Below are 57,671 nucleotides of genomic sequence, written 5' to 3' on the forward strand. Positions count from 1 at the left end.
TCGATCTTCTTCATCATGAATGTAGCGAGTGGATTCTACCCATACCCATTCATACTGACCTGTCGCTTCATTTAGGACACGATCTCTTTCACGTTTTACTTTTGTTCTCATACACTTTTGTTTTAGGCATCCAAAAGTGTCAAGTTTTTTTAGGGTAAGTCAGATGAGATAATTGAACGTGGATAAAGAGTTCGTGTCATTGTGCCGACGAGTACCACAAGTCATTTGATAATTGATGGACGTCTGCGCATAATGTGAGTCCCCAGAACTTAGAGCCTACAGATGGTCTATGGAATGAAATTAAGGTAGGAAACTGTTATTTCAGACTTCGCATTAATCTTTTCAGAATTCCAATTTGCCATTTCGTGGTTTGAACACAAGTTTAAGACAACCTACGAGCGGATGTCTTACAATCGTGTGCAATTGTAGGTGACTGAAGGCGTCCTGTGTTCATTACCACACTGACGGATAGCAGTTTTCGGCAGTTGTGAGCACTCTGAAATGATACCCTCTGCTATATGAAATCTGCATAAGTTTGCGCGGGGCGGTCTGGGTTTGGTTAAATGACAAAGCCACATGGCCCATGGTGCGCCTGAGGTTGAGCTCCACGCACGGGTGCAGCTTTATGCCGTTTTCATCGACTATCATCATGTCTACGCCAAGCGGTCCGGTGTATTTTCCGACCATTTCATCGGTCAGGATGGCACATAGTTCATCTATGGCCGACTGCACCCGATGAAACGGGATATATTTGGAGATAATTTCCACCTTCTCCTCTTCGCTCGCAAGGATGTTCCCTACATACGAACCATTGGAAGACTGGAACACAGACAATCCCAAATACTCGATTCTATCGGGATAGGCGTACAGCTCTACTGCAAAATCTTTTATCTTGCGATAGTAGGGTTCGAGGGTCAATGCTCCCTGGCGCGCAATCACATTCTTGGCCCAACCGCGTTGGTGGGAAGTGAGTTGGTCGACATATCTGAGCCCACGCCCGCTACTGCTCCACGGCGCTTTCATTACATAAGTATAGCCGATGTTCTCAAGTTGGCTTATATTGTCAATCAGTCGAGAACTGCCAACTCGCTCGTCATTTGCTTCAGTGAGCTTTTTCAGCAGATTCTGGCCAGCCCACCAGCGGTGGCTCATCGCGCGGATGCTGTCAAGATATGCGTCGGTTGGCAACAGTTCCTTAGCGATTCCATTGCGCTCCAACTGAAAGCGCAAAGACCTATCCCATCCCCACGGACATATCTCTTCAAGTGGCGGAAGGTGCTTCAGGTCCTGGTAAGTCACAAAAGCCACATCATGGGCATAGCGACCCAGGTGTCTGACCCTGCTCAGTGCCGATGCGATATCATCGACAAGGACCATATCGCCATCCTCGGCCCACAGCGCAGGCAGAAAGCCCAGGTCGGAGCGCATCTCGCGACCTGCATGCGGGGCCACGAAATTGAACATGTCAGATGCAAGTGCTATATCGTGCTCGGGGTTAAATATATGTAGCTTCATAACTGTTTTGTAAATTGTCCACAAAATTACAAAGTTTATTCTTTAGCAACGCAAAGAAGTGACAAAAAATACGAAATTGGAAATATTTTGTAAAGTTGAGTTTGCAATTTTGAAAATTAGTATTACCTTTGCATCTATATAAGTAAATCGATTTATGGAAGAGGCCTTTTTCCGCACCCATGCCAATTTGGTAGACAACACAAATGCTGCAGTCCGTCGTAATCTTATGGATGAGATTGACTGGAGCGACCGCTTGATAGGTATCAAGGGTACAAGGGGCGTCGGCAAGACCACCTTTCTCCTGCAATACGCTAAAGAGAAGTTTGGAGCAGCCGACCGCAGTTGTCTGTATGTCAATATGAACAACTTCTACTTCCAGGGCTTGGGTATTGCTGAATTTGCCGAAGACTTCGTTAAAAACGGTGGTCGTGTACTGTTGATTGACCAGGTTTTCAAGCAGCCCAATTGGAGCAGCGAGCTCAGAAAATGTCATGACCTTTTCCCCAATCTCAAGATAGTCTTCACCGGCTCGAGCGTGATGCGCTTGAAAGAGGAGAACCCTGAACTCAACGGCATCGTAAAGAGCTACAATCTGAGAGGCTTTTCATTCAGAGAGTTTCTCAACCTGCAGACGGGCAACGACTTTCGTCCCTATTCGTTGGGCGAGATTCTGAACAACCATGAGCATATCATCAAGACCATTCTGCCCAAGGTAAGTCCTCTCAAGTACTTTCACGACTATATCCATCATGGTTTTTACCCATTCTTCTTGGAACATCGCAATTTCTCCGAGAATCTCCTGAAGACCATGAACATGATGACCGAGGTCGACATCCTCCTTATCAAGCAGATAGAGCTGAAGTATCTTCACAAAATCAAGAAGCTGTTTTATCTCTTGGCTGTCGAAGGTCCCAAGGCACCCAATATCAGCAATCTGGCTGATGAAATACAGACCAGCCGTGCCACGGTGATGAACTATATCAAGTATCTGGCCGATGCGCGTCTTATCAATATCATCTATCCCGTAGGAGAGGAATTCCCCAAGAAGCCTACCAAGGTGATGATGCACAATAGCAATCTCATGTATGCCATCTACCCCATCACCATCGATGACCAGGAACTGATGGAGACATTCTTCGTGAACTCGTTGTGGAAGGACCATATCGTAAATCAGGCCAACAAAGACCACTTCTACATCGTAGACGGCGAAAAGCACTTCAGAATTTGCGATGCCCATGGTGAGCAGAAAATCAGATTCTCTCCCGACACCATCTATGCGCGTTATAATACTGAGGTGGGTAAGGAAAACCAGATACCACTATGGCTATTCGGCTTCCTATATTAATATAATAAGGTGTAAATATAAAAACGAACATACAAACTTTCATTAAAATTTAGAAAAATGGCTAAAGAAAAAAAGTTTATCACATGTGATGGTAACACCGCAGCGGCTCATGTAAGCTACATGTTTACCGAGGTGGCAGCCATCTACCCCATTACCCCATCTTCTCCTATGGCAGAACATGTGGACGAATGGGCTGCTAAAGGCCGTAAGAACCTCTTCGGTCAAAGAGTTTCTATTCAGGAAATGGAATCTGAAGGCGGAGCCGCTGGAGCTGTCCATGGTTCTCTTCAGGCTGGTGCATTAACTTCTACCTATACAGCTTCGCAGGGTCTGTTGTTGATGATACCTAATATGTATAAGATTGCCGGTGAGCTGTTGCCTTGCGTATTCAACGTATCTGCACGTACTCTGGCTTCTCACTCACTCTGTATCTTCGGCGACCACCAGGATGTTATGGCCTGCCGTCAGACTGGCTTTGCCATGTTCTGCTCTGGTTCTGTACAGGAGGTTATGGATCTTTCTGCAGTTCCTCACCTTGCCACACTTGAGACATCTGTTCCTTTCATCAACTTCTTTGATGGTTTCCGTACTTCTCATGAGTACCACAAAGTTGAAGAAATTGATATGGAAGATATCCGTCCTCTGGTTAACCCTGAGTATATCAAAAAATTCCGCGACCGCGCATTGTCTCCAGAGCGTCCCGTAACTCGTGGTACCGCTGAAAACCCCGAGACATTCTTCACCCATCGTGAGGCTTGCAATGAGTATTATGACAGAATTCCTGAAGTAGTTGAGAAGTACTGCGGCGAAATCTCTAAGATTACTGGCCGTGAGTATCACCTCTTCAACTATTATGGTGCAGAGGATGCCGAGAATGTTATCATCCTGATGGGTTCTGCTACAGAGCCTGCCCGTGAAGCCATCGACTACCTGAACAAGCAGGGCAAGAAGGTGGGTATGGTTGCAGTTCACCTCTATCGTCCTTTCTCTGTAGACTTCTTGAAGAAGGCTCTTCCCGCTACTGTTAAGCGCATTGCCGTGCTCGACCGTACTAAGGAACCCGGTGCAGAGGGCGAACCACTGTATCTTGACGTTAAGTCTGCTCTCTATGACGACGAGCGCAAGCCTCTCATCGTTGGCGGCCGCTATGGTCTTGGTTCATCCGATACTACACCTGCTAAGATTGTAGCAGTATTCAAGAACCTGGAATTGCCACAGCCCAAGAATCACTTCACCGTAGGTATCGTTGATGACGTTACATTTACATCTCTTCCCGAAGAGGAGGAAATCCCAATGGGTGGTGACGACCTGTTTGAGGCTAAGTTCTATGGTCTCGGTGCCGATGGTACTGTAGGTGCCAACAAGAACTCTGTACAGATTATTGGTAACAATACCAACAAGTATTGTCAGGCTTATTTCTCTTATGACTCTAAGAAGTCTGGTGGTTTTACCTGCTCTCACCTGCGTTTCGGCGACAGCCCAATCCACAGCGCTTATCAGGTAAATACTCCTAACTTTGTAGCTTGTCACGTTCAGGCTTACCTCCACATGTATGACGTTACCCGCGGTCTGCGCAAGAATGGCACATTCCTGCTCAACACTATCTTCGACGGCGAGGAGTTGGTTAACTTCATTCCTAACAAGGTTAAGCGTTGCTTTGCCAAGAACAATATCAAGGTTTACTATATCAATGCCACTAAGATAGCTCAGGAAATTGGTCTTGGAAACCGTACCAACACCATTCTCCAGTCTGCTTTCTTCCGTATCACTGAGGTTATTCCTTTGGACCTGGCTGTAGAGCAGATGAAGGCGTTCATCGTGAAGTCATACTCTAAAAAGGGTCAGGATGTTGTTGACCTCAACTTCGCTGCAGTTGAGCGCGGAGGCGAGTATAAGGAACTGACAGTAGACCCAGCATGGGCTTCTCTTGCTGACGAAGAAGGCAAGGAAGACAATGCACCTGCATTCGTTAAGGAGCTGGTTCGCCCTATCAATGGTCAGGCTGGTGACCTGCTCAAGGTTTCTGACTTCGTTAAGCATAACACTGTTGACGGAACATGGGCCAATGGTACCGCTGCATTTGAGAAGCGTGGCGTAGAGGCTTTCGTTCCCGTATGGAATGTAGAGAATTGTATCCAGTGTAACAAGTGTTCATTCGTTTGTCCTCACGCTGCTATCCGTCCATTCGTTCTTACCGACGAAGAGCTGGCAGGTGTTCCTGGCCTGGCTACTCAGGAGATTAAGGCTCCCGCTGCACTCAAGGGAATGCACTTCCGTATCGAGACTTCTGTTCTCGACTGTCTCGGTTGCGGTAACTGTGCCGATGTGTGTCCTGGCAAGAAAAACAAGGAAACCGGAGAACTCGAGAAGGCTCTCAAGATGGTTCCATTCAATGTTGACGCTCCCGCTATGGTTGAGGAAGCTAAGACATGGGATTACCTCGTACACAATGTTGCCTCTAAGCAGGATTTGGTAGATATCAAGCAGAGCCCCAAGAACTCTCAGTTCGCTCAGCCTCTGTTTGAGTTCTCAGGCGCTTGCTCCGGATGTGGTGAGACACCTTATGTAAAGCTCATTTCTCAGCTCTTTGGTGACCGCCAGATGATTGCTAACGCTACTGGTTGTTCTTCTATTTACTCTGCTTCTATTCCTTCTACTCCTTACACTACCAATGCTAAGGGCCAGGGTCCTGCATTCGACAACTCTCTGTTCGAGGACTTCTGCGAATTCGGTCTGGGTATGGCTTTGGGTAACAAGAAGATGAAGGAGCGCATCTGCCACCTTCTCGAGGAGGCAAAGGCTGATGAGCATGTACCTGCCCAGTTTGTTGCTGCAGCTGACAAGTGGATTGCTGCTAAGGACGATGCTGACGGCTCTAAGGAAGCAGCTGCAGAGCTGAAGCCTCTGATTGCCGCTGGTGCTGAGCAGGGTTGCCCTGTATGTCAGGAGTTGAAGACTCTCGACCACTATCTTGTAAAGCGCAGCCAGTGGATTATCGGTGGCGACGGTGCTTCTTACGATATTGGCTACGGAGGTCTTGACCACGTACTCGCATCTGGTGAGGATATCAATATCTTGGTTCTCGATACTGAGGTTTATTCAAACACTGGTGGCCAGAGCTCTAAGTCTACTCCACTCGGTGCTATTGCTCAGTTCGCAGCTCAGGGTAAGCGCATCCGCAAGAAGGATCTCGGTCTTATGCAGACCACCTATGGCTATATCTATGTTGCCCAGGTTGCTATGGGTGCCGACAATGCACAGACATTGAAGGCTATCCGCGAGGCAGAGGCTTATCCAGGTCCATCACTCGTTATCGCATACGCTCCTTGTATCAACCACGGTCTGAAGCGTAAGGGCGGTATGGGTAGAAGCCAGAATGAGGAGAAACTCGCCGTTGATTGTGGTTACTGGCACCTGTGGCGCTACAACCCACTGTTGGCCGACGAGGGCAAGAACCCATTCACGCTTGATTCTAAGGAGCCTAACTGGGCTGACTTCCGTGACTTCCTCCTTGGAGAGGTACGTTATCTGAGTGTTCAGAAGGCTTATCCTAATGAAGCTGAGGAACTCTTCTCTCAGGCTGAGCGTATGGCTAAACTCCGTTATCGCAGCTATGTCCGCAAGACTCAGGAAGACTGGAGCGAGATTATCTAATCTTGAATTGATACACCTTATATAATATATAGGGATACTGATGAAGGGAGGTTTGCCAATTGGCAAGCCTCCCTTTTCAATTATTCTCATACTAATCAATAAAAAAACGCATGAAATTAAAATAATGTGCTTTTTCCTTGTTTGTGTCATAGATAACCACTAACTTTGCAGTAATATAACTTAATCCTTTAACAATAAACATTATGACTAAACTTTTACGCTTATCACTTTTGTTATTAGCAGTTTGCGCATGTGGCATAGCTAATGCAGCAAACGTAACAGACAAGTTCACAGCCTCGGCTTTAGGTATCACGGGGACTTCGTATGCCGACTTGACTGATTTCCAATTATCCTCTACAGCAAAGTATTCGCTTAACGCAGCAACAAATAAAGCGACCTGCGTTCAGCTTCGTTCAAAGAATAGTAATTCTGGAATTGTTACAACGACATCTGGTGGTACTGTAAAAAAAATTACAGTTGTATGGAATGAAGCCACCAAGGCTGGTCAAAAGTTGGATGTATATGGAAGTACTTCTGCATATGGCAGCCCTAAGGACTTATATGATGCAAAAACTCAGGGTACGAAAATCGGCACAATAGAAAATGGTAAGAGTACTGAGCTTTCTGTTGAAGGAACCTATACTCATGTAGGATTGCGTTCCAATAATGGTGCGGTTTATGCAACTGAGATATCAATTGAATGGGAGCCTGCTGCTCCGGGTACAGTTGCCATGCCAACAATTACCGGTAACGCCACTTTTGAAACCTCTACCACTGTAACTATTACAGGCCCAGAGGGAGCTGACATATATTATACTACTGACGATAGGACTCCCACAACAAGTTCGCAGAAGTACACTACACCTTTCTCTTTGACAGAGAGCACCACCGTAAATGCTATAGCTGTTAAGGGTGGCAAGTCGAGCAATGTTGCCAGCAAGGACTTTAGCAAGATTACTTGCACAGACGCTACCTTAGAGGAAGTAGTTGGATGGACTGCCGACAAGACTTATGTGAAGCTCGCCCTCAACAACGCCAAGGTGATATACGCTGATGGCAACACAGTCCATCTGCGCGAAAACGGCAAGTGCCTTATGCTTTACAATGTAGGCATCCTCGCCCTCACCCTCAACTCAACGGTAAGCGGAAGCATCAAGATGAACTTCAAATCCTACAATGGCATCCCCGAAATGATGAAAAATGAGTTCACCAATGCCGGTGACCTTTCCATTACCGCTGGCTCTTCTCTGGAATTGGACGCTACTGTAACTACCGTAGAAGACCTCCTCGCCAAGAAGAACCTCTGCGACTTGGTACTTCTTAAGAATGTCACCGTAACCGCAGAAGGCACAGGCAAGGATGCCAAGTATTTCATCGTGAGTGGTGCCAAAAAGATTCAACTCTGGGGTAACCAGAATCTTAGTGCTGTAGGCGTAGGCAAGTCTTTGGATATTTATGCTCTTTGCAATAGTATCTATTCTAACAATGTCCAGATTAAGCCTGTAAAGGTTGGCGACATCACCCTGGGTATCAACAACACTATCGTGGTTGAGAGCAAGAAGCAGGGCATCTACAACATCAATGGTGTTAAGATGAGCGAGGGTCAGACCCTTCCCGCTGGCTTGTATATCAAGAACGGCAAGAAAGTAATTGTTAAATAACACATATTTTTTCCTAACTCACACCTTACCAGCTGTCTCTACCCTTGTAGAGGCAGCCATTTTATTCATTATTGTCACGGCCGATAGCAATTATCGAGTTTTTTTCTATTCTTGTGTTCGTGAGATTTCATAAATATAAAGCCGCCAATACGCCAAATCTCCGTACCTTCGCAGCCAAAATGGGACAACTTTCCATTATAGGTTTCCATCTGCAATAGATAGCAAATAATAAACATAATAAAAATGGAACTACTTCACAACCTTTTCATGGGCTTCCCCAATCTTTGGGGCGGCGGTGTAGCTCACTCAGTAATGATTCTTTCGCTTGTAATATCCTTGGGATTATTATTGGGCAAGATCAAGGTCGCCAACATTTCTTTGGGACTGACCTGGGTATTGTTTGTCGGAATTACCTTTGGTTATTTCTGTTTTAATCTTGATGAGCATCTGCTCCACTTCCTCAAGGAGTTTGGCTTGATTCTCTTCGTCTATTCTCTCGGCCTTCAGGTAGGTCCAAGTTTCTTCTCCTCGTTTGGCAAAGGTGGTCTCAGGCTCAATATGCTTGCCATATCGACCATCGCGATAAGCATTGTTGTCACCGTCATTCTGTTCTATACCACAGGCACTCCTATCACCACCATGGCAGGTATCTTGTCTGGTGCCGTGACCAATACGCCTGGACTGGGAGCAGCCCAGCAAGCCAACAGCGACCTCAATGGAATAGACGACCCCAGCATTGCCGCCAGCTATGCCGCCGCTTATCCTATCGGTGTTATCGGCGCCATACTTATCTTCCTTCTCTTGAAGTATATCCTTTGCATCCATACCGGTAAGGAAGAAGAGGCAGCTAAGCGAGGTCTCGGCGCTACTGAAGAACTGACTGTCCGTCCCTTCTCCGTATGCGTGAAGAATGAGCAGATTGTCGGTAGAACCGTGCGCCAGATAGCTGAAATCTCGCAACGAGATTTTGTCATCTCTCGTATGCTTGTAGATGGAGCCGCCTCCCCCACCGATGTCATTAACGGCTCGACTGTGCTGAATCTCAATGACAAACTGCTCATTACAGCTGCCCCACGTGACATTGAAGCTATCATCGCCTGCCTTGGCGAGCCCACTACTGTAGACTGGGAGAAGTGTGACAAAGGCCACATCTCACGCCGTATTCTTATCACGCGTCCCGAAATCAATGGAAAGACATTGGCCCAACTCCGCATACGCTCTCTCTTTGGAGCCAACATCACCCATGTTTACCGTTCTGGTGTAGAACTTGTTGCCGCACCCCACCTCCAGCTTCAGATGGGCGACAAGGTCACCGTCGTAGGTAGCGAACTGGCCATCAGCCATACCGAGAAGCGTTTGGGCAATTCCATCAAGCGTCTCAACATCCCCAACCTCATTCCTATCTTCCTGGGTATTGCGCTCGGCTGTTTTGTTGCTAACATTCCCTTCTATCTCCCCGGAATCCAGGCTCCACTTAAGCTCGGACTGACCGGTGGCCCGTTGGTTGTAGCCATCCTTATCGGTTTCTTGGGTCCCAAATTCCACCTGATTACTTACAATACCATCTCTTCCAATCTGATGATACGAGAGATAGGATTGTGTATCTTCCTTGCCTGCGTAGGTTTGGGAACCGGCAAAGAGTTTATAGATACCGTCTTCAATGGCAACGGATTGGCCATGGTGGGTTATGGAGCCATCATCACGATGCTTCCACTCCTTATTGGCGGACTCATCGGCCGTTATGCCTTCCACCTCAACTACTACACCCTCATCGGAGTTCTGGCAGGCGCCAACACCAACCCCCCAGCCCTGCGTTATGCCAACGACCTCACCGCAAGTGATTCTCCTGCTGTAGCCTACTCCACGGTATATCCCTTTGCGATGTTCCTCCGCATTATCACCATTCAGATATTAATATTGACTTTAGGATAAAACTATATGCTGAAAATTATTGCCGTCGATGTGGCGCTATTGCTGATTATCGTTTATGGCGTCATTCAGTTTAGAAAAAATAAGAAAAACGACAGACATGGTTGAAACATCTTCACTTATCACCCATCCCGTAACGGATGACGAGCGTTTGGTTCACCACAAATTGGATTTGCTGTTACGTACCGGCTGTATTCTCGTTGAAAATGCAGCCGACACCAGCCGCATCATCCGCACGATGAAGCGAGTGGCTATGTATCTCTGCATCCCCATCGAGAATCTGCATATTTACGTCAATTACAATATGCTGATGGTCAACCTTAGTGATGTCGAAAAGTCATACACCAAGTTCCAGCGAGTAGACAAGCATGGCGTCAATCTGGATGCCATCCGCGAGATTAGCCATCTCTCCTGGGACTCTATTCGTAAGAACCTGACTTTGGAGGAATACGAGCGACAGCTTACGGAGATACACCAGCGCAAGCGCAATTACACCCCTTGGCAGGTAGCCATCGGAGGAGGACTGGCGTGCGGCGGCTTCTGCATCCAGTTTGGTTGCGACTGGACGGCATTCTTCTATGCCTCCATTGCAGCCATATTGGGCTTGCGTCTGCGTATGTTCCTCAATTCCAAGGGCTCCAATGGATATTTCAACATCGGCTTGGCAGCTTTTGTATCCACGCTGTTGGCATGGCTCTTCGCCTTGATTTCCACCCGGTCTGGCATTTCCTTCTTGGAGTCCTCCACTCCATGGCATCCGCTTTTGGCCTGCGCCTTGTTCATCGTTCCCGGCGTACCGCTCATCAATTTCGTAAGCGACATGCTTTCAGGCTTTACCCAGGTGGGTATCACCCGAGCCACCAACACGCTGCTTATGCTTTTTGCCATGGCTTTCGGCATAGCCTTTGCCATCCAGTTTTGTGGCATCGACAACTTTGTCCACGACTTGTCCATGATTCCCCATCACACCTATGATGAATACATGCTGGCTGCAGCCATCTCGGCTATCGGTTTCTCCATGATATTCAATGTACCTCGCCACATGATGCTCTTTGTAGCCCTTGGAGGTATAGTAGCTGTCTGCACCCGCAATTTTGTCAATCTTGGAGCCAGTTCAGGCAACGTCGGATTGGATATGGGCCTCATCGTAGGCTCCTTTGTCGGGTCTGCAGTGATTAGTATCATCTGCTGCTTCATGGTACGTCGCCTGCACACTCCCCACCAGTGTCTGAGCATACCCAGTGTCATACCCATGATTCCTGGAGTGCTGATGTACAGAGCCCTGTTTGCCTTCATCAATATGCATGGAGTTATAGGCGAAGTCACCGTGGCGATGAACAATGCCATCCACGCATCGCTGATTATCCTGTTTATCGCTATTGGTGTGGCCATACCCAATATATTCTTCAGACGGATGATTAATCCCAAGCGGGAGCAGAAGCTGATGGAGCTGCTGCTCATCCGCAAAAATCAGATGGCTGACAAATAAAAACGTCGGCCACCTGTGACAGGACGCCGACATTAATTCACTCCATATTATATCATTTGAGGGTGTATCAATTACATATTGATGCACCCTTTTTATCTATCCAGTATTTTTATAAACCAATGCTTTTCAGCAATTCGCCATTGAGATGGTGTATTGCGACCACACCATCTTCGTAGATGGCGAAGGTTGGCACGTTGCCTCCTTTGGGGAATGTGATAGAACCGGTATTGCAGAATACAGTGTCTTCTTCATTCTCTAAAGTCCACAGATGCGTATGCCCACTGAACACGACGTCGTATTTGCCAGGCAACATGTTCTCCTTATTATATTTATGGCCATGGGTGAGCAGCAGCCTGCGCCCATTGTCGACCACCAGAGCATAATCTGCCATGATGGGGAAATCGAGCAGCATCTGGTCTACCTCCGAGTCACAGTTTCCACGTATGGCTACTATCTTGTCTGCCATTGCGTTCAGCGTCTCGGCTATAAGTTTTGGGTTCAACCCTTCGGGCAAACCATTGCGAGGACCGTAATTGAGGATATCGCCCAAGATGAGCAACATATCGCAACTTGCGGAATCATAATAAGACAAAACTTGTTGTAAAGTGGGAAAACAACCGTGGATATCGGAAACAATCAAATATTTCATTCTAATAAATATTTGGTAAAAGATGTGGGTGGTGATGGATTCGAACCACCGAAGGCGAAAGCCAGCAGATTTACAGTCTGCCCCATTTGGCCACTCTGGTAACCACCCTTGCTCAATTGCGAGTGCAAAGGTATACATTTTAGCCGACACTGCCAAAGGTTTGACCAACTTTTTTGCCACAAATATTGTCTGCGCGGTGGCTGGGATGATTAATCGGGTATGGCTCAAACTTTTTATTCCCCTTTATTTTGATATTACGGAAAAAACGCTTATCTTTGCAATCGCAATTGCCGATATGGCTCAGTTGGTAGAGCAACGCATTCGTAATGCGTGGGTCCCGGGTTCGAGTCCCGGTATCGGCTCCATTTCAGGAGTAAGTATAAGCGGAATTAGCACATCGGTAGTGCACGGGCTTCCCAAGCCTGGGAGGCGGGTTCGATTCCCGTATTCCGCTCAAATATGTAGAGATGTTCTGTAATCATGATGATGCAGAGCATTTTTTGTTTATTTACACATCGTTTCATAGCATACAGCGACACATTTATGACAGATTCGTGGCAAAAGATGGTGAGCGGAGAGGTATATGACGCTCTCGCCCCTGAACTCATCAACGAATTGAACAGGGTCAAGGACTTGGTATGGCAGTATAACCAAATCAGACCTTCCGATTATACAAACAAGGAAAAAGCCATCAGAGCCCTGCTCGGCAAGTGTGGTGTCAGGCCCATCGTCAACCAGCCCTTCTATTGCGATTATGGCCGCAATATCGAGGTGGGCGACTTCTTCTTTTCCAACTTCAACCTTACCATTCTCGACGAAGCCCCTGTCAAGATAGGCGACCATGTCTTCATCGGCCCCAATGTGAGCTTATACACGGCTTGCCACCCCACCAATCCCGAAGAGCGAAACAAAGGTGTGGAATGGGCGCGCCCCATCACCATCGGCAACTCGGTCTGGATAGGCGGTAGCGTGACTATTCTGCCTGGCGTCACCATTGGCGACAACTGCACCATAGGAGCCGGCTCGGTGGTTACCCGAGACATTCCAGCCAACAGTATTGCCGTAGGCAACCCCTGCAAAGTCATTAAACATATAGACCACACCTGACCATGCCTACTCTGCATATCGCCATCGTCGGCGGAGGCGCAGCCGGATTGTTTGCTGCCATTACCGCCAAGCACTATTATCCTGACACAGATGTCTGCATCTTTGAGAAGAACAACAAACTGCTGGCCAAGGTGGCGATTACCGGTGGCGGAAGATGCAATCTTACCAATTCGTTTGCAGATATTGCCGACTTGAGCAATGCCTATCCACGCGGGCATAAGCTCATAAAGCGTTTGTTCAACACTTTCGATTACGATGATGTCTATCAGTGGTTTGAAGACCATGGCGTGCCTCTTGTAACACAAGAGGACAACTGCGTTTTTCCGCAGTCGCAAGACTCGCAGTCCATCATAGACTGCCTCATCTCTACCGCCCGACAGTTGGGAGTGAAGTTCAGACTCGGATGCACCATCACGAGCATAGAGCAGACGCTCGACGGGAAACTGTGCCTTACCTCTACATGCGGGCAGGCAGGCATCACGCTGAAGCAACATTATGACCGTGTGGCTGTAACGACTGGCGGCTCACCTCAAATGAAGGGCTTGGAGTTTTTGTCACCGGTGGTACGTAAACTGGAATCGCCAGTAGCCTCGCTGTTCACGCTGACCATCAATGACCGCAGACTGCAGAGCATGATGGGAACCGTGGTCAATCCTGTTACAGTCTCTATTCCTTCTACCAAGTTCAAGGCCGAAGGACCGCTGCTTATCACCCATTGGGGCGTGAGCGGACCTGCCGTGCTGAAACTGTCATCCTATGCCGCCCGCTTTCTTCACGATGCTGATTATCACTCCATTTTGGCGGTCAACTGGATTAACCGCACGCATCATCATGAGGTTGAGCAGGAGTTCTATATGTTTATAGCCAGCAACGCGAATAAGATGGCGGGCAATTTACACCCGTTCAACCTTACATCACGGTTGTGGACATACATTCTGGAGAAGTGTGGATGCCCCGCCGACCGGCGTATGGGAGAACTGGGCAAGAAGATGATTAACAAGTTGATAGACACGCTTACCAATGACCAATATGCCATCGCCGGCAAGGGCAAATTCAAGGACGAGTTTGTCACCTGTGGCGGCGTAGCCTTGGGCGAACTCAACCTCAATACCTTGGAGAGCAAGCACTGCACACACCTGTTTTTCGCAGGCGAAGTGACCGATGTCGATGGCATCACCGGAGGTTTTAACCTCCAGGCGGCATGGACCATGGGCTATGTTGTGGGCATGAATATCGGTAAGGCCTAAAACGAAATAGGGGATGCAGCTGTGAGCTGCATCCCCCATCTTTTTTTGTTTCAGATTATCCGATTTTGATCTGACGTTCTACCTTGACATCTTCCTTGTTGAACTTGGGCAGAACTATTGTCAGAATGCCGTCTTCGACCTTGGCTGAAATCTTCTCTCGGTCTACATCTTCAGGCAGGATGTAGGCTTGCTCGTAGTTGCCGTAAGAGAACTCGCGACGCAGGTAGTGCTCATTACGCTCTTCCTGCTTGTGCTCCATCTTGTTCTCGATGTTTACAACAAGATTGTTATCCTTGTTAAGGCTTATCCGGCAATATTCCTTCTTGATGCCCGGTGCGGCAATCTCCATAGTATATTCCAATGCATTGACCTTTACGTTTACAGCAGGCGCTGTAGTGTTGGTGCGCAGCATACCATTGTTGTCAAAGAACTCATCAAAAGCAGAGTCTAACCAGTTGTTACGTGTTGGGTACATCATAATATTTTCCTCCATTATTAGTTTATATTCATTTATAGTCATCCAGACGATTACCGTCTGTCACTATCATTTTTGCAAAAAACATTCCCACAGCGCTGCGACTGACAAAATGACGCATAATGCTGCCAAATCGGTCATTCAAAACCTAAAATGGCACATTTTGTCATGAAAAATATGGGAAATTATATGGATATTAGAAAATTAATGCGTACCTTTGCAGTCGCAAAAATGAGAATCAGATAAAGCGGGGTGTAGCGCAGCCCGGTAGCGCTCCTGGTTTGGGACCAGGTGGTCGCAGGTTCGAATCCTGTCGCCCCGACTATTATCTTCACTCATTTCCTTGTGCGGGGTGTAGCGCAGCCCGGTAGCGCTCCTGGTTTGGGACCAGGTGGTCGCAGGTTCGAATCCTGTCGCCCCGACCACAGCAAGCATCATACGAATACCGATGGGTTCAGTATGATGCTTTTTTCATGTCTATATCTCTCGGCTCTATCGCCACGCCTATCACCACCACTCCCCCAACCTGCCCCGATATCCATTGCCCCATCAGTCCAATTGATAACCAGCCCATATCCAAACCGTCCGCCATCATCTTTTTTCTGATTTCGGGGCTTGAAACAGTGGTTTCGTGCTTTGCAATTATGATTTCAAAGTTTGAATTATCCATTTCGCGCTTTGCATCCATTTTATAGTTGGACTCGGTGTATATGGACTACAATGGTGCGAAACATGTGCCATGTCTCAAGATTATAGTGATGACTTAATCAGCGGGAAACGGTATGGAAAAACGTGTGACTCGTGTCGGGCTGCTGCCGACGATTAAGGTTATGGCTATGAAAAAAGCCCCAAGTTGTTACTTGGAGCCTTTATCATTTCCATTGCTTTGCGGAAGATGAGGGATTCAAACCCCCGATACCCGGAAAAGGGTATACCGGATTTCGAGTCCAGCGCATTCGGTCACTCTGCCAATCTTCCTTAACCGCTGCAAAAGTAATATTAATTTCGAATATAACCAAGGAATTGCTGGTATTTTTTTCATCTTTTGCAGAGATTGCTATATATGCAATTGGCACATCTTTTCTGGTCTTTTGTGGGCTCAAAGGGGATGTCGGCATCATAGATTTCACGCAGAGTCTGCCTGAGTCCGTCCATAAACTCATCCTCGTAATCTGTAGCCCTGACCATAAGTGAGTCACCCAGCTTGAGCGTGGGGTCATACTGATCGTCGCTCATGTTCTGGATGAACATAAGTGCCGGGCTGACAGCAAGCCCGCTTTGGTTGAGCTCCTGGCTGTGGCTCACAATCAACGCGTAGAGCAGAGCCTGCAGATAATAATTGGTGTGTTTGGCGTGGATGTCGGTATCGCTGAACAACTCGGCTATCTCCTCGACCTTCTTCCGGGCTGGCATTCCCGTCTTGTAATCGATAACGCGAATGCGCTGCTGCTGGTCGTCATCTGTAATCTCGTCCAGACGGTCGATGAAGCCGAGTACCTTGATTTCGCGTTCGCCATCGGTAGAGTCGAATCTGACAGTTGTCTCGACCTTGTTCTCCAATCCCAAGATGCGGAACGGCGTAAGACGTCTGTCGATGTCGAGCATCTTGCGCAGATAGCTGATGACCACACCTCGGTTGATGAGTTGCAATCCGTTGTACTCGGGAGTATAAGAATTGTCTTTGACCTTGAAGAGTTCTTCCTTGAACGCCTGGTCTACTATCATCTCGATTACCTCCCGGTGATTGAGCAAGTCGTCGATTTCAGCCTGCTTTATCACCTCGCTCTTCTGCATGAGTCGCTGATAGATGAGTTCGGCACTGCGGTGGAAGATAAGACCGAAGACGCGGCTGTCCTTCATCTCTTCATCTGTTTCATCGGGTTCTTTCAACCCCTCGACTACATTGTAATAAAAGGTAAGCGGGCAATAAAAGTAACGGTTGATGGCTGTCGGCGAGAGCTGGGTCAACTGGTGGAGCTTGTTCATCAAATCGGGCGTCTTGATGACACTGCCAGACAGCGCCTGCTTGACCGACTGGTCTGGGGTGAGTATGCCGTGGTGTATGTCGTGACCACTTTCGACCATCATCTGCAACATAAATCTGCTCATCTCTCCCGTCTGGCCGTCCTCCGTAGCCTTGTTGTAGGTCAAAGTGATATCCTGCGACCGCTGCAGAAGCCGGTAAAAGTAGTAGGCATAGATGGCAACCTTGTGGTCGATAGTAGTAAGCCCGTAGGCCTTGCGTATAGAATAGGGAATGAATGAAGAATCGTTGACACCCTTAGGCATATTGTTGTCGGAGGCTGACAGTACGAGCAGGTGGTCGAAGTCCAGGTTTCTGGTTTCCAGCACGCCCATAATCTGAATGCCCTCTATCGGCTCGCCTCTGAACGGAACCGTCGTGCTCTGTATCAGTTGGGCTATCAGGCGTTCAAAGGTAATCTTGTCGACCTGCAGGTCGCCCGAAGTAATGAGTCCTTCGAGACGATTGATGATGGTGTACATGCGGAAGATGGACTCCTGGGTAAGCGGGTCGTTGACCTTGCTTGCCTGGCGGCCCACGTACTGAAGCAAGGCCGTCAGCCATTGGGCAATGTTCTGGTTGTGGCAGTCGCCCTGCGTGTCGATGTCGGTAAACAAAAGTTGCAATCCCTGGTCGATAGCCAGTTGGGAGCGCGTGGGGTAATAGCGGTTGCATGTCTGCAACTCCTTGTACAGATCAAGACAACTGTCGGAAATGTATTGGCCATAAGGGTGCTTGAGTATCTTGGCTACATCGCGCAGACGATACTTGTCTGTGTTCTTGACGTGGCCATAGGTTTGCAGGCGCAGCAGTATCTGGATAAACGAAGCCACTGGCGACTGGGACAGGGGATATCCGGTGGTGATGTTGATGCTCTTGACCTCTTCGGGCAGACAGTGCAGTACGGTCTGGAGCAGCGACTCGTCGCACAACACGATGGCGGTCTTGGCGCCGGCTTCGATGCGATGGTTTTCGCTTATCCACTGACTGATATAGTGAGCCTGCGCACTCTCAGTCATGGATGAGATGTAGGTGATGTCCTTGGGCTTGCTGAAGTTGTTGTAATATGTGTCGTCATCTATACTCAGCTCGTTGGGGAACTGAGTCAGATAGCCGTTGATGTAATGCCCCGCCTCGTTGTTGGCGAGATAATAGTGGTCGAAATCCCAATAGAAGCATGCCTTACCCTGCGCTTTAAGCGTGAGGAAGAGCCGCTGCTCGACCTGTTGTAACATATTGAATCCCACGAACACATATTTGTCGAACTCATAGTCGACCTGGGCTTCCACCACACTGCGATACAGCGCGCCCTCGTAAGCCAACCCCTGCGCGGCGAGACGCTGGTTGAAGTCACGGTAAATTTCTTCGAGATTGCACCAAAGAGAAAGGAATCGCTCTTTGAGCTTGGAGAGATGGTTGTCGGCGAAATTGTGGAAGAAAGACTTGAGTATATTCTTCTGCTCTGGTGAGAGGTAGTCTATGTCGTCCAATTCGTGGATGTCTCTAAGGTTGGCAAAAACCTTATGGGCATCGGCCATGTTCTTGTCGATATCATCAAAGTCGGCAAGCAGCAATTGGCCCCATCCGTAGAAACGGTCGAGCGTCTCATCCTTACCGGTGATTTCCGTATAGGAATGATAGAGGTCGCAGACCTGCTTGATGGGGTCGGCAACCATCAACTCTGACTTCTCTCTGAACAAATCGCTAATGGTGGTATAGCATGGACTCCACAACGGACCGTCTGAAAGCCGCGCCAGATATTCGTTCATAAAGAGCGAAGCACGCTTGTTAGGAAACACAACGGCTATTCGTGACAGGTTACTGCCATATTTCTGTAACAGGTCTTTGGCTACAGCTTCTAAAAAAGTGCTATTCATTTTACCTCTTCTATCTTATTACTGTACACAAACCACAAGTAGCCTTTCACACGGCTATGCCCCATCTCGCTGAGCAGATGCATATACTCTCTGACTTGGGTGTGGTATTCTTCTTTTGGGGTTCCGAATTTGAAGTCGATAACGATATATTCTTCGCCGTCGGTTATCACTCGGTCGGGACGCAACAGGCGCGATTTCTGCAGCTCTCTGTCGTAGAACAGCAGCGAACACTCGTTGAGCACGGTCCAACGGGGAGAGAACCATTCGCTCACCCGGTCGTCATCAAGTCGCTTGCGCAACATGCCGACGAGCTGTTCCCGCTTGACCTCGTTGTCGTAGAGGATGCCATCATTTTCCAGCTGCTGCAGGGCCTTGTCTATATCGGCCGACGTACGTATCGTCGAGAAGACCTTGTGCAGCACATTGCCCAACTTGATGTACTGATTATGATTGTCGCCCTCATTGTCGTGAGTGAATTCGATGCTCTGATTGCTCTGGCGGAAAGTCGCCACAGACTTGTAGGCCTTGATGACTGGCATATCCATAGGGGCGGAAGTCTTGCGGAATACATTGCGCTCCTCGGTGGATTGCTGTGTACGAGCGGGCTTGCTTTGGGCTGCGGGCAATAAGCCGAACTCCAGATGGAGGGTATCGGTCTTGTCGTCAAGGTTGCCCGTATAAGTCGTGTTGAGGGCTTGGGCCAGGTCATCCCAAATGCCTTCGAGCAGGCCCGAACGCATAGCCTGCGTGCCGCGTTTGCCCAATATGTAGAGGCTGCTCTTGGCACGGGTGAAGGCAACATAGAGCAGGTTGAGATTGTCCACTACATTCTGCAGATGCTCATAATAATAGTCGGCTTCGTAAATAGAATTTACCATTCCTTTCTTGGAGAAATCTATAGGTACAAGCGGCATCCGGCTGAAGGGGTCTACCTTGGGCGTACACCATAAGGTAGAGTTGCTCTGTTCAAGTTTCCAATCACAGGCAGGAATGATAATATGGTCGTACTCCAATCCCTTGCTCTTATGGATGGTCAACAGTCTGATACCATTGTCCATACTGCTCTGGATGGCTTTCTCGTGGAGCGTGTTGTCCCATTCGTTGAGGAAGTCGTCAATGTCGGACATGTTGTCTTTGAGATACTTGGCCAGCTGGTCGAAGAAGGCGAAGATATATGCACTCTGGTTGCAACAGATGTCTTCATCGAGCATGGCATAGATGGTCTGCACCATGTCGTAAAGCGGCATGGTAAGCAACTGTTCGCGTGTGCGTTCTACGGGAGCAAGTATTCCCACCTGCTTAAGATAAGCTCGGTCGATGCAACTCTCTGGATTGGAAACATAACGCAAAGCACTGATTAAGGTATTGACGGCAACGGAGGCGTCAAGGCGGAACGCTTCATCGGATATAAGCGGTACCGAGGGATAGTTCTCCCCGAAAAAGCGGGCTATCTCTTGTATGGTTGACTTGCTTCGACACAAGATAGCGATGCTACTGGGTGCATGACCTTGTTCCAAGATGGTCGTAATCATGCTATGGATTTTCTCCATGATTTGTTCTCCATACTCGGTGCTTGGTATCAGGGTCATCTCTACCCTACCTCTTTTCAGGGTGTTGTGAGGCTTCTGCTCGACATCTGCATAGGCTTGTATCAGTTGGTCTACCTCATTGCTCCCATCCAATGACCTGGCTTCGTACTGTGTGGCCAATGAGAAAAAGACATTGTTGAAAGTAATGATATTGTAGTCAGAACGGTAGTTGGTGACCAGAGATTTGACTGTGACGGACTGACTCTGGTCTGGAAATTCGCTTTCGATATTGTTGAGGAGCTTCCAGTCACCCGAGCGCCAGCGATAGATGCTTTGCTTGACGTCGCCGACAATGAGATTTTGTGTATCTTCATTGCTCATGCAGTCCATGAGCAGGATTTTGAAGTTCTTCCATTGTATGGTGCTCGTATCCTGGAACTCGTCTATCATGATATGCTTCAGTCTGGTGCCAATCTTTTCAAAGATAAATGGCGAATCGCTGTCCTGAATCATACCGTTGAGCAGATGCTGCGTGTCGCTCAGCAGAAATCTGTTGGCATCACTGTTCATCTCACGAATGGTCTTCTCGATATTCTCCAACAGCCTTAACTGGTTAAGGTGGCGCAATGTAAGATTGGCAGAAACATACAGGCACGACTGAACCTGACGCATACGCTCGGTCTCCTGAAGATAAGGCAGCAGCGTCTCGCACACCAGCTTGTACTTGGGATTGTCTGGAGTCCGCTCGGCTTTCTTTACCCATTTATCTGCATCTTCCATCGCGGCCTTGACGGTGTTGGTGAGGACATCAGCATCGCCATACTTGCCATTGCCCATCTTGATGAAATAGCTACACACTCCCTTGTTGCCATTGCTGAAGTCGGTGGTTTGGAGGCCGTTCTCTTCAAGCATGTCCATGAATGTGGCGGCATAGTGCTTGAAGTGGTCTTCTGCATGGTCACGCATTTCCTTCAGTATGCGCGTATAATCATCAAAGAAGTTATCCGTGGCGAGTGCTTCATTGAGTTTCTTGCTGTTGTCTCTATAGATATCGCGGAAAATATTCCTTCCAAAGCGTTTGATGAGATTGATGACATTCCAGCCCTTGTCCTCGGATATGTTCTCTTTGACGTATTGCATAATCCAGCCAAAGACCTTGTCGTGGACATTAAGCCCGTCTATCAGTTCGTCAACTGCCTGTTCTTCCACCTGCACGTCATTGAGTCCTATGTGCAGATTGGCTGTGAGGTCGAGTTCACTTGCCATATTGCGTAAGACGCTTTGGAAGAACTTGTCTATCGTCTCGACTCTGAAATAGTTGTAATTATGGAGCAGGAGTCTAAGCGCCTCTCCTGCCTGGGTAGCCACCATGACTGGGGCGAAGCCTGTAGACTGGACAATGTTGTCCATATAACTCTGGGCTTCAGGCAACTGCCTGGAAAGGCCATAAAGCATGCTAAGAATGCGCATCTTCATCTCTTCGGTGGCCTTGTTGGTAAATGTAACGGCAAGGATATTGTGAAAAGAAGATGGATCCTGGATGAGTAGCTTTATGTATTCTACGGTGAGAGTAAATGTTTTTCCCGAACCGGCGCTTGCTTTATAGACCGTAAGTGGGTTGATTGAGTTTACCATTGTCTGAATAATTCTAATCCGATTTTAATGCCAACACCATCAAAACGCCCATTGCGATGAGCCATGAAGACTCCGGTGGATACCCAACGGGTGGTAAATCCGTAGCCCACTTCCGTATAAGGATGCAGATGGGTCACAAAGAGCATGTTGGTATATATGCGTTCCTTCTCAATATATCTTCCAATCAAGGGAATGTGGCTCAAGGCGAGCAGCGGTGTCTCGTAAGTGGCGTTGGTACGAACATAATAGCGCGAAAGGTTATACCAGTGACTGGGAAGGAGCGTAAATTCACCGGTCCACTCATCATACCATCCGTCAGGGATATTGTTGTCTCTGAAATTGGAGTAGTCCAAGAAGTTCCTGGTACCGTCGATGAGTGTATAGAAACCACAACCTGCGCGGAAAGACAGGTACTTCAATCTATTGAAGGCCACTATCTGCTGTATGTCAAACTCCACACGCTCATAGGCAAGGTCTGCGTCCATCAAGCCGCGGATGCTGCGTTCGTATGCCACATTGACAGCTGGGCCTCTCCACCCTGTTGGCCTCCAGATAATCTCGGCCTTGGGCGCAACAGACGTGTAAGACGTAGGGACATGCGCCTGCTGATAGGTGTGACGCTCTACCGCCGTACGTTTATGCCCCACCATTCCCACCTGCAATGTAATGTGACGCGACCAGTCATAGCTGCTCTCTAGGGTAAGGTGGAAGTCTCGAAAGTAATCAATACGCTCACCATTATAAGGTGTATTGCTTGGCAATGAAGCCAGCATCTCATCTTTCAGCATGCCGTTGCTTATCCAGTTGCCATTGCCCAACTGCAACTTTACATAGCCGTTATGCCGCTTGTCAAAATGGTATTCTATAGGTAATGTAAAATACAGCTGGCGCTGCTTGAAAGAATAGCCAGCCTTAAGTCTGGTGTAGAGATAGTGGTTCGTGGAGAAATTGTATAGGTTGCGGACGTCAAATTTATAATAATAACCCTTGCGGCCACTATATCCCATGTACAGCGGGTTGAACAGCGGGTTGATGTTTACCTGTCCCTGGTTGCCATTGCCATAGTTGGAACTTATTTTGTTCAAGAGATTATCCCCCAGTACATCCCAGAAGAAACGCTTGGCCCAACTACGCTTGACGTTTTTTGCCTCAGTAGAGTCCTGAGCCAAGGCAGCATAATACTTTGTATAGATGGCATTCTCTTCGGTTGTAAGCGTGTCATGTCTGATGCTATCCATTAACTGGCGCATGGTAAGTGAGCCAACCGAATCCTTATTGAGGGCAGGCATACCATAGATTGCAGTATTCTGCGCTTTAACGATATTGCCCATAAACTTAAACTTGGCATTGAGCTCACAGCTTCGCGGAATGACAGGTGACAGTTTGTCATCAGACATGACGAAATTGAGGGTGAAGTTAATCATGTCAAATTCTCCCGCGATTTTTCCCCATCTGATGCGGCCTGTCTTTGATTCGACAATGACGCCTCCCGTAACCAGTTGAGTATTCTTTACCTTTGGATAGAACGTGATTTCGACTTGATTATCATGGAGTATCTTGAACTGGAACCTATAGTAAGCCCTGTTGTTGTGGTGAAAGGGCGAGAGCATGCTGTTGCCAAAGATAGTTTCTTCATAGAACTTGGGAGTCAAAAACTTCTGTAGGCGCGTCATGGTCTCCTTCTGTTGCGGTATAGTCGATGTATGCGCCAACCTTTCTATCGTATAGTCCTTGGTATTGTATAGATGACACACAGAAAAGTTCTCCTCAATGTAGTCGCGAGCCTTGCTATGGGCGATGCGATACATGGTGGGAATAGGGAAAAGGATGAGATTGCGGCGCACCACATTGATTTTGAGCTTGCGATAAGTATAAATATCCAGCCCATGAAAGACCGTCGTGTCAACACTATTAGGAAAGTCATATATACGGTTGAGCAGGCTGACATCAAATCTGCCCTCATCTTGTGCAATCGTATTCATAGACAGCAATACGAAGATCATGGTAATTGTCCACCTGGCTCTCTGCATCATAATGCAAATCTACACAAAAAACTTGGAATGACAGGGATGCCTGAACAAAAAAACGCACCTTGTATCAAACTTTAACAGTCGTGCAGAAAAAATCCCCATCTTTGGAAGATGGGGATAGAGGTCGTATATATATGTATATATAATAAAGGTGTATCAACCGAGATATTTCATCAAGATTTTGGCATTACCGCTGTCTCTTAGCTTGGTAATACTCTTCTCTCGAATCTGACGCACACGCTCACGGGTGAGCTTGAGTTCATCGCCAATTTCCTCGAGTCCCTTCTCGTGACATCCGATACCGAAGCAATATCTGATAATCTTGATTTCGCGTTCCTTGAGTACCTTGCTCAGCACCTGATTCAGCTCCTGAGCCATACTTTCATGGTCTACAACCTTGTCAGTACGGCTGTCATCACCAGAGGCCATGACATCAAGCATACAGTTGTCCTCGCCGTCCTGGAATGGGGCGTCGATACTCAGGTGGTGACCATCTGCCATCATGCTTTGAGCAATCTTTTCGGGTTCGATATTAGTTGCATCAGCAAGCTCGGCTACCGAAGGCTGACGTTGGAACTCTTGCTCAAACTTGTTGATTTCATGGTTGATTTTATTGAGTGAACCAACCTGGTTGAGGGGAAGGCGCACAATGCGGCTCTGCTCGGCAATAGCCTGGAGAATGCTTTGGCGAATCCACCACACAGCATAAGATATGAACTTGAAGCCGCGGGTCTCGTCAAACTTCTGGGCTGCCTTAATAAGACCAATGTTACCCTCATCGATCAAGTCGGTGAGTGTAAGGCCTTGGTGTTGGTATTGTTTTGCAACCGACACTACGAATCGCAGATTAGCTGTTACCAATTTGTCCTTAGCACGTTCACCTTCGGGGCCACCCTTTTTAATCTTTTGGGCAAGCTCGATTTCCTCGTCAATGGATATCAATGGGGCACGACCGATCTCTACCAAATACTTGTCTAAGGCTTCGCTCGAACGATTGGTAATACTTTTTTGAATTTTTAATTGTCTCATCTTGTCTTATTAAACTTCCTAAACACTTGAAAGTCAACTTTTTCGTATCAGGACATACGTAAAGCGATGCAAAGGTACTGCTTTTTTCGCATATTATAAAGTTTTTTGCCCTCTTTTTTCTAAAAATCACGATTTTCGTTAAAGTCGCGGCATTTTCCATAATTGATAGAATGAGAGAAACTGATAACGGGGTTAGGTGATTGACGTCTGGGGGCGCCAAACCTTATTATATATTGGAGGCGTTTCTTTCGCATAGTAGCGAGACTGTCTGTGTGGTTCTTGAGATTTTTACTGTTAAAAAAATCGGTAAAACCTTGGCTGTAGTGTGAAAATTCACTAACTTTGGGCTATACTATAAAGATATAAACCATGACAGCGTATTTAGCATCCAATCTTTGGGCTATATGGACAGCCATTGCCATAATATGCCTGATTATCGAACTGGGGTCAGGAGACTTTTTCCTTACCTGTTTTGCCCTTGGCGCGTTCTGCTCCATGATAGTGTCATTTACCGAAGCCCCATTATGGACGCAGATACTTGTTTTTGCAATCTGTTCAGTACTGAGTATCATCTTCGTACGACCATCTCTTCTACGAAAACTTCATAACCGGCAAGAGCGATTGAGCAACTCCGACGCGCTTATAGGGCGCGAAGGCAGAGTGATAGAAGCCATCTGTCCCGGTGACTATGGCTATGTGAAGATAGACGGTGACGAATGGAAAGCGCAAAGCCCAGACGACACCACTATCGAGGTCGGCACCACAGTAAAGGTTATTGGCCGAGAAAGCATCATCATCAGCGTTGAGAGAGTTCAGACATCTACATACAACAACAACCAACCCCACGTAACATTATGGAAGGAATAACATTCATCACACTGGCGGCCCTGCTGGCCCTCGCCATCGTATTTGTCAAGATGGCTGTAGTAATCATCCCTCAGTCGGAAACCCGCATCATCGAGCGCCTCGGCAAGTACTACGCCACGCTGAAGCCCGGTGTCAACATCATCATCCCATTCATCGACCGCGCCAAGGTAGTTGTAACCCAGCAACGTGGTCACTATTACTATTCGAGCGCGATAGACTTGCGTGAACAGGTGTACGATTTCGACAAGCAGAACGTGATTACCAAGGACAATATACAGATGCAAATCAATGCGCTGCTCTATTTCCAGATTGTTGACCCATTCAAGACTGTGTATGAGATAAACAATCTGCCAAACGCTATCGAAAAGCTCACCCAGACCACTCTGCGTAATATTATCGGAGAGATGGAACTTGACCAGACTCTCACCTCGCGCGACACCATCAACACCAAGTTGAGAGGTGTGCTCGACGATGCCACCAACAAGTGGGGTATCAAGGTAAACCGCGTAGAACTTCAGGACATCACGCCTCCCTCGAGCGTACTCCAGGCCATGGAGAAGCAGATGCAGGCCGAGCGCAACAAGCGAGCAGCCATCCTGACCAGCGAGGGAGACAAGCAGTCGCAGATTCTGCAGTCGGAAGGAGACAAGGCCGCGACCATTAATCGTGCCGAGGCAGACAAGCAGCAGGCTATACTCAGGGCCGAGGGTGAAGCTACCGCACGCATACGCAAGGCTGAAGCCGAGGCTATCGCTATAGCAAAAATCACTGAAGCAGTGGGCAAGAGTACCAATCCTGCCAACTATCTGCTTGCCCAGAAATACATACAGATGCTCAACGAGGTGGCTCAGGGCGACAAAACCAAGACCGTATTCTTGCCCTATGAAGCCACTAATCTGATGGGCTCTATAGGAGGAATTAAAGAATTATTTAAAGGAGAATAATTAGAAAATGAACATTTGCATAGTAGCAGGCGCCCGGCCTAACTTCATCAAGGTGGCCCCCATACTGCACGCTTGCCGCAATGCCCGCCAAAACGGAGCCGATATCGACATCAAGTTGGTCTACGCGGGCAGTGCAGACGACGTGACCCTAGAGCCTACCCTCTTTACTGATTTGCAGATTGCCCCTCCCGACAGCTATCTGGGAGTAGTAAGTGAAAACCTCAACGAAATCACCGGACAGGTGATGTCCAAGTTTGAAGATTATCTGCAACATCACAAGACCGATGCTGTTATCGTGGTAGACGACCTTGCCTCGACCATGGCAGCAGCCATAGTCACCAAGAAGCAGGGACTCATACTGGCCCACCTGGCAGCGGGCACGAGAAGTTTTGACATCACCATGCCCAAAGAGATAAACCGTCTGGTCATAGACGGCCTATCCGACATCCTGTTTACGGCTGGAATCAGCAACAACGCAGTGGCCAACCGCGAGGGCGCAGAGTTGTCCAAAGTGTATATGGTAGGCAACATACTGATAGACAATATCCGCAACAACCACGCACGTTTTACCCGTCCGCAGATACTTGCAGAGCAAGGCATTATGGATGGAGAGTACATTGTGTTCACCCTCAACCGCAAAGCCCTGATGGCCGCACGCGAAAATCTGCAACGTATGCTCGAAGCCATCATCACTGCGGCTGGCAACACACCTATAATTGCCCCCCTGCACACCAAGGCTGCCGACACCGTGATGCAGTTGTTGCCCAAGGATTCCACCCGCTTCCTGATAACTGCCCCCATGGGTTATCTCGACTTCAGCTATCTGGCCAGCCATGCCAAGGGTATCATTACCGACAGTGGCAATGTGGCTGAAGAAGCAACATTCAACATGGTGCCCTGTATCACCCTCAACAGCTATACCGAACATATAGAGACCGTGAAGACCGGTACCAATGTGCTGGTGGGAGAAGACGCCGAATTGTTGGCACAATACACTGCCGACATGACTGCCAGCAAATGGAAGCAGCACTCCATACCCGAGCGATGGGACGGAAGAAGTGCTGAGAGAATCCTGCAAACCCTGATGGCCCGTCAATAAAATACGGAGGATGCAAAATAAAAAAGTCTGAAACACGAATTATGTGTTTCAGACTTTTTTTTAGTTATTTCCTACTTATCAATACTCGCTCCACGATTTGATTTCAAGATCATCGAGGTTAAGAGTGCAGAAAGCATGAATGAAGGCACTTGCCAGACGGCTGTTGGTAATCAGCGGGATATTGAGGTCTATCGCAGTGCGACGAATCTTGTAACCGTTGGTAAGCTCGTGCTGGGTGAGGTCCTTGGGGATGTTGACCACCATGTCTATCTTGCGCTCATGCATAAGCGTGAGAGCCTGAGGCTGCTTGCCCTCGTCAGAGGGCCAATAGACCATAGTGTTGGCAACGCCGTTTTCGGCGAGATAGCGAGACGTACCACCCGTGGCATAGAGCTCGTAGCCATGCTTGATAAGCGTGCGCGCCGTATCGAGAAGCTCGGCCTTCTGCTTGGCACCACCGGTAGACAGCAGCACAGTGTGCTTGGGTATGCGGTGGCCTACGCTCAACATGGCATTGAGCAGAGCCTGATTGGTATCATCACCCAGACAGCCCACCTCGCCGGTAGAACTCATATCGACACCCAAAACAGGGTCTGCCTTTTGCAAGCGGTTGAACGAGAACTGGCTCGCCTTGATGCCGACATAGTCAAGGTCGAAGAGATTCTTATTGGGTTTCTCTACGTTCAGACCCAGCATCACCTTGGTGGCAAGCTCGATAAGGTTGAGCTTAAGCACCTTGCTCACGAAGGGGAACGAACGCGAAGCACGCAGGTTGCACTCGATGACGAGGATATCGTTGTCGCGCGCCATAAACTGAATATTGAACGGGCCGTTGATATGGAGGGCCGCAGCTATCTCCTTGCTTACGCGTTTGATACGGCGCACGGTCTCAACATACAACTTCTGGGGCGGGAACTGGATGGTGGCGTCGCCAGAGTGAACACCGGCAAACTCGATATGCTCGCTGATGGCATAGGCCAGTATCTCTCCGTTCTTGGCGACAGCGTCCATCTCTATCTCCTTAGCATGCTCGATAAACTTGCTCACCACCACGGGATGGTCAACGCTCACATTGGCCGCCAACTGCAGGAACTTCTTCAGCTCGTCCTCATTGGAGCATACATTCATGGCTGCTCCCGACAGTACATAGGATGGACGAACGAGTACGGGGAAACCTACACGGTCGACAAACTTGCCGATATCCTCCATACTGGTAAGTGCGCTCCATTCGGGCTGGTTGATACCACGCTCAGTGAGCATGGCAGAGAACTTGGCACGATCTTCGGCATTGTCGATATCCTTAGCCGATGTACCCAGGATTGGCACATTCTCGGCATCGAGCCACATGGCAAGGTTGTTAGGAATCTGTCCACCGGTAGACACCACCACGCCATGAGGATTCTCCATCTCGATGATGTCAAGCACACGCTCGAAGGTGAGCTCGTCAAAGTAGAGACGGTCACACATGTCATAGTCGGTAGATACGGTCTCTGGGTTGTAGTTAATCATAATTGAGCGGTAGCCCTCTCTGCGTATGGTGTTGAGCGCCTGCACTCCACACCAGTCAAACTCTACCGAGCTGCCAATGCGGTAAGCTCCCGAACCGAGGACGATTACCGAACGCTTGTCGTTGGTAAACTGTATATCTGAAGTCACACCGGCATAGGTGACATACAGGTAATTGGTCTGGGCGGGATATTCGGCAGCCAGCGTATCTATCTGCTTCACGACAGGCAGAATGCCATAATTCTTGCGCAGACGGCGAACCATCATTGTGGCTTTGTGCATATTGCCCATCTCGCCTTCCAGACCGATGGCACGGGCCACCTGGAAATCAGTAAATCCATAAACCTTGGCTGTGCGCAGCAACTCCTTGTCCAACGTATTGGCGTTGACGGTCTTGAGCTGCTCGTCGATGTCTATGATGTGCTTGAGTTTCTCGAGGAACCACTTGTCTATCTTGGTAAGTTCGTGTATCTGGTCTACGGTATAACCCTTGTGCATGGCCTTGGAGATGACAAACACTCGCTTGTCGGTGGGCTCTCTCAGGGCGGCATCGATATCAGGTATTTCCAGTTCCTTGTTCTCTACAAAGCCGTGCATACCCTGCCCTATCATACGTAGACCCTTCTGGATGGCTTCCTCGAAGTTGCGGCCGATAGCCATGACTTCTCCAACCGACTTCATGCTCGAGCCCAGCTCCTTGTCCACTCCGCGGAACTTGGAGAGGTCCCAGCGGGGAATCTTGCACACTACATAGTCAAGGGCTGGCTCGAAGAAGGCGCTGGTGGTCTTGGTCACAGAGTTCTTGAGCTCGAAGAGGCCGTAGCCCATACCCAACTTAGCGGCAACAAAAGCCAATGGATAGCCGGTGGCTTTGGATGCCAATGCAGAAGAACGGCTCAGACGCGCATTGACTTCAATCACGCGATAATCCTCGCTCACTGGGTCGAAGGCGTACTGAACATTACATTCGCCCACGATGCCGATGTGACGGATTATCTTGATAGAGAGCGCACGCAGTTTGTGATACTCGCTGTTGGTAAGCGTCTGCGAAGGAGCTATAACGATAGACTCGCCAGTGTGGATGCCCAGCGGGTCAAAGTTCTCCATATTACATACGGTGATACAGTTGTCATAGCGGTCGCGCACCACCTCATATTCTATCTCCTTCCATCCCTTCAGACTCTTCTCGACGAGCACCTGGGGAGAAAAAGAGAAGGCTTTCTCGGAGAGCTTGTTCAACTCGTCCTCGTTGTTGGCAAATCCACTGCCGAGTCCGCCCAACGCATAGGCTGCACGTATAATCACAGGGTAACCCAGTGTGGCAGCGGCTTTGCGCACCTGCTCGATATTCTCGCAGGCTTCGCTGCTGATGGTCTTGACATTAATCTCATTGAGTTTCTCTACGAAAAGCTCGCGGTCCTCGGTATCCATAATGGCCTGGACTGGGGTTCCGAGCACACGGACATTGTACTTCTCAAGCACTCCGCTCTGATAAAGCTCCACGCCACAGTTGAGCGCGGTCTGTCCTCCGAAGCTGAGCAAGATACCATCAGGACGCTCCTTCTCAATGACACGCTCAACGAAATAAGGCTGGACGGGAAGGAAGTAAATCTGGTCGGCCACTCCTTCGGAAGTCTGTACGGTGGCAATGTTGGGGTTGATAAGCACGGTCTTTACACCCTCCTCGCGCAAAGCCTTGAGGGCCTGAGAACCAGAATAGTCAAACTCTCCCGCTTCGCCGATTTTCAATGCGCCTGAACCCAGCAGCAATACTTTCTTTATACTTTCATCTTTCATGATGTATATCTTACTTATTTAATGTTTCAACAAATTTATCAAACATGAACTCTGTATCTACCGGACCAGAACAAGCCTCTGGATGGAACTGGCTGCTAAACCAGGGATTGGTCTTATGGCGAATACCCTCGTTGGAACCGTCATTCATATTGACAAAGAGTTCCTCCCAATCGGCACCGAGGGTCTTGGCGTTGACTGCGTAGCCGTGGTTCTGGCTGGTGATATAACAATGTGTTGTGCCAACCATACATACCGGCTGGTTGTGTGACCTGTGGCCGTACTTGAGCTTGTATATATTGGCTCCGGCTGCCTTTGCGAGCAACTGGTTGCCCATGCAGATACCACAGATGGGCTTGCGCGACATATTCATCTGCTTCTTGATAATCCTGACTGCATCTTCGCAAGTGTCTGGGTCGCCAGGGCCATTGGCAAGGAAGAGTCCGTCGAAGTCCATGTCGGTATAATCATAGTTCCATGGTACACGTACGACCTCAACGCCACGGTTGATGAGGCAACGGATGATATTGGCTTTCACACCACAATCAACAAGCACAACCCGCTTGCCAGCACCCTCGTTATACTTGATAATATCCTTGCAACTTACAAGGTCAACAAAATTAACGCCCTCATAGTTGGCCTCGGGGATATTATCTGGCTCGTCGTCAAAGAGGATTTTACCCATCATCACACCGGCTTCGCGCAACACTTTGGTCAGTTCGCGAGTGTCGATGCCTGTGATGCCTGGCACATGTTCACGCTTCAGCCACTCGGCCAAGCTCTCTTTAGCATTCCAGTGAGAGTACTGCTCGCTATAGTCGGCAACAATGATGGCCGAAGCATAGATTCTGTCACTCTCCATGAATGTGGGCAGACCATTGGGTTCAAAACTGAATGGGGGTACGCCATAGTTGCCTACTAAGGGGAACGTAAGCACCATCAACTGGCCTGCGTAGGATGGGTCGGTAAGACTCTCGGGGTAGCCCATCATCGCAGTATTGAAAACCACTTCTCCGGCTACTGGTTTCTCATAGCCGAATGATTCGCCATGAAACTTGGTGCCGTCAGACAATACTAAAGTTACATTTCTCATTATCTATCAGTTTGTTATTCTTGTTTGTATATGGTGTCTATATAGTTTATGAATGCCTGGTTGCAAAGACGCGTTCCTCCAGGGGTAGGATAATTGCCCGTGAAATACCAGTCGCCTTTATGATGTGGAATGGCTTGCCTCAATCCGTCGATAGACTGGAACACAATCTCAATGGGTGTTGTAACTCCCTCAGGCCGGAGCATTTCCACTATCTTGCTGTTGATTTCTGCAACAGTAAACGGCTTGTACAAATCTCTCACACAGTTGCGCATCTGGGCTTTGGGCTTGTTCATCTCTGACTTGCAGTTGTTGTAGGTGTCGAGGATGAGCTGCTGCATGCCACGTTCTCTTATCAGTTCCATTGTCGCACGGAAAACGCAGAACTCTTCCAAGCGCGCCATGTCTATGCCGTAATAATCAGGATATCTTATCTGGGGCGCACTGCTTACCAGCACCATCTTCTTGGGATGCAAGCGGTCAAGAATGCGTATGATACTCTCCTTGAGCGTGGTTCCTCTTACGATACTGTCGTCTATTACCACGAGGTTGTCCCTGCCCTCATCTACGCTACCATAGGTAATGTCGTAGACATGTGATGCCAGGTCGTTGCGCGAATTGCCCTCTGTGATAAACGTGCGCAGCTTGATATCCTTCCATGCCACCTTCTCCATCCTTACAGACTCGGAGAGTATCCTGTCGAGCTCTTCGTGGGTGGGAATCCTTCCCAAGGATTGGATGGCAGCAATTTTTTTTTCATGCACATGTTTTTTGACCCCCTGTACGAGTCCGTAGAATGCCACCTCGGCAGTATTGGGGATGAACGAAAAGACAGTATGCTCCGTATCTCCCCCTACGGCTTCGAGTACAGGCTCGGTGAGAAGTTCACCTAATCTCTTGCGCTCCTGATAGATGTCCCGGTCAGACCCGCGCGAGAAATATATGCGCTCAAAAGAGCAGGCAGAATCTCCGGCTTGCTCTCTGATGCGCTCTATGCGGCATTGTCCGTTGCGCTTGACCAGCAGAGCCATTCCAGGTTCAAGTTCCTTAACCTGCTCGCAGGACAAATCGAATGTCGTCTGAAGCACGGGACGCTCAGAAGCCAACGCCACAATCTCATCATCTTTATAATAATAGGCTGGACGTATCCCCCAAGGGTCTCGCATTGAGAACATCTCTCCCGAACCGGTAATACCGCAGACTACATAGCCTCCATCAAAGTCGGCCATCGAAGTCTTGAGAACGTTAGCCATCTCCACATGGTCATCGATATAACGAGTAATGTCCTTGCCTTGAAGTCCTTCGTGTTGGGCATTGACAAAGTTGCGCTCCACTTCACGGTCCAATCTGTGACCCATCAGCTCAAGCATGATATAGCTGTCGCTGTATATTCGCGGACTTTGTCCCTGACTTGTAAGTCGTTCGAAAATCTCTTCTATGTTGGTCATATTGAAGTTGCCACACAAACAGAGATTCTTGGCTTTCCAGTTATTGCGTCGTAGGAATGGATGCACATATTGCAGTCCTCGTTTTCCCGTGGTCGAATACCTCAGATGTCCCATATAAAGCTGGCCCGCAAAGGGAAGACGCTGCTCTATATAGTCAGAATCGGCCATCTGTTCTGGAGTAACATCCTTGAAGTTCTCATGAACGGTAGCAAATATTTTGCGAATGGCGTCTTTACCCTCGGCACGTTCACGGAACATATATTCATGGCCAGGTTGAGTATCAAACTTCACGCATGCCAGTCCTGCGCCTTCCTGTCCGCGATTGTGCTGCTTCTCCATCATGAGGTATAGCTTATTGAGACCGTACATCCAAGTGCCATACTTGTGCTGATAATATGACAACGGCTTCAGTAGTCTCACCATAGCTACGCCACACTCGTGTTTCAATGTTTCCATGTGTTATCCCTTATATATTCAAAAAAATGAAGAATGTTATTATTACTTTCACACTCTTCATTTTTTTAGTCTTTTAATTTCTTACAATATTTACAATCAACGATGCCACCGAGGTAACGATACCAACAAACGAGAACCATAATGTGGTCGAACTGCCGATCCCTGAGTTCTTGGCTTTGACGCCATTGGGTTCGACATAGACGATATCGTTCTGCTGTAAATAATAATAAGGTGAATTGAATACATTCGCATCGTTGAGATTAATGATATGATACTCCTTCTGCCCAGTCTCTGACTCACGGATAAGTATCACATTGTCACGTTTGCCATAAATAGTCAGGTCGCCCGACTCAGCCAACGCTTCCATAATGCTCATCTTCTCGGTAGTGACGGCCACCACTCCTGGCTTGTTTACTTCGCCCAACACTGTAACGTGATAACTTGACATCCTCACGGTCACAACAGGAGTCTCGGTCTTAGAGAGATATGGAGAAATTTTCTTGACAATAAGGTCCTGGCATTGTGTCTTGGTAAGACCTTGCACATGTATCTTGCCTACAATTGGGAAATTGATGTTACCATCGTTGTCAACAAGATAACCTTGCAACGAGCCGGCTCCAGAAGACAACTGTCCAGTTGGGTTGATAACATTGCTTACTGCAAGATTGAATGGCAAAGCCGCTTCAGGTGTCTGTGTGTTCACCGTGATTGTCAACATATCTTTAGGCAGAATCTTGGCATCATATAAACCCTTCGACTTGTCGAAATCCACTGACTGGATATTCTGGAAATATGCCACCTTTTTACTACTGCTACAGCCTGCCAAGACCAGCAATGCCATCAGCAAGACAAACGAAATCGTTTTACATTTCATATCGGTATCGAGTATTTATAAACTTTTTGCAAAAATACTACTATTTTTTCAAAGTGGCAAAAGAAACTGGATGAAATATAAATAATAATGGTGATTATGTGGTTATCGCAATGGCCCCTACACTCGTCGGAGCCAGAAATGAGCTGGATATATGCAACTGCAAGGAATCTGTAACAACTTTTTAACAGCGGCTTACGACCGTTGTCATAAAAAAGCAGTAACTTTGCAACAAAATTGATTATAGACAATGCATTATTCAGAATTATTATTCTTTGCAGGCTTCGTAATATTCATAGTAGCCATACTTCTCGTAGATATGTTCGCCATCGACCGTAAGGCACACGTTGTTTCTATCCGCGAGGCGGGTATATGGACCACGGTGTGGATTGTGTTGGCACTGCTTTTCGGTGTATTCCTCTGGTTTCATGGTGACATGATTCATGGCATACACACGATGGATGACCTGCAGGAAGTGTCGCGTAGGTACGCCACCCACCTAAATCTGGACGGAGTTAGTCTGGAAGATGGCATTGTCCTGTACCGCCACAATATGGCTATGTCGTACATAACGGGTTATCTTATCGAAAAGATGCTCTCTGTAGACAACCTCTTCGTTATGATGATGATATTCACCTCGTTCAAGGTTCAGAACACCGAGTTTCAACATGTCCTGAATTGGGGTATCTTTGGAGCCATCATCATGCGCTTCATATTCATATTTGCTGGCGCAGCCATCCTCACACGCTTTGAGTGGATACTTATGATTTTCGGTTTCTTCCTTGTTTATAGTGCATACAAGATGTACCGTGACCGTAACAAGAAAGACGATGCCGATGCCTCCAAACAAGGATTGGTTAGGTTCCTTTCCAAGCATTTCAGAGTCTACCCGCAGTTCGCAGGCGACCATTTCTTGGTGAGAGCCAAGAAAGTTGGCAAAGAGTATGTCATGGCGGCTAAGCAACAGGGCGGAAAATGGCATATTACGCCTCTGCTTGTCACTGTATTCGTAATCGAATTAAGCGACTTGATATTCGCTTTCGACAGCATTCCTGCCGTCTTCTCTGTATCGCTTGACCCCTACGTGGTCTTCTTCTCCAATATATTTGCCATATTGGGACTGAGAGCTATGTTCTTCCTTCTCTCCGCCATAGCCGACAAGTTTATTTATCTCAAGACTGGTGTTTGCATTCTCTTGCTTTTCATCGGTATAAACCTCATCATTAGCGATTTTGTACACATCGACAATCTCTGGTCTCTTGGCTTTATCCTTGTGGTGCTTGTAGGCAGCATAGCCTTCTCCATGCTCAAGCCTCGAACAATTGAGCAGAAGTAAGTTGAACGTCATTAGACGGAAGGTGCATATTACATAAAAATGCTAAAGTATAATGGTTTCCTATTTGTAGAGCCATTATACTTTAGCATTTTAGCATGGATTGAGACCGAATGTACTAATCTCCAGTATATTGTCGCAAGGCAGCAATTAAAGCCGTATTCTCACTCTTGGTACCAACAGTAATACGCAGGCAATCGTTACACAATTTTACACGCGTGCGATTACGCACGATGATACCCTTCTCCACAAGATAATCATAGATTTTCTGTGCATTGGTCATTTTAGCGAGAAAGAAATTGGCATCAGTTGGATAAACACCATGACAACAAGACAATTCGACAAATGCCTTCATCGTACGAGTGCGCTCTGTCAGTAATACGTCTATCCATTGTTCTACCTCAAATGGATCAGAGAGCATTTCCATCGCCTTAAGCTGGGTGAGATAGTTGACATTGTAGGGATATTTCACCTTATTAAATATGTCCATCACTTCCTTTCCGGCAAAAGCCATACCGAGTCGGATGGCTGCACAGCCCCATGCCTTACTCATAGTATTGAGTACAATCAGATTAGGGTATCGTTCCAGTTCTGCCCTGAATGGTTTGACTTTGGAGAAATCACTGTATGCTTCATCAACCACAACCATGCCGTCAAAACCATTGATGACCTTCTCGATTTCATCCCTGTCGAGATTGTTTCCAGTAGGATTGTTAGGGCTACATATCCAGATTAACTTAGTATGGTTATCACAGGTGTTCAGCAACTTGTCTGCCTTTATCTGGAAATTGCCTTCCAAATCAACGGCACGATATTCCACATCATTGATGTCGGCACATACGCGATACATACCATAAGTTGGCTCGATGGCAACCACGTTGTCAATTCTTGGTTCGCAGAATACACGATAGCAAAGGTCTATTGCTTCGTCGGAACCATTACCCAAAAATATACATTCAGGACTGACATGTTTGACTTTGGCAATCTTTGCTTTAAGTTCGAGCTGCAACGGGTCCGGATAACGGTTCAGAGGATTGTTGAACGGGTTCTCGTTGGCATCGAGAAAAACTTTGGCCTCGTGTCCATTATATTCATTGCGCGCACAGGTATAGGGCGCCAGACTCTGTATGTTTTTGCGTACTAAACTATTTAAACTCTTCATTTTTACAGATTGGTTAAACGCACACGCATGGCATTGGCATGTGCTTCAAGTTGCTCATTCTCTGCCATAGTGACTACGGCTTGACCGATAGAATCTACGCCCTGACGTGACAGATGTTGGAAAGTTATCTTGCGACAGTAGCTGTCAAGATTGACTCCATTGTATGCCTTGGCATAGCCATGAGTGGGCAGAGTATGATTAGTGCCACTGGCATAATCACCAGCACTCTCGCAGGCATATTGTCCAAGGAACACACTGCCTGCGTTGACAACCTTTTCAGACAGTTCCTTGTAGTCTGCCGTAGCTATAATCAGATGTTCTGGAGCATAGGCGTTACTTATTGCCATGGCTTCTGCCGTGTCATGCACCAAAACAAATTTGCTATTCTCCAATGCTTTGACAGCAATCTGTTTGCGTGGAAGAACTTCAAGTTGAGATTTAATCTCGGCAATGATTTCATCCAACATCATTTCCGATGTTGTGATGAGCAATACCTGTGAGTCAATGCCATGTTCTGCCTGTGATAATAAATCTGCAGCTACAAATATAGGATTGCTTGTGTCGTCTGCGATGACGCAAACCTCCGATGGACCTGCAGGCATATCAATGGCGACATCGGTAAGTGACACATGTTGCTTGGCAGCCATAACATATTGGTTGCCGGGACCAAATATCTTATATACCTTTGGCACCGTTTCTGTACCATAAGCCATGGCTCCGATTGCCTGTACTCCGCCTATCTTGAATATTTCTGTCACGCCAGCTATCTTGGCCGCCATAAGGATGGCGGGATTTACTTTTCCTTCTTTGTTTGGCGGGGTACAGATGACAATATCCTTGCAACCAGCAATTTTGGCAGGAGTTGCCAACATTAGAACCGTAGAGAACAAGGGAGCAGTGCCACCTGGGATATAAAGTCCTACCTTATCGATAGGCATACTTTTCTGCCAGCAGTCGACTCCGGGACATGTCTCAACGTGATGGCTCTGAAAGCGTTGGCATTCATGAAAGGAATAGATGTTATGATAGGCTGTCAAGAGTGCATTCTTCAGCTCGTCATCTATCAAGCCTTCAGCTTCATTGATTTCGTCTGCGCTCACTTTCAGGCTATCCAATTCGACATGGTCAAACTTGGACTCGTATTTTCTTACTGCTTCATCGCCATTAGCGTTGATATCTGCCAACACATCTTTTACCACCTCCGCAAGTTGTTGGGTATCCAGATGAGGTCGGGCCGATATCTTTTCCCAGTCCGTTGCGGCAGGATAGTGAAAATACTCGCCATAGATGGTTTTCTCTCTATTCATCCGTTCTTTCGTTTAGATGTTCTATAAAATCATTTTCTCTATCGGGGTAACCAAGATTCCTTGTGCCCCAAGTTCTTTGAGTTTACCTATGATTTCCCAGAATCGCTTTTGGCTTAACACAGTATGAACCGAGCACCACGCATCGTCTGCCAGAGGAATTATGGTAGGGCTTTTCAAGCCGGGAAGAACATTGATGATTTCTTCCAGCCGATTTTTGGGAACATTCATTCTGACATACTTCTTGTCTTCTGCATTCTTTACTGCCGAGAAACGGAACAGCATTTCTTTCAGGACGCTCTTCTTGTGTTCGTCCATCGACTTGTTGCCGATAAGAAGGGCCTCGCTCTCCATGACTACTTCCACCTCACGCAAGTTGTTGCTCACAAGTGTCGAACCGCTGCTGACGATATCGAAGATGGCATCTGCCAGTCCTATTCCAGGTGATATTTCCACACTTCCAGTAATTACATGAATCTCCGCATTGATGTTGTTCTTATTCAGGAAATCTTTCAGAATGACAGGATAAGAAGTAGCGATTTTCTTGTTGTTAAACCATTTCAGCCCTTGATAGTCGATATCTTTGGGAATAGCGAGCGACAGCCGGCATTTGCTAAAGCCCAGACGCGACACGATATCCGAACCGCCACCTCTTTCTATATATTCATTCTCTCCTACTACTCCAAGGTCGGCAACCCCCGTAGCTACGCTTTGGGGAATGTCGTCATCACGCAAATATAACACTTCGACAGGGAAATTGGTTGACTGTACCAATAATGTACGTTTGGATGCGCTTATTTTTATATCTGCCTCTGCAAGCAGTGACATTGTGTCTTCATACAAGCGGCCTTTGGATTGTACTGCTATCCTTAACATAACATACTATAATAATTAGTGTTGATTATCATGAAAATTGTAATGCAAAAGTAGATAAAATGTTTCATTAATCCAAATAATGTAGTAACTTTGTACTAATTATGCGATTAGACAAATATTTATTCATAATTTTTGCGCTTTTGTTCATGGCTTGTCAGCATGACAAGAAGGTTGAGCAAACGCCCTGGGGCACGAGTCTTGAGACCAATACAGACTCTATATCCACCGACTATACTTTTAACGATATCCTCAACAATGGCGAGATTATTATGCTCACCCTTTCCGGCCCTCAGACCTATTACGAATATCATGGCAGAGGTATGGGAACTCAGTATCTGCTTTGCGAAAAGTTTGCACAGACACTTGGAGTATCGCTCCGCGTTGAAGTATGTAAAGATACGGCAGAACTTGTCCATCGGTTGAAGCAAGGCGAGGGCGACATTGCCGCCATCCCACTCCCCCATTCCATCCATGGCATAAAGTTTTGTGGTGTTTCTTACCCCAAGGACAAAACCAGTTGGGCAGTAGGCGATGCTAATACGGCTCTTGCCGATACCCTTAACCGCTGGTTCAAACCGGTAATGATTACCCAGATAATCAAGGAACAAGAGTTTGCCCTCTCCACCCATAGTATCAAGCGTCATGTCTATTCCCCCATGCTCGACAAGGGCGCTGGTATCATTTCCAAATACGACCATCTATTCCAGAAGTATGCCCCCGTGGCGCGCATAGACTGGAGATTGCTTGCTGCCCAATGTTATCAGGAATCTACATTTGACCCCAAGGCGCGCAGTTGGGCTGGTGCATGTGGTCTCATGCAGATTATGCCCGAAACAGCTGACCACATAGGCTTGCCAAGACATCTGTTGTATGAACCCGAAGCTAATATTGCCGCTGCGGTAAAATACATCGCACAGCTCAATGAAAAATTCAGAGATGTTCCCGACAAAGCGGAAAGAAACAATTTCGTCTTGGCCAGTTACAATGGCGGCTATCATCATATTCGCGATGCGATGGCTTTGGCCAAGAAGCATGGCAAGGCGCCACACCACTGGAGAGATGTAGCTGGCTTTGTATTGGGGCTGCGCGAATCTCGTTTCTATAACGACCCGATTGTTAAATATGGGTATATGCGTGGTCACGAAACCGTAGATTATGTCGAACGGATTCATGCAAGATATGGCCAATATCGTGGCTCTGCCTCTTCGTGTTCTTTCCAGGGTAGTTACGACAATCTTGAGCCACAACGAGCCAAAAAGAAATATAAATATCACATTTGATTGCATATTCATTAAACTCACGACGACATTCTACGTCTTAATTAATAGAGTACATTAACAAATAAACAATTAAAAAGAAAATTATGAAAAAGTTCGTATTGACATTATTAGCCTCAGTGCTGATAGGAACAAGTGTTAACGCTCAGGAAGCGAAGTGTGGCTCTTGCAAGAAGCAGGATAAGGCTCAGCACAAGACTGAGATGATGGCCCAGAAGCTCGGTTTGGATGAGGCTCAGAAAGCCAAGGTTCTGGAACTCAACAAGAATTTTGAATTGAAGCTGCAGTCTGCAGTCTGCGAAGGCAAGCACGCTGAGAAGAAAGATTGCTGCGGCAAGGGTGAGCATAAGAATGAAGGCACTTGCAAGAAAGATGAGAAGAAGCAAGATGGCTGCTGCGACAAGAAAGACGAACAGAAGAAAGACGGTTGCTGCGATAAGAAGGTAGAGACCGAGAAGAAGTGCTCCAAGGAAAATCATGCCGCCGGCGAAGGCCACTGCAAGAAGCAGCAGGGCCAGCATCATCACAAGAAGATGTGTCCCAAGAAGATGAAGCAGCTGCACGAAGAATATATGAAGGAACTTCAGACCATCCTGAATGCTGAGCAGATTGCCAAACTGAAGGAAAACTGCAAAAGCTGCGACCACCACAAGAAGGAAGAGCAGAAGTGTGAAAAGTAATCACCATGCCATCATGAATATGGCTTGACTCATTAATCATAGATTAAGACTTACAGCCTCAGGACACCTGTTGTCCTGAGGTTTTTTCATAGATGTATGTATCATTGCTTACCAGAACACCATGCTGAGATGGACGGAAAACGTGGAGAACGAACAAAAAAACATGGCATTATTTCTCCATGCCTCAATTTTTGACTACCTTTGCATGTATCATAATAATAACAATCATAAGAATGAATAAGAACTTATTTATTTCCATGGCAGCAATTGCCTTGATGACAAGCTGTAGTTCCACCCAGAAGATGGCGTCAGTGGCTGATTTGTCTGGCGAATGGACGATAGAACGTATCAACGGTAGTGCAATAGACAAAAAAGCCGGAGATGAGATACCCTTCTTAGGGTTTAACACCAAGGACAAGCGAGTTTATGGTAACACGGGGTGCAACAGCCTTACAGGTCTGCTCAAAACAAAGAACAACAAAATAGACCTCAGTGGTATGGGATGCACGCTCATGATGTGCGCCGATATGACCAATGAGCAGAAGGTATTGAAGGCTCTGGACAAGGTGAAGCGATTTGACGTCAACAACGATGGAGAGTTGGTGCTGACAGATAATGCCAATAGCGAGATATTTTTGTTGAAAAAGAAAAAGTAATAAGTTATGAATAGAGCTCAACTTACAGCACAGATTGCCGAAAAGGCTGGAGTATCCAAAGCCCAGGCCGGCAAACTTCTGAACACAGTATTAGGCTGTATAGCCGACAACATCTGCGAGGGAGACGGCGAGGTGGCCATTCCCGATTTCGGCCGTTTCTATATCAAGAGCTGCCAGGCACGTACAGGTTTCAATCCCAACACCAAAGAGCGTATTGAAATCGAAGCCCATGATAAAATTGCCTTTAAGGCTTCTGACAATATGGCCATTTACAGTCGCAAGCATTCTGCAGAGTAATCTGCAAGGTGTATATTAAATGGAAAAGTCGCTTATCTTGCTTGTAGATAAGCGACTTTTATCATTTGTCAAGTTTATAGAAATCTATAAGGGTCCTATCCTTTGATTTCTCGTTCTTGCCTATTTCTTGGTCAGCGACTTCAGCCACTTCATAGGCTTTTTGAGCAAGCCGGAAATACCCGAAGCATCTTTCTTCTCAGTTTTTGCACGCTCCTGGCGAGCTGGAGTTGTCATCTGCGGTTTTGCATTCACAGTTCCGTCTTTCTTCACAGAGTTTGGACGACGATGCTTTGGCTTGTTATACTTTTTATCCTTGGGTTTGTCGCTCTTGTCTCTTGCCTTGTCACCCTTGACCTTTGCCTTGTCGCCTTTATCCTGCTGGTTGACGGGCTTGTCCATAGCTGGCTGGCTGGGCTTGTTGTCAGGGTTGCGTCTTCTTCTGTTTTTGCCATTATCTCCCTTGTCGGCAGACTTCTGCTTTTCCTTGACTTCGTTAGACTGTCTGTTCTGCTCCTTGCCACTTTCAGAGTCCTTGCGAGGCTTGTGCTTATGGGCATTCTGGTCTCTGCTCTTGCGGCGAATTGATTTGGCCTTAGCCTTGACCACCTTGTATTCTGGACCTTCCATACCTTCAGGAAGAGGATTTTTCTCAACTTCTTTTTCGAGGAACTTCTCTATGTCTTTGAAGGCAGCGATATCCAGATCGCTGACAAAAGTGATGGCGGCACCATCACGGTCTGCACGCGCGGTACGACCAATACGGTGTACATAGTCTTCTGCATCGTGTGGCACATCATAATTGATGACCATAGCGATGTCGTCGATATCTATTCCGCGTGCCACAATATCGGTAGCTACGAGCACATCTATCTGTCCGCTCTTAAATTTGAACATGATATCGTCACGCTCAGCCTGCGAAAGGTCTGAGTGCATCTCTCCCACAGAAATCTTGGCCTTGGTCAGTGCGCGACTTACCTCCTTTACCTTGGTCTTCTTTCCGCAGAAGATTATCACGCGCTTCAGTTCATCCTGCTTGAACAGCCATTTGATAATCGATATCTTCTGGGGCTCGTAACACAGGTAAGCGCTCTGCTTGATTTTCTCAGCCGGTTTGCTTACGGCGAGTTTGATGACCACAGGGTCTTTCAGTAGAGTCTTTGCCAGGTCCTCTATCTTCTTCGGCATGGTGGCCGAGAACATAATTACCTGGCAGTCCTTTGGCAACAGCTTGGCTATGGTCAGAATATCTTCCGAAAAGCCCATATCCAACATTCTGTCGGCTTCATCAAGGATGAAGAATGACGTCTTGCTCAAATCTACATTACCTATATTAATATGGCTGATAAATCGTCCGGGAGTTGCGATTACGACGTCAGCGCCCATACGCATACCCTTGGTTTCCTGGTCAAAACGGTTACCATCGTTGCCACCATATACAGGCACGCTACTTACTCCGTTGAGATAGTAGCCGAAACCTTGGAACGCTTGGTCTATCTGTTGCGCCAGCTCGCGGGTCGGCGACATGATGACACAATTGATGGAGTCCTTGGGATAGCCTCCGCTATCCAACTTGGAGAGTATGGGCAGCAGATAGGCTGCCGTCTTTCCGGTTCCAGTCTGTGCTACTCCCAGCACATCACGGCCTTTGAGTATTTCAGGAATACAGTTTTCCTGAACAGGAGTACACTCTTCGAAATGCATATCATAGAGTGCATCCAATACGTTGTCATTTAAATCTAATTCGTCAAAATACATATTCTACTAACTTAATGGCTTACAGCCAATGTAATACTAATTGGGAGCCTGTCGATAGCAATAATAAGCTACACAGGCAAATATAACATTAGGAATCCATGCCGCCAGGAACGGTGGGAATCCAGCGTTGATTGCAAATGTTGAAGATACGGTCTGCAGCATAATGTAGGTGAAACTCAGAGCCAGACCTATACCCAAATACAAGCCCATACCGCCCTTTCGCTTGCGTGATGACAATGAGAATCCAATGATTGTCAGGATAAATGACGCAAACGACGACGCTATTCGTTTATGATATTCCACCTGGTATTGCACCACATTGCCACTACCACGGTCTATCTGCTTGGAAATGTAGTCTTTCAGCTCAGGACTGGTAAACGTCTCCTGCTGGCCCTTTGAGTAGACCAGGTCGGTAGGCTCCATCTGTATCAGCGTATCAAGTTTAGTGCCACTCGTAATACGCTCTTTGAGGCCTTTGAGCTGTCTTATTTTCCAGTTGCTGGCTGTCCAGTGGAACTTTGAATCAGAGATGGTGTCATATTGTATCTCCATAGCTGTCAGGTGACTTACCAGCTTCTTGTTTTCGAACTTGTCCAAAGAGAAACCGTAACCTTTCTTCTGGTTGTTGTCATAGTGCTGTATGTAGGCGATAATGCCCTTACCCACCTGCAGCTGCACGTTCTCGGCCGAGGTGTTCTTGGTGCGGTTTTTGTATTTTGCCTCAAAGTTCTGTCTGATTACCGTACCATGGGGGATGACATAGGCACTGAGATAATAAGACAGCATGGCAATAAGCACACAGGAGAACATATAGGGACGCAGCAGACGCTTGAAGGATACACCAGCCGCCAACATCGCTACAATCTCCGAATTGCTTGTCAGTTTAGATGTAAAGAATATTACGGCGATGAAGACAAACAACGGGCTGAACAGATTAGAGAAATAAGGAACGAAGTTGACATAATAGTCAAAGACAATGGCTTCGAGCGGAGCATGGAAACGGCTGAATTTCTCCAGGTTCTCGTTGACGTCAAAGACGATTGCCAACGAGATTATCAGCGCGATGGCAAATACATAAGTACCAATAAACTTACGGACAATATACCAGTCGAGTCGCTTCAGATAATTGGATGGACTGAGAAAACGCAGCCACTTCAATTGCCTGTACACTTTATGCAGCACATTGCGCACGCCAGCGGTGTGGTCGTATAGCCATTTGATAAGTCTATGCATCCACACTGGATGGGTGCTTATCCATCTGGCTATCTTATAGCGCGTAAAGTGACGTCTTAAATCTCTAATGTTAGCCATATCAGATTCTCCTTCCTAACAGTTCTACTATGCTGTTCTTCCACTGCATGAAATCACCTTGTTCGATATGCTTGCGGGCATCGGTGACCAGACGAAGATAGAATGCCAAGTTGTGGATACTTGCTATCTGCATAGCCAACAGCTCCTGAGCCTTAAACAGATGGTGAAGGTAGGCCTTGGTATACACCAGGTCGGTTTCGCAACCGTCAGGGTCAATGGGGCTGAAGTCCATTTCCCATTTCTTGTTGCGCATGTTCATCGTACCCTGGTAGGTGAAGAGCATGGCATTGCGACCGTTGCGCGTAGGCATTACGCAGTCAAACATATCCACGCCTCGGGCGATGGCTTCCAGTATGTTTTCGGGCGTACCCACACCCATGAGGTATCGGGGCTTGGCCTTGGGCAGAATGTCATTGACCACCTCTATCATCTCATACATTACCTCCTTGGGCTCTCCTACTGCCAGACCGCCGATGGCATTGCCGTCGGCACCTTTGTCAGCCACAAACTTGGCAGCTTCACGACGCAGGTCCTTGTAGGTACATCCCTGAACAATGGGGAACAGGCTCTGCTTGTAGCCATACAGGGGCTCGGTTTCCTCGAAGCGTTTGATACAGCGGTCCAGCCATCTGTGGGTAAGGCCGAGGCTTTTCTTGGCGTATTCATAGTCGCTCTTTCCAGGAGGACACTCATCGAGCGCCATCATGATGTCGGCACCAATCACGCGTTCAGTGTCCATCACATTTTCAGGAGTGAAGATATGCTTGGAGCCATCGATATGAGAACGGAACTCACAACCCTCTTCACGCAGTTTTCTTATACCGGTCAGAGAGAAGACCTGAAAACCGCCACTGTCGGTGAGGATAGGTTTCTCCCAACCGTTGAAACCGTGCAGACCACCAGCCTTACGGAGCACCTCAAGTCCGGGTCTGAGATACAGATGATAGGTGTTGCCAAGGATAATCTGGGCCTTCACCTGTTGGCGAAGCTCTTCAAAATGCACACCCTTGACAGTGCCACACGTACCTACCGGCATGAATATCGGGGTTTTTATCTGGCCGTGGTCGGTGGTTATGATACCCGTGCGGGCATCACTGTATGTATCTGTATGTTGTAGTTCAAACGTCATTTCTTTATCGTCTTCGTTATTTCTCTTTCTTGTCTTCTTCTATATCAAAGTGTACCGCATTGGCTACCTTCTCATCCAGCAAGGCATAGTCCCACACATCCTGAATATTCTCCACATAGTGGAAGTTTACTCCTTCAAGATACATGGCGGGTATCTCTTCGATATCCTTGCGGTTGTCCGCACACATCAGTATATCTGTAATTCCCGCACGCTTGGCTGCCAGGATTTTCTCCTTGATGCCACCCACAGGCAGCACCTTGCCTCTCAGGGTAATCTCGCCTGTCATGGCTGTGTTCTTTCTTACCTTGCGCTGGGTGATGGCCGAAGCTATCGAGGTGGCGATGGTGATACCAGCCGATGGGCCGTCTTTGGGCGTAGCGCCCTCTGGCACATGGATATGCATATTGTACTGGTCGAATATGCGGTAGTCTACATTCAGGCGTTCAGCATGGGCCTTGACATATTCAAGTGCAATAACGGCACTTTCCTTCATGACATCACCCAGATTACCTGTCAGGGTGAGCTTGCCTGCCCTACCCTTGCTGAGCGATGTTTCGATGAAGAGTATTTCGCCTCCCACGCTTGTCCAGGCCAGGCCTGTCACCACTCCAGCATAGGCATTGCCCTGATAGATGTCGCGATAGAAAGGTGGCTTGCCCAACAGGCCTTCCAGTTCTTTGGGTGTCACCTTCTTCAATGGCAGAGAGCCTTCTTTAGCCATCTGATATGCCATCTTGCGCAGAGACTTGTTGATCTGCTTTTCCAACTGGCGCACACCGCTTTCGCGTGTATATCGCTCGATGATGGTTTCGAGGGCAGCCTTGGTGAAGGTAGGTTTCTCGCCGACCTTGACAAAGCCATTGTTTTCCAGTTCGCGGGGAACCAGATGGCGCTTGGCTATCTCTATTTTTTCCTCGGTGATATATCCGCTCACCTCTATGATTTCCATACGGTCGAGCAGAGGACGGGGAATGGTGTTCAGCTCATTGGCTGTGGCTATAAACATGGCTTTGGACAGGTCGTAATCGACATCGAGATAATTGTCGTGGAAAGCCGTGTTCTGTTCAGGGTCAAGCACCTCAAGCAGAGCCGACGAGGGGTCGCCATTGTGCGTGTTCTGTGTAATCTTGTCAATCTCGTCGAGGATGAAGACGGGGTTGGAAGAACCTGCCTTCTGGATGCTCTTGATGATACGGCCGGGCATGGCACCGATATACGTACGGCGGTGACCTCTGATTTCAGACTCGTCATGGAGTCCGCCCAGTGACACGCGCACATACTTGCGGCGCAAGGCCGAAGCGATGCTCTTGCCAAGACTGGTCTTGCCCACACCGGGAGGACCGTAAAGGCAGATGATGGGCGACTTGAGGTCACCTCTTAATTTAAGCACGGCAATATACTCGAGGATGCGCTCTTTCACTTTCTCCATGCCATAGTGGTCATGGTCGAGAATGCGCTGCGCACGCTTGAGGTCCAGGTCGTCCTGGGTGTACTCGCCCCAAGGCAGAGACACATAGGTCTGCAGGTAGTTGAGTTGCACACTGTAGTCAGGACTTTGGGGGTTAAGTATGTCGAGTTTTTCCAGCTCTTTCTCAAAAACTTTAGCCACTTCGCTCGACCATTTCTTATTGCGGGCTTTCTCTTCGAGCTCTCTCTTCTCGGGCGAGCCTTCGCCACGGCCCAGCTCTTCCTTGATGTTCTTGATCTGCTGCTGCAGGAAGTACTCGCGCTGCTGTTCGTCGAGCTCTTCACGCGTCTTCATACGAATCTGATTGCGCAACTGCAGGAACTGCAGCTCGCGGTTGAGCAGGCGCAAGGTGTTGAGCGCACGGTCCATCAGGTTGCTCTCCTCGAGAAGCTCCATCTTGTCTTTTACCGAGAACGGCAGAGCCGTGCAGAGGAAGTTGAGACTGATTATGGGACTATGGATGTTATCAATAGAGAACACCATCTCGTCTGCCAGCTCGTCATTCTTATGGATAAACTCCTTTGAGGCGGCCACCAGGTCTATCATGGCAGTATTGAATGCCTTGTCGTTGACATCGGGCATGATTTCCGAGCGTTCTGATACGGCTCCACAGAGATAGGGACGCGTCTTCTCGATGCTGTCCAGGTGGCAACGGCCCATCATTTGGAAGATGGCGGTACAGTTTTCACTACCAGGAAGCTCGATGCGTCTTACCAGTTTGGCATAACAGCCATAGCGATAGAGGTCTTCCTCGCGAGGATGCTCTATATCAGGGTTCTTCTGTGAGAAGATGGCTATGAGTGTGCCGGGGTGCTTATCCAGATAGTTGAGGAGGTTTACACTCTGCTCGCGGCCTACGAGAATAGGCGAAATGACGGCAGGGAACATCACCATATTGCGTGTTGCCAGAATTGGAACAACCCCTTCCGGTGTCGTACCATAGAGGTTGGTGATATCTCCATCATACTCTGCTATCATCTGTATTGATGCTTTATTTCTTTCGTCCATTATGGTTCGCTTTCAATTTGAACTGCAAAGTTAGTCATTTTTATTCAATTTAAGGTTATCTCAGTTTCTTATTTTATAATAAGTAACTAAAAACTATTGATATCGTTCAGTTTTAAGAAATCACGCCGTCATGACCGCGCGATTTGAGGACGAGATTGATGCGACTATCTTCCGACCTTAGTGGCATAGGTTATTCATGCGGGCAGAGCCACGAGGGGACTCCCGAAACCATCTTTTGGAATAAAATGACCATTGTGCATAGAAAAAATGGATGAACTTGAAAAGAGAGTCATAATAAATTATTAAATTTGCATCGTCATAGCAACTGCTACTTGGACGCTGAGCGGCACACTTGACACCTACACATCTATTAAAATATGAATTATTGACCTCAATCACATAAACAAGATGAACAAAGACCACGAGAGTATCGCCGCATTCGGTACTAAGAGTTATGTAAAGCACGAGCTGATGGACCTATTGTTCATCACGCTGGGTATTTCCTCCTATGCGTTTGGTTATACCGCATTCATCCTCCCCGAGAAGTTTGTCATGGGTGGCGTGTCGGGTATCTCGGCATTGCTGTATTACGCATTCGACATCCCCACCGCCATCTCTATCTGGGTATTGAATATCACGCTGCTTCTCATCGGTTTCAGGGCGCTCAACAAGCAGTTTACCATACGTACGATTATCGGCGTCACCATACTGTCTCTGGTTATCGGAGTCATGCAGCCGTTCTTTGCCCACCACCTTGTCATCACCGTAGGTGAAGACCGCTTCATGCATGTGCTAATAGGTGGAATTCTGGGTGGAGCCGGATTGGGCATTGTGTTCAGCCACAACGGTTCTACGGGCGGCACCGACATCATCGTGGCATGGCTGAACAAGAAATTCAGTTTGAGCTTCGGGCGAGCCATGCAGTTCATTGACTTTACCATTATCAGTTCGTCGTACCTGCTATACCACAGTACCGAAATCATCATCTATGGTATCGCCTTTACGCTCATAGCCAGCGTCACGTGCGACTACATCATCAACGGTACCAGGCAGACGGTGCAATTCCTCATCATTTCCAAGAAATACGAGCAGATTGCTGATACCATCAACAAGGACGTCAATCGCGGCGTCACCCTGCTCCAAGGCACAGGATGGTACTCCAAGCACGATGTGCATGTGCTGATGGTGCTGGCGCGCAAATATGAGTCGCAGGATGTGCTCAACCACATCAAGAGCATAGACCCCGAGGCTCTTATCTCACAGACTTTCTGTCACGGTGTCTTCGGACAGGGATTTGACACTATCAAATAGACGTGTCGTCGACATCCAGACATAGGCATGCACCATGGTCATTCGCATAGTGCATGCCTATTTTTTTGCCCCATGCGCGTCATCGTCTGCCCAGACCATAGACAGAGTGGTTGCGGGGTGCGAATTAGGAAAATCGCGGTTTGAAACGACGGTTTGGAAGCGCGAAATGAATAATTCACAGTTTGAACTCAAGAATTATTTCATCTCGAGCAGGATGACAACTATGAGGAGAGATTATTCTTGATGCACTTGGAATGAATTGGTGTTCCCAGCGATGACAGACTGCAATCGGCGGCTTATAGCGATAGACAGCAAGGGGAAGGAATGGATGGTAAACGAAAAAACTCCGTTCATCATCCTTACGGAATGACAAACGGAGTCTATCTATAAAATCATGAAAGTCTTGTCGCGCATCAACCTGATGCTGTGCTTGGTGCTATGACAGCTGCTGCATCTGTCTGAGCAGCTCTTTCTGGCGTGCATTGAGCCCAGTGGGGAGAGTGACGTTGTAGGTGATAATCAAATCGGAGCGTTGGCCATTGCCCAGGTCATATCCCTTTGCGCGCAGTCTAACCTTGGTACCATTCTGAGTCTCAGCTTTAACCCTCAGTTTGATGCGCGAGCCATCACCCAGTTGGACCATCACCTCGCCGCCAAGCAAGGCTGTGTATAAATCGATGGAAACAGAGGCTTCCATATCCTGTTGCATACCTCCCTGCATAGAAGACTGATGACGGCTATGGAAACCACCACCTCCAAACAGGTTTTCGAAGAAACTGGAGAAGCCATTACCACTTCCACCACCCATACTGCTGAAATCAAAGCCCTCAAATGGACTGCCACTGCTCCAGCCCCCAGCTTCCTGCTGGCCGCCAAAGTTGCCAGCCTCGCGCCAATGCTCTCCATACTGGTCGTACTTCTTACGCTTCTCGGGGTCGTTGATTACCTGATACGCCTCGTTGAGCGCCTGGAACTTGGCTTTGGCTTTGGGGTCATCGGGATGCAAGTCCGGATGGAACTGCTTTACCCTCTTGCGGTATGCTGCTTGTACATCTTTTTGTGGGATGTTCTTGTCTACACCTAAAATCTTATAATAATCTACAAATGCCATATTAAAATCCTCCTATCTGCCAACTTTTATTGCAAAAACCATGCCTAACTCGCGATTATTTTGTACTTTTGCAATGCTAATATATAATAAGGTAATATATGAAAAAACTTATAGCAGTTATGGCGTTATTGCTTCCTTTCGGATTGACATGCATGGCCAAATCCAAGACGGTCACCATCAAAATTGTTCAAACCAGTGATGTTCACGGCAGCTTCTTCCCCTACGATTACATCAACCGCAGGCCGATGGCTGGGTCGATGGCGCGTGTCAGCAGTTATGTCAAGCAGCTGCGCGAGCAACATGGCGACAATGTGATACTGCTCGACAATGGCGACATACTGCAAGGGCAGCCTATCTCTTACTATTCCAACTACATCGACACTACATCTGAGAATATAGCCGCCTCGGTGGTGAACTACCTCAAGTACGACGCACAGACCATAGGCAACCACGATGTCGAGCCTGGTCATGAGGTGTATGACAAATGGATAAAGGAGGTGAAATGCCCTGTTATTGCAGCCAATATCATCGACACCAATACAGGCAAGCCCTATCTCAAGCCTTATACTATACTTAACCGCGGCGGAGTGAAGATTGCCGTGCTGGGAATGATAACTCCAGCCATCCCCAACTGGCTGACAGAGCGTCTGTGGAGCGGTCTCTCCTTTGTAAATATGGTTACGGCTGCCCGTGAATGGGTGAACTATCTCAAGGCCAATGAAAAGCCTGATGTCATCATCGGTCTCTTCCACAGCGGAAAGGAAGGCGGTATAGTCACCGCCGACTACGAAGAAGATGCTGCATTGAAGGTGGCGCGCGAGGTGGATGGCTTTGACCTCATCCTGTTCGGTCACGACCATACACCTTATGCAGACTATGTCACCAGCGAAAGCGGAAACAAGGTGCTGTGTCTCGACCCTGCCAATGCAGCACGAAAAGTGGCTGAAGCGACCATCACGATAGAAAAAGGCAAAAAGCACTGCAAGAAGTCTGTCGAGGGCCAGCTGGTAGATGTAAGAGACATAGAGGTCGACAAAGAGTATATGGCTCACTTTGAAGAGTGGATTTCCAAAATCAATGCCTTTGTCAACAAAAAGATAGGAACCTTTGCCAATTCGATATCAACACGTGATTGCTACTTTGGTTCAAGTGCCTTCAATGACCTGATACTCAATCTGGAGTTGAAGATTACCGGCGCAGACATAGCCTTCAACGCACCATTGTTGTTTGACGCACAAATCAACAAAGGCGATATCTATGTCAGCGATATGTTCAAGCTGTACAAGTACGAAAACCAGCTGTACGTGATGCGTCTCACGGGCGAAGAGATACGCAAGCATCTCGAGATGAGTTATTCGCTCTGGGTCAACACCATGCAGTCGCCCGACGACCATCTGCTGCTGTTGAATGAATATACCAAAAACGACCAGCAGAGAATGGGTTTCCAGAACTTCTCGTTCAACTTTGACAGTGCAGCCGGCATAGACTACGAGGTAGATGTAACCAAACCTAACGGCCAGAAGGTCACAATCCATCGCATGAGCAATGGACAGCCGTTTGACCCCAAGGCCTGGTATAAGGTAGCTGTAAACAGCTATCGTGGCAATGGTGGCGGCGAACTGCTCACTCGTGGTGCCGGCATCAGCCACGACAGTCTGGAAAGCAGGATAATTTGGCGCAGCGACAAGGACCAACGCTACTATCTGATGAAGGCCATCGAAAGCGAAGGAACACTTGACCCACAACCCAACAACAACTGGAGATTTGTGCCAGAGCAGCTGGTAAAGCCTGCTGCAAAGCGTGACTACGAGTTGCTGTTCAATCGTAAAAAGTAAGTCAATGAACGATACGTATTGGTTTGTGTTCTGCAAAGACAGCCTGCTGCTGGAACGCAAAGAAGATGGGAGCTACATGATTCCCTGTGGGCCCAAGAGTCCGGTGAAGACTCAACCCTGGACCAATATACTCAATGTTTCGCCCTTTGAAGATGGTCATCAGGTCAAGGCTTTTGCCATCAGCGAACCCATACAGGATGACAGCGGACGCTATGAAATGTGCGGGCTGAGACCATCGTTCTATAAAATTCCCAACGAGTTCTATCTGAAAGCGGGGAAATGTCATGAGCTGCTCTATTGGGACTCAACCACACGCTACTGTGGCTGCTGCGGTTCGCCTATGGCAATGCACACCGACATATCCAAGAAGTGTACGCACTGCGGCAAGGAGATATGGCCGCAGTTGGCCACTGCCATCATCGTGCTGATACACCGCGGTCCCGAGGTGCTGCTGGTACACGCGCGAAACTTCAAGACAGATTTCTACGGGCTGGTGGCAGGATTTGTAGAGACAGGCGAAACGCTCGAAGAAGCAGTACGCCGCGAGGTCATGGAAGAAACCGGGCTTACCATCAAGAACCTTACCTACTGGGCATCACAGCCCTGGCCCTACCCTTGCGGCCTGATGGTGGGCTTCTATGCTGAGTACGAGTCGGGCGACCTGCATCTGCAATACTCGGAGTTGAGTAAAGGTGCGTGGTTCCGCTATGACAAACTCCCACAGATACCAGAAAAACTGTCATTGGCACGAAAACTGATAGACAACTGGCTGAAGAACTTTGACAAAGACAAATAGCAAACATATCAACACACATAGTCAAGAAATATAACAATACAAAGCGATGAAAACTCTGATAGACCGCATCAAGAAAGAGGGTAAGTGTTATCCTGGAGGAATTTTGAAAGTAGACAAGTTTATCAACCATCAGATGGACCCTAATCTTATGAAGCAGGTAGCTGTGGAATTTATACGCCGCTACGCATCCACCGAAATCAACAAGATTATCACCATTGAAGCATCGGGCATCGCTCCGGCTGTAATGATGGGTTTCCTGCTTGACCTGCCGGTGGTATTTGCCAAGAAGAAGAAACCCTCGACAATGGAGGGCCTGCTTTCTACCACCGTGTTCTCCTTTACCAAGCAGAGAGAGTACAACGTAATCATCTCGAAGGAGTATCTCACCGCCGAAGACAAGGTGCTGTTTATTGACGACTTCCTCGCCAATGGCAATGCCGCCAAGGGTATCATCGACCTGTGCAACCAGGCTGGCTGCGAGCTCGTCGGCATGGGTTTCATCATAGAGAAAGCCTTCCAGCATGGTCGCGAAGTCATCGAAGAGGCTGGCGTACGCTGTGAGAGCCTCGCCATCATTGATTCTCTCGACGACTGCCAAATCAAGATACGTGAATAATACGACCAAACATCAATATAAAGGCCATCTATTATGCTGAATAGATGGCCTTTATCATTTCTATAAGTGGGTGACGGGCTTAGAGCATTTCACACTCTCTGAGCCACAGCTCACTCGAAGAATCGCTGGGCATACGCCAGTCTCCTCGGGGGCTCAGGCTGATGCTGCCAACCTTGGGGCCGTCGGGCAGACACGAGCGCTTGAACTGCTGGGAGAAGAAGCGGCGGAAGAATGTCTTGAGCCAATGCTTGATGACGTCATCGTCGTACTGGCCTTCGAAGGCTTTCTGCGCAAGCAGGAAAATCTTCATCGGGCGGAATCCATGACGCATGAAATAATAGAGGAAGAAGTCGTGGAGCTCGTAGGGGCCAACCAAGTCCTCTGTCTTCTGCTGAATATTTCCATCCTCGTCGGCAGGAACCAGTTCGGGGCTGATGGGAGTGTCGACCACATCATGGAGAGTGGCAGAGGTGTCGGCATCCATAGTTCCAGCAACAAACTTGACCAGACAAGCAATAAGTGTCTTGGGGATGCTGGCATTGACAGCATACATGCTCATGTGGTCGCCATTGTACGTACACCAACCAAGAGCCAGCTCGGACAGGTCGCCCGTACCGATAACGAGCCCACCCTCCTGATTGCTTACATCCATCAATATCTGGGTACGCTCTCGGGCCTGAGAGTTCTCATAAGTAGTGTCATGAACAGAGATGTCGTGACCAATATCCTCAAAGTGCTGGGTAACGCTCTTGGCAATGCTTATCTCTCGGATGGTAATGTGGAGACTCTGCATGAGTTTGATGGCATTGGTGTAAGTGCGGTCAGTGGTGCCGAAACCGGGCATGGTCACACCGATAATTCCGCTGCGGTCGAGTCCTAACTTGTCGAATGTCATGGCACATACCAATAATGCCAAAGTGGAATCGAGTCCACCGCTTATGCCGATGACAACCTTCTGGCAACCGGTGTGAACAAGGCGTTTGGCAAGTCCCATAACCTGGATGTTCAATATTTCCTCACAACTCTTTTCCATCATGTCGGGAGAAGGTATAAAGGGATGGGCGTCGACTGGGCGTTCCAGGACGAAATCCTTGGGCAGTATAGAGTGGGCATTCTTGAAGATGACGTCTTCGCCTATCATTCGGCGCTGGGCATTGACATAGGTGGTGTTGCCTCGGCGCTCTGTCCGCAGGCGTTCAACATCTATCTGAGCTACCTGCATCTGTGGTGTCATCGCAAAGCGCGGCCCGCTCTGCAGCAAATGGCCGTTCTCAAATATCAATGCATTGCCGCCATAGACTACATCCTGGGTGCTTTCGCCAAAGCCGGCACTCGAATAGACATATCCAGTGATGGTGCGTGCGCTCTGTTGAGCCAGCAACTTGCAGAGATAATCGTGCTTGCCAATCAGTTCGTCGCTGGCAGAAAGATTGAAGATGATATCGGCACCTGCCAACGCAAGGTGATTGCTGGGAGGCGTGGGGGCCCAGACATCTTCGCAAATTTCGACACCAAACCTTACGCCATCGCAAGTGACAAAAATCTGCGGCGTGAAGGAGAGGTTAATCTGATTGCCGGCAAAGCGCAGTTCGGTAGTGCGCAGGTCTTGAACAGAAGCAAACCAACGCTTCTCGTAGAACTCGTTGTAGTTGGGCAGATACTCCTTGGCAACAATGCCCAAAATCTGGCCCTTCTGGATGATGGCGGCACAGTTGAGCAGCAAATCACCAACAGCGATGGGCAGACCCACGATGGAGATGATGTTAAGCTGACGTGTGAAGTCGAGCAACATGAGCATGGCACTCTCTGTGGTTTCGAGCAAGAGGTTCTGCCTAAACAGGTCCTGACATGTATAGCCAGTAAGGGACAGTTCGGGGAAAACAATAATCTCTACCCCCTGCCCTTCGGCCAATATAATCTGTTGTTCTATCTGCTCGACATTGTATTTGCAATCTGCCACCTTTACAGAGGGAACTGCCGAAGCGACTTTTATAAATCCGTAGTTCATAATGTTCTGTTTGTGACTGGTTAAGTTATCTGATAGTTACCTGAGTTGCTCCATAACCATACTCCTGGAATGATGCATCCTGATACTGGTATCTCTTATATTTGTAATTGAGCATATTGATGAGGGAATGGCGCAACACGCCCTCGCCCTTGCCATGGATAAAGATAATCTTCTTGCCCTTCTGGGTGCTGTATTTATCCAGCACTTCCTGGAACTTGCCAATCTGATAGTTGAGGATATCGGCATGCGACATGCCAGCAGTGCTGTCGAGAAGAGCGTCAATGTGCAGGTCGACAACCAGTTCGTCGTTATTGCGCGGACGCGGTGCAGACTGTGGCTTGGTGGCAGTATCTTTGCCAGACACCAAACGGGAAGGTTCAACGTTGCCTGCCATCTTGTTTTTCAATTCAGCTGCATCGATATGGAGAGGATGCGCAATCTTGTCGTCCTCGACAATGGTGTACAACAA

43 protein-coding genes and 6 tRNA genes (1 of these 49 running past the window's edge) are annotated in these 57,671 nt (G+C 47.9%); 23 read left to right on the forward strand and 26 right to left on the reverse strand.

Going from position 1 to position 57,671, the window contains the following annotated elements; genetic code table 11:
• Positions 1–453: 453 nt before the first annotated feature.
• Positions 454–1,515 carry a hypothetical protein gene (locus CIK92_RS04850; RefSeq protein ID WP_022309591.1) on the reverse strand — a complete coding sequence of 354 codons (1,062 nt, stop codon included), beginning with the start codon at positions 1,513–1,515 and terminating at the stop codon, positions 454–456.
• A gap of 154 nt (positions 1,516–1,669) precedes the next feature.
• On the opposite strand from CIK92_RS04850, the gene CIK92_RS04855 reads away from it, so the two are divergent.
• Both CIK92_RS04855 and nifJ read left to right on the forward strand, forming a co-directional pair.
• Positions 1,670–2,860 (forward strand): ATP-binding protein, encoded by a 1,191-nt coding sequence (locus CIK92_RS04855; RefSeq protein ID WP_022309590.1) that lies wholly within the window; start codon positions 1,670–1,672, stop codon positions 2,858–2,860.
• Between the two features lie 57 nt (positions 2,861–2,917).
• Positions 2,918–6,514 (forward strand): pyruvate:ferredoxin (flavodoxin) oxidoreductase, encoded by a 3,597-nt coding sequence (gene nifJ / locus CIK92_RS04860; RefSeq protein WP_022309589.1) that lies wholly within the window; start codon positions 2,918–2,920, stop codon positions 6,512–6,514.
• Positions 6,515–6,605: 91 nt separating this feature from the next.
• On the opposite strand, the gene CIK92_RS13715 is transcribed toward nifJ, so the two are convergent.
• On the reverse strand, positions 6,606–6,806 hold the full coding sequence (locus tag CIK92_RS13715; protein ID WP_158214736.1) for a hypothetical protein: 201 nt from the start codon (positions 6,804–6,806) through the stop codon (positions 6,606–6,608).
• 439 nt (positions 6,807–7,245) lie between these two features.
• Between CIK92_RS13715 and CIK92_RS13720 the strand changes: the two genes are divergently transcribed.
• The 3 genes from CIK92_RS13720 (at position 7,246) to CIK92_RS04875 (ending at position 11,593) form a co-directional block, all read left to right on the forward strand.
• Positions 7,246–8,175: a chitobiase/beta-hexosaminidase C-terminal domain-containing protein gene (locus CIK92_RS13720; RefSeq protein ID WP_158214737.1), complete on the forward strand. Its 930-nt coding sequence runs from the start codon at positions 7,246–7,248 to the stop codon at positions 8,173–8,175.
• Between the two features lie 243 nt (positions 8,176–8,418).
• Complete coding sequence (locus CIK92_RS04870) at positions 8,419–10,107, forward strand: putative transporter (protein ID WP_022309586.1); 1,689 nt, start codon at positions 8,419–8,421, stop codon at positions 10,105–10,107.
• Positions 10,108–10,204: 97 nt separating this feature from the next.
• Entirely contained in the window at positions 10,205–11,593 is a 1,389-nt protein-coding gene (locus CIK92_RS04875; RefSeq protein WP_094388348.1) for a threonine/serine exporter ThrE family protein, read from the forward strand.
• 109 nt (positions 11,594–11,702) lie between these two features.
• On the opposite strand, the gene yfcE is transcribed toward CIK92_RS04875, so the two are convergent.
• Both yfcE and CIK92_RS04885 read right to left on the reverse strand, forming a co-directional pair.
• Positions 11,703–12,242 (reverse strand): phosphodiesterase, encoded by a 540-nt coding sequence (yfcE, locus tag CIK92_RS04880; RefSeq protein WP_094388349.1) that lies wholly within the window; start codon positions 12,240–12,242, stop codon positions 11,703–11,705.
• Positions 12,243–12,267: 25 nt separating this feature from the next.
• A tRNA-Tyr gene (locus CIK92_RS04885) sits at positions 12,268–12,350 on the reverse strand.
• A gap of 181 nt (positions 12,351–12,531) precedes the next feature.
• On the opposite strand from CIK92_RS04885, the gene CIK92_RS04890 reads away from it, so the two are divergent.
• From CIK92_RS04890 to CIK92_RS04905, 4 genes are all read left to right on the forward strand, one after another.
• A tRNA-Thr gene (locus tag CIK92_RS04890) sits at positions 12,532–12,607 on the forward strand.
• An 18-nt stretch (positions 12,608–12,625) separates the two neighbouring features.
• Positions 12,626–12,696, forward strand: a tRNA-Gly gene (locus CIK92_RS04895).
• 89 nt (positions 12,697–12,785) lie between these two features.
• Complete coding sequence (locus CIK92_RS04900) at positions 12,786–13,349, forward strand: sugar O-acetyltransferase (protein ID WP_094388350.1); 564 nt, start codon at positions 12,786–12,788, stop codon at positions 13,347–13,349.
• Between the two features lie 2 nt (positions 13,350–13,351).
• The gene (locus tag CIK92_RS04905) at positions 13,352–14,596 is read left to right on the forward strand and encodes an aminoacetone oxidase family FAD-binding enzyme (RefSeq protein ID WP_094388351.1); all 1,245 of its coding nucleotides are present in this window, start codon (positions 13,352–13,354) and stop codon (positions 14,594–14,596) included.
• A 55-nt stretch (positions 14,597–14,651) separates the two neighbouring features.
• On the opposite strand, the gene CIK92_RS04910 is transcribed toward CIK92_RS04905, so the two are convergent.
• Positions 14,652–15,074, reverse strand: coding sequence for an Hsp20/alpha crystallin family protein (locus tag CIK92_RS04910; protein WP_094387448.1), 423 nt, complete (start codon positions 15,072–15,074; stop codon positions 14,652–14,654).
• Between the two features lie 245 nt (positions 15,075–15,319).
• Between CIK92_RS04910 and CIK92_RS04915 the strand changes: the two genes are divergently transcribed.
• A tRNA-Pro gene (locus CIK92_RS04915) sits at positions 15,320–15,393 on the forward strand.
• A gap of 26 nt (positions 15,394–15,419) precedes the next feature.
• Positions 15,420–15,496 (forward strand) — tRNA-Pro (locus tag CIK92_RS04920).
• 29 nt (positions 15,497–15,525) lie between these two features.
• On the opposite strand, the gene CIK92_RS04925 is transcribed toward CIK92_RS04920, so the two are convergent.
• From CIK92_RS04925 to CIK92_RS14025, 7 genes are all read right to left on the reverse strand, one after another.
• Positions 15,526–15,759, reverse strand: a complete 234-nt coding sequence (locus CIK92_RS04925) for a hypothetical protein (RefSeq protein WP_094388352.1) — start codon at positions 15,757–15,759, stop codon at positions 15,526–15,528.
• Between the two features lie 201 nt (positions 15,760–15,960).
• Positions 15,961–16,049, reverse strand: a tRNA-Ser gene (locus tag CIK92_RS04930).
• Positions 16,050–16,109: 60 nt separating this feature from the next.
• Entirely contained in the window at positions 16,110–18,971 is a 2,862-nt protein-coding gene (locus tag CIK92_RS04935; protein WP_094388353.1) for a PD-(D/E)XK nuclease family protein, read from the reverse strand.
• The gene (locus tag CIK92_RS04940) at positions 18,968–22,135 is read right to left on the reverse strand and encodes an exodeoxyribonuclease V subunit beta (protein ID WP_094388354.1); all 3,168 of its coding nucleotides are present in this window, start codon (positions 22,133–22,135) and stop codon (positions 18,968–18,970) included. Before CIK92_RS04940 ends, CIK92_RS04935 begins: the two co-directional genes overlap by 4 nt.
• The gene (locus CIK92_RS04945; RefSeq protein ID WP_144289337.1) at positions 22,129–24,117 is read right to left on the reverse strand and encodes a DUF5686 family protein; all 1,989 of its coding nucleotides are present in this window, start codon (positions 24,115–24,117) and stop codon (positions 22,129–22,131) included. Before CIK92_RS04945 ends, CIK92_RS04940 begins: the two co-directional genes overlap by 7 nt.
• A gap of 204 nt (positions 24,118–24,321) precedes the next feature.
• A complete protein-coding gene (locus CIK92_RS04950; protein WP_022310969.1) occupies positions 24,322–25,194 on the reverse strand; it encodes an RNA polymerase sigma factor RpoD/SigA in 873 nt (290 codons plus the stop codon).
• Between the two features lie 347 nt (positions 25,195–25,541).
• Positions 25,542–25,766 (reverse strand): hypothetical protein, encoded by a 225-nt coding sequence (locus tag CIK92_RS14025; protein ID WP_254046005.1) that lies wholly within the window; start codon positions 25,764–25,766, stop codon positions 25,542–25,544.
• Here CIK92_RS14025 and CIK92_RS04955 point away from each other — a divergent pair.
• From CIK92_RS04955 to CIK92_RS04965, 3 genes are read left to right on the forward strand one after another with little or no spacing between them, the layout of a single operon-like run.
• Positions 25,690–26,061 (forward strand): NfeD family protein, encoded by a 372-nt coding sequence (locus CIK92_RS04955; protein WP_254045998.1) that lies wholly within the window; start codon positions 25,690–25,692, stop codon positions 26,059–26,061. The genes CIK92_RS14025 and CIK92_RS04955 overlap by 77 nt on opposite strands.
• Positions 26,049–27,005, forward strand: a complete 957-nt coding sequence (locus tag CIK92_RS04960; RefSeq protein WP_022310971.1) for an SPFH domain-containing protein — start codon at positions 26,049–26,051, stop codon at positions 27,003–27,005. Before CIK92_RS04955 ends, CIK92_RS04960 begins: the two co-directional genes overlap by 13 nt.
• A 7-nt stretch (positions 27,006–27,012) precedes the next feature.
• Positions 27,013–28,104 carry a UDP-N-acetyl glucosamine 2-epimerase gene (locus CIK92_RS04965; RefSeq protein ID WP_094388357.1) on the forward strand — a complete coding sequence of 364 codons (1,092 nt, stop codon included), beginning with the start codon at positions 27,013–27,015 and terminating at the stop codon, positions 28,102–28,104.
• 78 nt (positions 28,105–28,182) lie between these two features.
• Here CIK92_RS04965 and carB read toward each other — a convergent pair whose 3' ends face one another.
• From carB to CIK92_RS04985, 4 genes are all read right to left on the reverse strand, one after another.
• A complete protein-coding gene (gene carB / locus CIK92_RS04970) occupies positions 28,183–31,407 on the reverse strand; it encodes a carbamoyl-phosphate synthase (glutamine-hydrolyzing) large subunit (RefSeq protein ID WP_094388358.1) in 3,225 nt (1,074 codons plus the stop codon).
• A 10-nt stretch (positions 31,408–31,417) separates the two neighbouring features.
• Positions 31,418–32,497 (reverse strand): glutamine-hydrolyzing carbamoyl-phosphate synthase small subunit, encoded by a 1,080-nt coding sequence (carA, locus tag CIK92_RS04975; RefSeq protein ID WP_094388359.1) that lies wholly within the window; start codon positions 32,495–32,497, stop codon positions 31,418–31,420.
• Positions 32,498–32,511: 14 nt separating this feature from the next.
• Entirely contained in the window at positions 32,512–34,398 is a 1,887-nt protein-coding gene (locus CIK92_RS04980; protein ID WP_094388360.1) for an amidophosphoribosyltransferase, read from the reverse strand.
• A gap of 73 nt (positions 34,399–34,471) precedes the next feature.
• Entirely contained in the window at positions 34,472–35,272 is an 801-nt protein-coding gene (locus tag CIK92_RS04985; protein WP_094388361.1) for a polysaccharide biosynthesis/export family protein, read from the reverse strand.
• Between the two features lie 247 nt (positions 35,273–35,519).
• Between CIK92_RS04985 and CIK92_RS04990 the strand changes: the two genes are divergently transcribed.
• Complete coding sequence (locus CIK92_RS04990) at positions 35,520–36,605, forward strand: TerC/Alx family metal homeostasis membrane protein (protein ID WP_094388362.1); 1,086 nt, start codon at positions 35,520–35,522, stop codon at positions 36,603–36,605.
• Between the two features lie 115 nt (positions 36,606–36,720).
• Here the strand turns inward: CIK92_RS04990 and hisC are convergent, their stop codons facing one another.
• Genes hisC through hisG form a run of 3 tightly spaced genes read right to left on the reverse strand, consistent with a single transcriptional unit; the run spans position 36,721 to position 39,944 of the window.
• Positions 36,721–37,764 carry a histidinol-phosphate transaminase gene (hisC, locus tag CIK92_RS04995; RefSeq protein WP_094388363.1) on the reverse strand — a complete coding sequence of 348 codons (1,044 nt, stop codon included), beginning with the start codon at positions 37,762–37,764 and terminating at the stop codon, positions 36,721–36,723.
• A gap of 2 nt (positions 37,765–37,766) precedes the next feature.
• On the reverse strand, positions 37,767–39,071 hold the full coding sequence (hisD, locus tag CIK92_RS05000; RefSeq protein ID WP_094388364.1) for a histidinol dehydrogenase: 1,305 nt from the start codon (positions 39,069–39,071) through the stop codon (positions 37,767–37,769).
• Between the two features lie 21 nt (positions 39,072–39,092).
• Entirely contained in the window at positions 39,093–39,944 is an 852-nt protein-coding gene (hisG, locus tag CIK92_RS05005) for an ATP phosphoribosyltransferase (RefSeq protein ID WP_094386384.1), read from the reverse strand.
• Between the two features lie 146 nt (positions 39,945–40,090).
• Between hisG and CIK92_RS05010 the strand changes: the two genes are divergently transcribed.
• From CIK92_RS05010 to CIK92_RS05025, 4 genes are all read left to right on the forward strand, one after another.
• Entirely contained in the window at positions 40,091–41,224 is a 1,134-nt protein-coding gene (locus CIK92_RS05010) for a transglycosylase SLT domain-containing protein (RefSeq protein ID WP_173823801.1), read from the forward strand.
• 83 nt (positions 41,225–41,307) lie between these two features.
• Positions 41,308–41,901 carry a hypothetical protein gene (locus CIK92_RS05015; RefSeq protein ID WP_144007788.1) on the forward strand — a complete coding sequence of 198 codons (594 nt, stop codon included), beginning with the start codon at positions 41,308–41,310 and terminating at the stop codon, positions 41,899–41,901.
• A 233-nt stretch (positions 41,902–42,134) separates the two neighbouring features.
• Entirely contained in the window at positions 42,135–42,557 is a 423-nt protein-coding gene (locus tag CIK92_RS05020) for an META domain-containing protein (protein WP_158214738.1), read from the forward strand.
• A 6-nt stretch (positions 42,558–42,563) separates the two neighbouring features.
• On the forward strand, positions 42,564–42,854 hold the full coding sequence (locus CIK92_RS05025) for an HU family DNA-binding protein (RefSeq protein WP_022310985.1): 291 nt from the start codon (positions 42,564–42,566) through the stop codon (positions 42,852–42,854).
• 120 nt (positions 42,855–42,974) lie between these two features.
• On the opposite strand, the gene CIK92_RS05030 is transcribed toward CIK92_RS05025, so the two are convergent.
• Genes CIK92_RS05030 through lon form a run of 4 tightly spaced genes read right to left on the reverse strand, consistent with a single transcriptional unit; the run spans position 42,975 to position 49,525 of the window.
• The gene (locus tag CIK92_RS05030; RefSeq protein WP_094388368.1) at positions 42,975–44,609 is read right to left on the reverse strand and encodes a DEAD/DEAH box helicase; all 1,635 of its coding nucleotides are present in this window, start codon (positions 44,607–44,609) and stop codon (positions 42,975–42,977) included.
• A gap of 36 nt (positions 44,610–44,645) precedes the next feature.
• Positions 44,646–45,920: an LptF/LptG family permease gene (locus tag CIK92_RS05035; RefSeq protein WP_022310987.1), complete on the reverse strand. Its 1,275-nt coding sequence runs from the start codon at positions 45,918–45,920 to the stop codon at positions 44,646–44,648.
• A 1-nt stretch (position 45,921) separates the two neighbouring features.
• Positions 45,922–47,049 (reverse strand): tRNA guanosine(34) transglycosylase Tgt, encoded by a 1,128-nt coding sequence (gene tgt, locus CIK92_RS05040; protein ID WP_094388369.1) that lies wholly within the window; start codon positions 47,047–47,049, stop codon positions 45,922–45,924.
• A gap of 16 nt (positions 47,050–47,065) precedes the next feature.
• On the reverse strand, positions 47,066–49,525 hold the full coding sequence (gene lon / locus CIK92_RS05045) for an endopeptidase La (protein WP_094388370.1): 2,460 nt from the start codon (positions 49,523–49,525) through the stop codon (positions 47,066–47,068).
• Between the two features lie 408 nt (positions 49,526–49,933).
• On the opposite strand from lon, the gene CIK92_RS05050 reads away from it, so the two are divergent.
• A complete protein-coding gene (locus CIK92_RS05050) occupies positions 49,934–50,836 on the forward strand; it encodes a YitT family protein (RefSeq protein WP_022310990.1) in 903 nt (300 codons plus the stop codon).
• A gap of 436 nt (positions 50,837–51,272) precedes the next feature.
• Here CIK92_RS05050 and CIK92_RS05055 read toward each other — a convergent pair whose 3' ends face one another.
• Entirely contained in the window at positions 51,273–51,947 is a 675-nt protein-coding gene (locus CIK92_RS05055) for a DnaJ domain-containing protein (protein ID WP_094388371.1), read from the reverse strand.
• 98 nt (positions 51,948–52,045) lie between these two features.
• Between CIK92_RS05055 and CIK92_RS05060 the strand changes: the two genes are divergently transcribed.
• From CIK92_RS05060 to xpt, 3 genes are read left to right on the forward strand one after another with little or no spacing between them, the layout of a single operon-like run.
• The gene (locus CIK92_RS05060; protein WP_094388372.1) at positions 52,046–53,782 is read left to right on the forward strand and encodes a bifunctional UDP-sugar hydrolase/5'-nucleotidase; all 1,737 of its coding nucleotides are present in this window, start codon (positions 52,046–52,048) and stop codon (positions 53,780–53,782) included.
• Positions 53,783–53,786: 4 nt separating this feature from the next.
• The gene (gene nudC / locus CIK92_RS05065; protein WP_094388373.1) at positions 53,787–54,578 is read left to right on the forward strand and encodes an NAD(+) diphosphatase; all 792 of its coding nucleotides are present in this window, start codon (positions 53,787–53,789) and stop codon (positions 54,576–54,578) included.
• A 46-nt stretch (positions 54,579–54,624) separates the two neighbouring features.
• Positions 54,625–55,194, forward strand: coding sequence for a xanthine phosphoribosyltransferase (gene xpt, locus CIK92_RS05070; protein ID WP_094386407.1), 570 nt, complete (start codon positions 54,625–54,627; stop codon positions 55,192–55,194).
• A gap of 79 nt (positions 55,195–55,273) precedes the next feature.
• Here the strand turns inward: xpt and CIK92_RS05075 are convergent, their stop codons facing one another.
• Together CIK92_RS05075 and CIK92_RS05080 are read right to left on the reverse strand one after the other, a co-directional pair.
• Complete coding sequence (locus CIK92_RS05075; protein ID WP_094388374.1) at positions 55,274–57,202, reverse strand: NAD(+) synthase; 1,929 nt, start codon at positions 57,200–57,202, stop codon at positions 55,274–55,276.
• 25 nt (positions 57,203–57,227) lie between these two features.
• Positions 57,228–57,671 carry the 3' portion of a DUF2027 domain-containing protein gene (locus tag CIK92_RS05080; RefSeq protein ID WP_094388375.1) on the reverse strand. 693 nt of this gene lie beyond the right edge of the window, so only the last 444 of its 1,137 coding nucleotides appear in the window; the start codon falls outside the window, past its right edge; it ends in the stop codon at positions 57,228–57,230.

This window comes from Prevotella sp. P4-67 (assembly GCF_002251325.1).
Lineage (GTDB): Bacteria > Bacteroidota > Bacteroidia > Bacteroidales > Bacteroidaceae > Prevotella.

What these genes read in the sequence shown, in the direction of transcription:
- CIK92_RS05075 (WP_094388374.1), bottom strand. Translation starts at nt 57,202, where the DNA reads ATGAACTACGGATTTATAAAAGTCGCTTCGGCAGTTCCCTCTGTAAAG.
- CIK92_RS04935 (WP_094388353.1), bottom strand. Translation starts at nt 18,971, where the DNA reads ATGAATAGCACTTTTTTAGAAGCTGTAGCCAAAGACCTGTTACAGAAA.
- carA (WP_094388359.1), bottom strand. Translation starts at nt 32,497, where the DNA reads ATGAGAAATGTAACTTTAGTATTGTCTGACGGCACCAAGTTTCATGGC.
- CIK92_RS04990 (WP_094388362.1), top strand. Translation starts at nt 35,520, where the DNA reads ATGCATTATTCAGAATTATTATTCTTTGCAGGCTTCGTAATATTCATA.
- CIK92_RS04910 (WP_094387448.1), bottom strand. Translation starts at nt 15,074, where the DNA reads ATGATGTACCCAACACGTAACAACTGGTTAGACTCTGCTTTTGATGAG.
- CIK92_RS05030 (WP_094388368.1), bottom strand. Translation starts at nt 44,609, where the DNA reads ATGTATTTTGACGAATTAGATTTAAATGACAACGTATTGGATGCACTC.
- CIK92_RS04925 (WP_094388352.1), bottom strand. Translation starts at nt 15,759, where the DNA reads ATGGATGCAAAGCGCGAAATGGATAATTCAAACTTTGAAATCATAATT.
- xpt (WP_094386407.1), top strand. Translation starts at nt 54,625, where the DNA reads ATGAAAACTCTGATAGACCGCATCAAGAAAGAGGGTAAGTGTTATCCT.
- CIK92_RS04985 (WP_094388361.1), bottom strand. Translation starts at nt 35,272, where the DNA reads ATGAAATGTAAAACGATTTCGTTTGTCTTGCTGATGGCATTGCTGGTC.
- CIK92_RS04980 (WP_094388360.1), bottom strand. Translation starts at nt 34,398, where the DNA reads ATGGAAACATTGAAACACGAGTGTGGCGTAGCTATGGTGAGACTACTG.
- CIK92_RS05060 (WP_094388372.1), top strand. Translation starts at nt 52,046, where the DNA reads ATGAAAAAACTTATAGCAGTTATGGCGTTATTGCTTCCTTTCGGATTG.
- CIK92_RS04905 (WP_094388351.1), top strand. Translation starts at nt 13,352, where the DNA reads ATGCCTACTCTGCATATCGCCATCGTCGGCGGAGGCGCAGCCGGATTG.
- CIK92_RS05055 (WP_094388371.1), bottom strand. Translation starts at nt 51,947, where the DNA reads ATGGCATTTGTAGATTATTATAAGATTTTAGGTGTAGACAAGAACATC.
- CIK92_RS04850 (WP_022309591.1), bottom strand. Translation starts at nt 1,515, where the DNA reads ATGAAGCTACATATATTTAACCCCGAGCACGATATAGCACTTGCATCT.
- CIK92_RS04955 (WP_254045998.1), top strand. Translation starts at nt 25,690, where the DNA reads ATGATAGTGTCATTTACCGAAGCCCCATTATGGACGCAGATACTTGTT.
- hisD (WP_094388364.1), bottom strand. Translation starts at nt 39,071, where the DNA reads ATGAATAGAGAGAAAACCATCTATGGCGAGTATTTTCACTATCCTGCC.
- CIK92_RS05010 (WP_173823801.1), top strand. Translation starts at nt 40,091, where the DNA reads ATGGCTTGTCAGCATGACAAGAAGGTTGAGCAAACGCCCTGGGGCACG.
- carB (WP_094388358.1), bottom strand. Translation starts at nt 31,407, where the DNA reads ATGAAAGATGAAAGTATAAAGAAAGTATTGCTGCTGGGTTCAGGCGCA.
- yfcE (WP_094388349.1), bottom strand. Translation starts at nt 12,242, where the DNA reads ATGAAATATTTGATTGTTTCCGATATCCACGGTTGTTTTCCCACTTTA.
- CIK92_RS05020 (WP_158214738.1), top strand. Translation starts at nt 42,135, where the DNA reads ATGAATAAGAACTTATTTATTTCCATGGCAGCAATTGCCTTGATGACA.
- CIK92_RS13720 (WP_158214737.1), top strand. Translation starts at nt 7,246, where the DNA reads ATGCCAACAATTACCGGTAACGCCACTTTTGAAACCTCTACCACTGTA.
- CIK92_RS04900 (WP_094388350.1), top strand. Translation starts at nt 12,786, where the DNA reads ATGACAGATTCGTGGCAAAAGATGGTGAGCGGAGAGGTATATGACGCT.
- CIK92_RS04875 (WP_094388348.1), top strand. Translation starts at nt 10,205, where the DNA reads ATGGTTGAAACATCTTCACTTATCACCCATCCCGTAACGGATGACGAG.
- CIK92_RS05025 (WP_022310985.1), top strand. Translation starts at nt 42,564, where the DNA reads ATGAATAGAGCTCAACTTACAGCACAGATTGCCGAAAAGGCTGGAGTA.
- CIK92_RS05015 (WP_144007788.1), top strand. Translation starts at nt 41,308, where the DNA reads ATGAAAAAGTTCGTATTGACATTATTAGCCTCAGTGCTGATAGGAACA.
- CIK92_RS05050 (WP_022310990.1), top strand. Translation starts at nt 49,934, where the DNA reads ATGAACAAAGACCACGAGAGTATCGCCGCATTCGGTACTAAGAGTTAT.
- lon (WP_094388370.1), bottom strand. Translation starts at nt 49,525, where the DNA reads ATGGACGAAAGAAATAAAGCATCAATACAGATGATAGCAGAGTATGAT.
- CIK92_RS04960 (WP_022310971.1), top strand. Translation starts at nt 26,049, where the DNA reads ATGGAAGGAATAACATTCATCACACTGGCGGCCCTGCTGGCCCTCGCC.
- nudC (WP_094388373.1), top strand. Translation starts at nt 53,787, where the DNA reads ATGAACGATACGTATTGGTTTGTGTTCTGCAAAGACAGCCTGCTGCTG.
- CIK92_RS04870 (WP_022309586.1), top strand. Translation starts at nt 8,419, where the DNA reads ATGGAACTACTTCACAACCTTTTCATGGGCTTCCCCAATCTTTGGGGC.
- hisC (WP_094388363.1), bottom strand. Translation starts at nt 37,764, where the DNA reads ATGAAGAGTTTAAATAGTTTAGTACGCAAAAACATACAGAGTCTGGCG.
- CIK92_RS04950 (WP_022310969.1), bottom strand. Translation starts at nt 25,194, where the DNA reads ATGAGACAATTAAAAATTCAAAAAAGTATTACCAATCGTTCGAGCGAA.
- tgt (WP_094388369.1), bottom strand. Translation starts at nt 47,049, where the DNA reads ATGACGTTTGAACTACAACATACAGATACATACAGTGATGCCCGCACG.
- hisG (WP_094386384.1), bottom strand. Translation starts at nt 39,944, where the DNA reads ATGTTAAGGATAGCAGTACAATCCAAAGGCCGCTTGTATGAAGACACA.
- CIK92_RS04940 (WP_094388354.1), bottom strand. Translation starts at nt 22,135, where the DNA reads ATGGTAAACTCAATCAACCCACTTACGGTCTATAAAGCAAGCGCCGGT.
- CIK92_RS04945 (WP_144289337.1), bottom strand. Translation starts at nt 24,117, where the DNA reads ATGAATACGATTGCACAAGATGAGGGCAGATTTGATGTCAGCCTGCTC.
- CIK92_RS04855 (WP_022309590.1), top strand. Translation starts at nt 1,670, where the DNA reads ATGGAAGAGGCCTTTTTCCGCACCCATGCCAATTTGGTAGACAACACA.
- CIK92_RS14025 (WP_254046005.1), bottom strand. Translation starts at nt 25,766, where the DNA reads ATGATACTCAGTACTGAACAGATTGCAAAAACAAGTATCTGCGTCCAT.
- CIK92_RS05035 (WP_022310987.1), bottom strand. Translation starts at nt 45,920, where the DNA reads ATGGCTAACATTAGAGATTTAAGACGTCACTTTACGCGCTATAAGATA.
- nifJ (WP_022309589.1), top strand. Translation starts at nt 2,918, where the DNA reads ATGGCTAAAGAAAAAAAGTTTATCACATGTGATGGTAACACCGCAGCG.
- CIK92_RS04965 (WP_094388357.1), top strand. Translation starts at nt 27,013, where the DNA reads ATGAACATTTGCATAGTAGCAGGCGCCCGGCCTAACTTCATCAAGGTG.